The organism is Pseudodesulfovibrio alkaliphilus, assembly GCF_009729555.1.
Classification (GTDB): Bacteria; Desulfobacterota; Desulfovibrionia; order Desulfovibrionales; family Desulfovibrionaceae; genus Pseudodesulfovibrio; species Pseudodesulfovibrio alkaliphilus.
In genome coordinates, this window is record NZ_WODC01000008.1 from 1 (window position 1) to 56,256 (window position 56,256).

Sequence of the window (56,256 nt, forward strand, 5' to 3'; positions counted from 1 at the left end):
TACATCCGCAAACAAGAGCAGGAAGACAAGCGAATCGAACAATTGAAATTCCGCCTTTAGGCGGTTCTTAAAGCCGCTTTGAGCGGCTCACAAACTCAAGCCCCCGGCTTTGCCGGGGGTCATGACTGGGTCAGTTTTTCAAGCGATATGTGCGGGCCATTTTGCGTCGGCCACATACCCTGGAGATATTGGCCTGGGAGGGCGTTGAACGCAATGAGCTGACCAGGCCATTGGAGGATGTGCGGGCCAGGAGTGCACTTGAATTCTTTGAGTGGATGGGGGCGGATCCGCCTGAAGATGTGGATCTCGTGGCTCTGGTCATTGTCATGGCCGGAGCTATGAACTTTCTTGCTGTAAGGTCCAGGTTTTACAGTACCCTTGGCGGTGTTGATTTGCATTCTGATCAAGGGTGGGAACGTATTGACCGGGTAGTGGACCAGATTATGGAAGGTGTGCTCATGCGGTGAAAAAGGAGAAGCCCGGCTTGGGCCGGGCTTCAGCGGATGCGGCGGTGGTTACTTGCCCCGTTTGGTCCAGAGCTTCATTTCTTTCATCTTTTTGCGTCGTTCCCGTTGCAGGGATTTGCAAACCAAAGGGAGCTTTTTCTTGTAGCCGAACTTTTCTCGATACTCCTCGGGAGTGAGGTCGTGGCTTGCGAGATGCTTTTTTGTGAGAATTTTGAATGGCTTTCCGCAAACACAACAGAGGATCGTTTTTTCGCGGATTGCCTTCTTGGGGTCCAGGGATGCATCCTGTTCGATCTCGATGCTCCCGTCCTCGGCAATGGCCTTGATGCCTGCCGCAAGCTTTTGAACCATGGACGTGATCTCTTCCTCGGTCATGGTCCTGACGCTTGCCTGTGCCTTGACGATCTCCAGTGCTTCTTTCAAATGGTCGTCCATCGTTTCGACTCCTTTACTGTGGTTCATTTGCGAGTGCCGGCATACCATTTTAGTCGCTTCAATGGCAGCGAAGGCAACAACATGTGCCGTGCATGCTTTACTTAAAGATGACCAACTCCGAGCGCTGGATCATCAACCGCCTTTTAACCTATAGCACGATTCGCATTGTGTTTGTCAACATTGATTTCAAAAAGGAATGGTGTAATCCTGTTCGTCACTGCATTCCATATGGCCAGTGGCGTTTCCTGTTTCGTCTTATAACCGCATCGCTTGCCATGGTGGCGCACCTGACGTATGTAGCCGTGAGCGAGGAACCTCCTTTCCGACGCGCCCGGACCGTTGCGAAGCGACGCCTGTCGTGGGCTTCAGTTGCTTTGGTTTGGGGCTTTCAAACTGCTGCGTAGGCTTGAGCAGCTTGACATCATATTCCAATGGAGAAGCTCATGGGACTAGAGAACGGCAAGGTACACAAGTTGGAAAGAGTGAATGCAGATGAGACGCCCGTCGTTGACGAGGAGGTCTGCGCCGGTTCGGTTGAGGCGCATAATGACATGAGCAAGGTGGCGATGATAGTGTCGCTTTTGGCCGTATTGTTGCTTGTGATCTTTTTTTTCGGCATGAACCGGAACATTGCCGGACTCTCTGATGAGGTGAAAAATCTTGGCTCGCTTCGCGATGAGGTTTCCAGCCTTGATCAGCGCATGATCCAGATGCAGGCGGATGTCCCCGTGCACATCAAGCGCATGATAGCTCACGATATGGTCAACGAGATGGCTATGAAAGCCGCCTATCTGGGGGAGACCCTTGATTCCGAATCCCAGCGTGCGGCCATGCAGTTGATTCTCAAGGAACTGCAGGGCGTCAGGGCCGGGCTGGAAAAATAGCACTGATCAGCTATCGTTTTGGGCGCACCGACCAGGTCGGTGCGCTTTTTTTTGTTGTTTATTGGTCAGTGTTGATCAAAATGGCATTGACAGGCGGGAGTTTCTTGTTTATTGATCAGTTGACTATCAGTAAACAGCAGTGTGTGTCAAAAATGAGTAAGCCGTATGTCAGTCTGCGCGAAGTGGGGCGCTTGCTGGATGTTCCTCCATCCACTATTGTTTATTATAAGGATAAGTTTCAACGCTTTATTCCGTCTGTGGGAGGCGAGGGGCGGCGTCGTCGGTATCCGGCGGCTGTTGTGGAAGTATTCAGGAGGATACGTGAAATGTTTGCGGACAATTGTTCAGTTGATCAAATTGAGCGGGAGTTGGTTTTAAGGTTTGGTGATTTGCTTGGAGATTCTTGTTTTGATCAATGTTCTGATCAGTATGTTGATCAGCGCGTTGGCCGTTCTGCCGTCTCGGGATGTGGTGTTCATGGTTCCTGTCGCCCGGAGGCAGGAGGCGTTCTTGACAAGATCGCTGATGCGCTGGAGAACCAGTCTCTGTTTCGTAGCGAGATTCGCTCTTTGCGGGACGAGGTGGATACTTTGCGCAGGGAGCGTCGCGAGGTGGAGCGGGAGTATTCCACCAAGGTGTCGGCTCTCGAGAAGGAGATCGCCGAGCTGCGCCGTCGCATGGCGTCCCGTGCCTCCGGTGGTGGGATTGATTTCCCCCCGGCGGAATTTTTGTCCGGTCCGTTGGTCATATGCTCCGAAGGCGAATATCTGGGGGTTCAGGGGAAGGGTGGAAGGCCTTTTTCTCTTCAGGATTTTGTTCGGCTCATTGAGCGGAAGATGTCCGAATCCATGGATGTCGAGATTTCCTGGCGTCGTCAGGACGGTCATTGGGTTCTGGTTGTTCGTACCGAGGACAGGCCCCGTAGGCGAGAGCAGAACATCGTGTTGGTCTCTCGCAGGACCGTGACCCCCAGTGGCAACATTGTCACTGAGGTCACGCGGTTGAATATCGACGGCAATGACGCTCCCGATGCGCTCCTGTTGACGCTTTTTCGCCAGCTCAGGGCAGTGTTCAACGGCTGATTTTTTTCCCTCGTGACAACTCTAGAAAAAATCTTGATTCCTTTGCTTGTTTCGCATATATAGCAACTGCTAAAGGTGCCACAGGTGGAAGGTTCGCCGGATCGATGGAGGAGAGGTATGCCCCAGGTCGCTGCTAGAATTACTCATGATCAGGAAAAATGGCTCAAGGATTATTTCAAGACCAAGAGCGCCGGGGCCGAGTTCATCCTGCCGTGGGCGGTGGATGTGTTCTTCAAGTCCATCAGGAATGTTTCAAGCGATTTTTCCGTCGCAGAGCTCAAGACCATACTCGAATCCCACCGCGAGGTGAAGCTTTTACCTAACCAGTCCAAGCAGGCTTATCTGCTCCTGCGGGTGGAGGAAGCGTGCGAGGAGCACAAGGTCCACATTCAGCATGGTTCGAGCAAGAGCAACCTTGAGGTCAAGTTGAGGCGTCTTACGGATCTCCAGGCCACGGCGCTCATGATCTGGGCCACCGCCTTCTGGGTCAGCAAAGCCTGGAACGGTGTCTCTCTTGAGGATTACGTCAAGCTTTCCTGTGGGTAAACCCCGCCGCTCTCCGGGAGCGCTCCCGCGTCGATACCCCTTTTCGCATCGTTTCGGCATTTTATTCGGGGCGCTATGTCCTTGTGGATGGGCACGATGACCAGACCTCCTTCCATCCTGACCATAGCCGGGTCCGATTCCGGAGGTGGGGCCGGAATCCAGGCCGACCTCAAGACCATCGCCATGCTCGGCGGATACGGTGCCAGCGTTATCACTGCGCTAACGGCCCAGAACACTCGGGCCGTGACAGGAATCCAGGCTCCATCGGCCAAGTTTGTGGCCCTACAGCTGACGACGGTGCTTGACGATATCCGTATTGACGCGGCCAAGACCGGCATGCTTTTTTCCGGCCCCATCATCAAGGCCATCGCGCCCATTCTGGCTGAGCGGAGGTTCCCGCTGGTGGTTGACCCTGTCTGCGTCTCCACCTCCGGGGCCAAGCTGCTCAAGGACGAGGGCGTGGAGGCGTTGATGGATCTGATCTTTCCCCTGGCCGATCTGGTCACGCCCAACAGGCCCGAAGCCGAGTTGTTAACCGGAATGACCATTCGCAGCCGCGACGACGTGTTCCGGGCGGCGCGACTCCTGCTGGGGATGGGGCCGAAGGCAGTGCTGATCAAGGGAGGGCATGCCGACTCCCTGGCCGTGACAGACTGGTATGTGGCCGCCGGGGCCGAGCCAATGCCCTTCATGCAGCAGCGTGTGGACACTGGCTGCACTCACGGCACCGGCTGCACCCTGTCTGCCGCCATCGCCACCGGGGTGGGGCAGGGCCTAGCCATGGATACGGCCATTTTGCGGGCGCAGAAGTATCTCAATCTGGCTCTGCGCTCTGGATACCCTCTTGGCCAGGGTGGGGGGCCCCCCAACCATCTGGCTCCCTGGCTCAAGGAGTGCGCCCGGGCTGAGATACTGGGCGGGCTCGAAAGGTTGGGGCGTCGGCTTGTGCTCATGCCGGGCCTTGCGCCCCTGGTGCCCCGGACTGGAGCCAATGTGGCCGTGGCGCTGCCTCATGCCGACGACGATTCCGAAGTGGCCGCTTTTTCCTGCGGCATTGTCCGCTCGCGGCGGGGCGATCTGGTGGTGGCGGGTTGCCCCGCCTTCGGCGCTTCGGCGCGAACCGCAGCCACGTTGCTCGCCTGTAGCCGACTGCGACCCGAAACGGGTTGCGTCATGACTCTGGCCTTGCCTCCCCGGCTCCGGGCGACGCTGGAGCGTTTTGACGTTCCGGTGGCATGGATGAACAGGGAGCACAAACCCGGGTATGTGGGCGAGGATGACGGCCGCTTCGAGAGCTGGGCGGCTTTTGAAGCGATGCGTGCCCACGCTGACCCGGCTTCGGTGCAGGCGGTGGCCGACCCGGGGGGCTTTGCCGGTGAGCCGGTTGTCCGGCTGCTGGCCAAGGACATTCCTTCCCTTGAGGCCGCGTTGTGCAGGATTATCGAGCGTATGGGGACGGATGAGGACGATTGAACCGCCTTTCGCTCCGCCGCGCAAGGTGACGATGGTTGACATATTCCGCAATGCTTGCTTAATAAGCACGTTCTTTTCGCGGGCGTGGCGGAACTGGTAAACGCGCCAGATTTAGGATCTGGTACCTTACGGTTTGGGGGTTCGAGTCCCTCCGCCCGCACCACGTCATGCAATACAATGCGCCCGTCGGGCGCTCCAGGAGGATACGTCGCGATGGAATACAAGGTGGAAGAAATCTCCCCGGTCAAACGGAAGATCATGGTCGAAGTGCCCGTCGAAGAGGTCAACGCCGCCCTGACGGCCACGATCGCCATGTACCGCATGCAGGCGGATGTCAAGGGCTTCCGCAAGGGAAAGGTGCCGTCCTCGGTGGTGGAGGCCAAATACCGCAAGCAAGTGTACGGCGAGGCCACCACCGACCTGATCAACTATCAGATCAATGAAATCCTGAGCGGTTTGTCCATGCAGCCCATGTCGCGTATCGATGTGGATGCAAAGGAATTGGTCCGCGACGAGGCTTTTAGCTATACCATTGCCTTTGAGGTCGCGCCCAAGCTTGATCTGCCCGAGTACAAGGGCCTCAAGGTCGACGAGGTCAGGGCCACGGTGGACGATGCCGAGATTCTTGAGGTGGAGAAGCGCATCCTGGAGAACAACGCCGAGGTCAAGGTTATTGAGGATGTGCGTCCGCCCAAGGATGGCGAAGTCGTCTCCGTAAGCTTCGGCGCCTATCGCGACGGCGAAATCGTCGAGGGCATCAAGGCCGAGAATTTCGACATGGTCCTGGGACAGAAGCAGGCGCTGCCAGAGTTCGAGGACCTTCTCAAGACGTTGACCTCCGGCGAATCCGGCGAGACGGACATCACCTTTCCCGAGGATTTCATCAACGCGAATCTGGCCGGGCAGAGCGTGACCATGAAGGCCAGGCTGCATGCAGTCAAGGAGCGCATCACCCCGGAGATGAGCGACGACGTGGCCAGAAAGGCCGGGTTCAAGGATGTCGAGACCATGCGTAGCGGTATCCGTGAATCCTATCTCTCCCAGCGCAAGCAGATGCACAAGTCCGCTGCCCAGAGCCAGTTGTTGGCCACCATTATTGAGGGAATCAGCGACTTTCCGCTGCCGCCGTCCATGGTCGAGGATCGCATCGATAGGCTGGTGCAGGATCTGGAATACCGGCTCGACCGTCAGGGCAAGGGCCTGCAGTCCCTTGGCAAGACCCCGCAGCAGATCCGTGACGAGTTTAAGGACGAGGCCGAGCGGACCGTCAAGACCGAGATATTCCTGCTGGCCGTGGCCGCTGAGGAGGGCCTTGACATTTCCTCCGAGGAGATCGAGTCCACCCTGACCCAGTTGGCCATGCAGACCCGTCAACCTCTGCATGAGTTGAAGAAATATTACGAGGACAACAATCTCATCGTCCCTCTCAAGGACCGCCTGCTGTGCGACAAGGCTTCCGAATTGATCTACGACGCGGCCGAAGTCACGGAGATCGATCCGCCTGCAGCTTCTCAGGCCGAAGAAAAGCCTGCCAAAAAAGCCCCGGCCAAGAAGGCCGCAGCCAAGAAGGACGCGGACGCCGACGAAGCCTCGGTAAAGAAGGCTCCGGCCAAAAAGGCCCCGGCCAAGAAGGCCCCGGCCAAGAAAGAAGAGAACTAGCCTTCAGGACTGCCGATACCTGCGGCGGCCCGGTCATCCGGGTCGCCGCTTTCGTGTCGGACGCCCCTTGACCCGGGCCGGTTCATGCCTATCTCCCTTAAGAGCTGAGATAGGCCTGGCGGGAACTTTCCCCTTGTCGTTCAAGGCGATTTGCCGCATACTAAACGAACCGGAAAAGAGTCGGAGCCCGCTTTGCCCATGCTTTCCGTGCTGGCACGTAAGGTTCCTGGCTCCGACGGCCGATAAACTACAAAATGCTCCCAAGGAGACGGATATGGTCGCCATTCCGATGGTCATTGAAACGACCGGACGCACCGAGCGCGCTTACGACATTTATTCCCGGCTGCTCAAGGACCGCATAATCCTGCTTGGCAGCGCCATCGACGATCATGTGGCCAGTCTGATCTGCGCCCAGTTGCTCTTTCTCGAGTCCGAGGACCCGGAGAAAGAGATATACATGTATATCAACTCACCGGGAGGTGTGGTGTCCGCAGGCATGGCCATTTATGACACCATGCAGTATATTTCGGCTCCGGTGGCCACCCTGTGCCTGGGGCAGGCCGCAAGCATGGGGGCCCTGCTCCTGTGCGCGGGCGAGCCGGGAATGCGCTATGCGCTGCCTCACAGCCGCATCATGATCCATCAGCCCATGGGCGGCGCCCAGGGGCAGGCCTCGGACATCCACATCCACGCCAAGGAGATCCTGCGGCTGCGTGATGAACTCAACGAAATCCTGACCCAGCATACCGGGCAAAAACTTGAAAAGATTCGCGAAGACACGGAGCGAGACTACTTCATGTCGTCTGAGGATGCCGTGACGTACGGCCTCATCGACAAGGTCATGCGCTCCCGTGCGGATGCGGAAGAAAAACGCAAGGGGTAGGTTCCCATGGCCGATATCAAGAAATCATCCGATCTGAGCTGTTCGTTCTGCGGCAAGACCCAGGTTGACGTGCAGCGGCTCATAGCCGGGCCGGACGTGTACATATGCGACGAGTGCGTCAGCCTGTGCAACGACATCATGGCTCAGGAGACCATCAGCGAGGAGTTCGAGGACGGCCGTTTGCTGCCGCCTCAGGAAATCAAGGCGCTGCTCGACGAATATGTCATCGGCCAGGAGCAGGCCAAGAAGATCCTGTCCGTGGCCGTGCACAATCACTACAAACGCGTCTTCTACGCTGCCGCCAGCGCGGGGCCGGACGAGGTGGAGATCGACAAGAGCAACATCCTGCTCATCGGCCCCACCGGCTCGGGCAAGACGCTCCTGGCCCAGACCCTGGCCCGGGTGCTCAAGGTGCCTTTTGCCATCGCCGACGCCACCACCCTGACCGAAGCGGGCTATGTGGGCGAGGACGTGGAGAACATCCTTGTCCAGCTCCTGCAAAACGCTGACTACGACATTGATGCCGCCAGCCGGGGTATTATCTACATCGACGAGATCGACAAGGTGGCCCGTAAGGGAGACAGCCCGTCCATCACTCGCGATGTGTCGGGCGAGGGTGTGCAGCAGGCTTTGCTCAAGATCATTGAGGGTACAGAGGCCAACATTCCGCCCAAGGGCGGCCGCAAGCATCCGCAGCAGGAATTCATCCGCATGGACACCTCGAACATCCTGTTCATCCTCGGGGGCGCGTTCATCGGCCTGGACAAGATAGTCCAGCAGCGCAAGCAGGGTTCGGGCATGGGCTTCGGGGCCAAGGTGGAGGCCAAGAAGGAAATGGATCTTGGCGAGCTTATGGGGCTGGCCGAGCCCATGGATCTGATCAAGTTTGGCCTTATCCCCGAGTTCGTGGGGCGCATTCCCATTCAGACCGCTCTGCAGGATCTGACCGAGGAAGATCTCGTGCGCATCCTCAAGGAACCTAAGAATGCTTTGATCAAGCAGTACAGCAAGCTTTTCGAGCTGGACAAGGTGGAGTTGCGCTTCACTGAAAATGCCTTGATCGCCATCGCCCGACAGGCCATCCAGCGTAAGACTGGCGCTCGCGGCCTGCGCAACGTGCTTGAGAGGACCATGCTCGACATCATGTACAAGCTGCCCTCCCTTTCGGGGGTGCGCGAGTGCGTGATCAACCAGGCCGTGATCGATAACGGCATGGAGCCGCTGCTGCTTTATCATCAGGAAGTGAAGTCCGCATGATAGCGGAGCGGGGTTGGTTGACAACCCCGCTCCGGGCCTTATTTCCCTTTCGTCACATGCCGCTTTCCGCCATCCCGGCGGCGTCGGCTTCGATCGCAACTCTCGGAGGAATCCATGCCGACTTTCGGATTCGACGGCAAGAAGTCCCCTGAATCCATGACCCTTCCCATGATGTCCCTGCGGGAGGTGGTCATGTTTCCACGGTCCATTGTGCCATTGTTCGTGGGCCGCGAGGCCTCCATCAAGGCGATAGAGACCGCGGTGTCCGACTTTGGCAAGCAGATATTCCTTGTCACGCAGAAATCGCCGGAAAAGGAACACCCCGAGCCGGACGACCTTTACGCCATCGGCACAGTCAGCAAGATATTGCAGATGCTGCGTCTGCCCGATGGCACCATCAAGGTGCTTTTCGAGGGCGTGTCGCGTGCCACCTGGGAGCCCGCGGTCAAGGCTCAGGCAGCGGAGCAGGAGGGTGAATTCCCCAGCGCACAGGTGCGCCTGCTGGCGGAGCCGGATGCCGCAAACGCCGAGGCCAGCGCCCTGGTGCGGGCCGTTCACGAATCCTTGGACGAGTTTGGCAAGGTCAACAAGAAGGTGGCGCCTGAGGCCATTCTGGCCATGTCCACCGTCAAGGAGCCGGGACCCCTCGCCGATCAGGTGATGCCCCACCTCAAAATCGACTTTGGGCGCAAGCAGGAAGTGCTTGAGGAACTCGACCCGACCCGTCGGCTCGAGCGCGTCTACGAGATGCTGCTTGGGGAAATCGAGATCGTCTCCATCGAGAAGCGCGTCAAGGGGCGCGTCAAGGAGCAGATGGAGAAGAACCAGCGCGAATACTACCTCAACGAGCAGGTCAAGGCCATCAACAAGGAGATGGGGCGTGAAGACGACCCCCAGGCCGAGGCGCAGGAGCTTGAAAGCCAACTCGAGGCCAAGCCCATGTCCGAAGAGAACCGCGAGCGGGTGCGCAAGGAGATCAAGAAGCTGCGCACCATGCAGCCGAGCAGCGCGGAATACACCGTGGTCCGTAATTATGTGGACTGGGTTCTCGACCTGCCCTGGGACAATATCAAGGACGACAAGGGCGTAGACATCAAACAGGCCCGTAAAATCCTCGACGAGGACCATTTCGGCCTCGAAAAGCCCAAGGAGCGCATCCTCGAATACCTGGCAGTCCAGTCCCTGGTGGAATCCATGAAGGGTCCGATTCTCTGTTTTGTCGGCCCTCCAGGCGTGGGCAAGACCTCCATTGCCAAATCCATCGCCCGATCCATGGACCGCGAGTTCCTGCGGCTTTCCCTGGGCGGCGTTCGCGACGAGGCCGAGATTCGCGGCCATCGGCGTACCTATGTGGGTGCCATGCCGGGCAAGATCATCCAGTCCCTCAAGCGGGTCAAACACAATAATCCGGTCATCTGCCTGGACGAAGTGGACAAGATGAGCGCCGACTTCCGGGGCGATCCCTCGGCGGCCTTGCTTGAAGTGCTCGACCCGGAGCAGAACTACGCCTTCAACGACCACTATCTGGACCTGGACTATGATCTGTCCAAGGTGTTCTTCATCACCACTGCCAACAACCTCGACGGCATTCCGCTGCCGCTGCGCGACCGCATGGAGATTATCCGGCTGCCCGGCTACCTGGAGAACGAGAAGGTGGAGATCGCCAAGGGATTCCTGGTGCCGAAGCAGCTCAAGCAGCATGGCCTGAAGGAAGCGAACATCAAGTTCTCCGACAACGCCATCCTGGATGTGGTGCGCTACTATACCCGCGAGGCGGGCGTACGCAACCTGGAGCGCGAGATCGCGGCCATCTGCCGCAAGTCCGCCATGAAGGTTGTGGAGGAGGGAGACCGCGACAAGGCCATCCACGTTACCAAGCAGGGATTGGAAAAGTTTCTTGGCGTGACCAAGTTCACTTACGGCGAGCGCGAAAGCGAGGCCCAGGTGGGCGTGTGCAACGGTCTGGCCTGGACCCAGCTGGGCGGCGAGATGCTGCTGGTGGAGGTGGCGCTCATGCCCGGCAAGGGCAAGGTGGAGATCACCGGCAAGCTCGGGGATGTCATGCAGGAGTCTGCCAGGGCGGCGCTCTCCTACATTCGGGCGCGCTCCGACCTGCTCGGCCTCAAGGCGGATTTCTACAAGCGGGTGGACATCCATATCCATGTGCCAGACGGAGCCACGCCCAAGGACGGCCCCAGTGCGGGCATCACCTTGACAACGGCCCTGATCTCCGCGCTGCTGAACATTCCGGTGCGTCACGACTTGGCCATGACCGGCGAGATCACCCTGCGCGGACGAGTGCTGCCCATCGGCGGGCTGCGCGAGAAGCTGCTGGCCGCCCATCGCGGGCTGATCCAGACCGTGCTTATCCCGTCCGAAAACGAGAAGAACCTCAAGGACGTTCCCAAGGATATCCTCAAGGATCTCGAAGTGATTCCGGTCAAGACCATGGACGAGGTTATCGACCACGCCCTGGAGTGCGGGGGAGAGACCATCCTCTGTCCACACCACGGCGAACCGCCTGTGGCCAATGAGCTGCTCAAGGAAGACCAGCGCAAACCCGCTCATCAATAGCGCATTCGGCCTTCCAGGCTGAACACTGCCTCACCAATCCGGGCCGGACGGTATTGCCGTCCGGCCCTTTTCTGTGGCAGGAGAAGGGGCATGATAGCCATCGCCAGAGACACGCTGAGAATACTTGAGGACGCGGCGCGGACTGCTTCGCGCAACGCCTATGCTCCTTACAGCAATTTTCCCGTGGGAGCTGCGCTGCTGGCCGAGGACGGCGAGGTTTATGTGGGCTGCAACGTGGAGAACGCGTCTTTCGGGCTGACGGCCTGCGCCGAGCGATGTGCGGTGTATGCGGCCGTGTCCGAAGGGCGCGGCCGGGGGGATTTCGCGGCGTTGTTGATCTTTGTACCGGGAGATGTCTGCCATGCCCCCTGCGGGGCCTGCCGTCAGGTGCTCAGCGAATTCCTGCTGCCCCATACTCCGGTGTACTCGGCCTGCGGCACGGGCGAGATAGTGGCCTGGACAATGGACGAACTGTTGCCGGACTCCTTTGAACTGCCGGTGTCCGGCGCGGAGTGACCGTGCTGCCCCAGGAGATGATCCGGGCCAAGCGTGACGGCATGGCGCTTCGCGAGGAAGACCTGCGTGGCTTTGTGGCGGGCATGGTGGACGGTTCCATTGGCGAGGCTCAGGTTGCCGCCTTGGGCATGGCCATCTATTTTCAGGGCATGGGCAGCAAGGAATGCGCGGCCCTGACTAGCGCCATGGCCCACTCCGGGGCGGTGTTGGAATGGGATTTGGACGGCCCGGTGCTGGACAAGCATTCCAGTGGTGGAGTGGGCGATCTGGTCAGCCTGGCCCTTGGTCCCATGGTTGCGGCCTGCGGGGCTTATGTGCCCATGATCTCCGGGCGCGGCCTGGGGCATACCGGCGGCACCCTGGACAAGCTCGAGTCGATCCCCGGCTACCGGACCATGCCCGGGCGCGATGAATTCCGGCGGGCCGTGCGCCGGGCCGGGGTGGCCATCATTGGACAAACCGACGACCTGGCTCCGGCAGACAGGATGTTCTACGCGGTCCGCGATGTCACGGCCACCGTGGAATCCATTCCCCTCATCACCGCATCCATTCTCTCCAAAAAGCTGGCCGCCGGGCTCGACGGGCTGGTCATGGACATCAAGACCGGCAGCGGGGCGTTCATGGTCACCAGTGATCAGGCCCGCCAGTTGGCCGAGAGCATCGTCAGCGTGGCTGCTGGGGCCGGACTGCCCACGGCAGCTCTGATAACTTGCATGGATGAGCCGCTGGCCCCGTGCGCGGGCAATGCGTTGGAGGTGCGTGAGGCCGTGCGCTACCTGACCGGCACCAAGCGGGACCCGAGACTGCATCAGGTCGTCCTGGCCCTTGGCATGCGTCTGCTCATTTTGGGTGGTTTGGCTGCCGACGAGGACGGGGCGCGGGCCATGCTCGAGCAGACGCTTGATAGCGGGGCGGCCGCGGAACGGTTCTTGCGCATGGTGACGGAGCTGGGAGGTCCGCCTGATTTTGTGGAGCATTTTGATGCCTATCTGCCTGCGGCGCGGTCCACATGGCCTGTGCGGGCACAGACAGAGGGATTTCTCGCTGCATGGGATACCCGAGCCCTGGGCATGGCGGTGGTGGCTCTGGGCGGCGGGCGGACCAGGGTGGGGCAGGGGGTGGACCATACGGTGGGCCTGACTTCCATCGCCCGTGTCGGTACCGAGGTCCGGGTCGGAGACGTACTGGCCGTTCTCCATTGCGCTTCCGACGAGGAGGGCGGCGGCGCTTCGGGCCGGGCTGCTCGGGCCGCAGTGCTTGATGCCGTGCGCCTTGGGCTCGAGCCTTCTGCGCCGGGTCCGCTCATTCGCGAATTGATAACACCCGTGTGAGCAGAGGGGCTTGCCCTGATCCGCCGCGTTCGAAAGGACGAGAGTTTCCGGTCACGCCTTGAGCGACAATCCTGTCCGCAGTTCATCGCCGGGCGACAGTCCGATGGCCGCGACGGCCTGGTAGGTCGCAGACCCGGCGCTTTGCATCATCTTGAGCCCCTGGGTCGACTGGTTTGCCGCCGAGGTCAATCCGGCCAGATTCTGGGCCGCTGTGTGCTCCAGTTCCTTGGGGTCAATGCCTCTGGCCTGTCGCTCGCGCTTGCGCCGCTCCTCTTCCTCTTCGTCTCTTCTTCGTGCCCCGGCGGTCTTGTTCGGCAGCTTCTCAGTCGCGTTGGACAGACTCGACTGCATCTTCACACCCGTGATTTTTTCCAGCTCTTTTTCGATTTCACGGATACGGGTCTTCTGTTCGTCAGAGGGCTGTCCTTCGCTCATGGTCAGAATCTGAGCCAGGAGATTCTTGAGGTAGAGAACGCGTTGTTCCTCTTCTTCCGAGAGCTGTTTCCGGGGCGCAATGTTGGATGATCCGAGCTGGAGTTCTTCCTCGGTCTTTTCCGATTCCAGGGTCATGGCTTCGTCGGTCACGGTGCGGACGAGTCCGCGGGCCGGACGCGTCGATGTCCCCCAGGTTTGGGATGCCAAGGTGTCGGTGGATATGTGCATTTTTGCTCCTTGGGGAAGGGATTGCCTAGGAGCATGACAAGCAAGAATTGTTCCCGAGCATCTTTTGCCGGGGTGCGGACAAGGGCATAAAAAAAGCCCCTCGTGGCGAGGGGCTTTTCCGGTTATTCCAGCTTTGAGGTGATGTTGTTGCGTATCCAGTTATCATCCCACCATTCGATGGGCTGGACCGGGACGCCCGAGATGTTGATCTCGTAATGCAGGTGGTCGCCCCCGGCCAGTCCGGTGATGCCGGTGTGGCCCACGATGTCGTCCTTGGACACGGTCTGACCGACCTCCACTTCCATTGAATTGAGGTGGGCGTATATCGATTGCAGCCCAAGGCCGTGGTCGATGACCACCACATTGCCGTAGATGCCCAGGAAGTCGGCAAAGACGATGGTTCCGTGGTTGCCGGCAGGCACGGCCGCGTTCTTGAGGCTGGCAAGGTCAAGGCCCATGTGGGTCTGATGGTCCACGATCTTTCCCTGATAGTAGTAGTCGCGGGCGTCGGCGAAGCGTGCCCTGTTGGCCGCATTTGGCAGCCGGGCGAATGGGCCGCTCCAGAGCATGGTCGGTGAGGTCTGGCGCCCCAGTTCTACCAGCGTGTCGCGGTTTTGCTTGCGTAACTCCCTGTTAATGAAGAGGTACTGGTCAAGCAGGGTGCCGGAGTTGGGCACCAGCCCCTGGAACTCGGGGATGGTGGTCTCGAAGAAGGAGTCCGACAAATTGATGCGGTCCTTGCGGAATTGACGCGGGTTGGCGTGATGGCTGAAGGTGCGCGAGGCGGTGTTTCCCGCTTTGTCCGTGGCCTCGATCATGGGTTTGAATGCCGACGGAGGGGTGTCCCAGGGCATGGTGAACATGCAGTGGTAGAGGTTGTCGCCTTCGGGCTGCTGATAGGCCGGGAAGAACCGTTCGCCCACTCGGATGCCTGCACTGACTGCAGGCTCGGACAGGGTGAAGACCATCAGGCCGCTCCCGCCCTGGTTGAGGTTGTTGGTGTGGGATTGCACAAAGATTCGCGGCGGGGTGGCATCAAAGACATAGTCCTTGTGGGCAACGGCCACTCCGGCCGCGCCAAAGGGGTAGATGGAGGCGTCTCTCGCTGTGATTTCGATGGAGAATTCTCCTTCGGCAATCTCTCCGCGGGCCAGGTCGATGGTCTCTTCGGTCTGCATGGAGCCGCCCGGGAAGGTCCGGTCCGCAAGCACGGTGCGTTTGCCTTTCTGGACCACGGCCACCACAATGGATTTCAGGCCGCTGCCCGGATCCTCGACCGCGATGGTGATCTTTGCCTCGCGCCCCAGATAGGGGCCGTCCGGGGCGACGGAGATCGTCGGCGGAGTCGTGTCCTTGAAGAGCATGAATCCGCCCGCCGCAAGGGCGAGGACAACTATGATCGCCGTGAGGGCGACGGAAAACCCTTTGCTGCCTTCTTTTTTCATCTGACTGCCACTCTCTTTGCTTCTGGTGTGCGTTTGAAATATTCTAGACTAATTCTATACAAGTCGAGAACGGGAGACAAGAAGAATGGGGAAGAAATCCGTGAACAGACGCAGACAGGGCGGCGCAGCCCGGCGGGCGGCATCGCTCCTGCGGGGGGCAGTCGCCCCGGACAAAGGCGGAGGGGGGCTAGTCCTTGTCCAGTGCGTCCATGAGATTGATGGTCAGGCGCAGGAAGTCCGCTTCGGTGAGAATCCCTCGGAGTTGGCCGTCGTGCACTACGGGCAGACAGCCGTACTTGTGATTGAGCAGGGTTTGGGCTGCCACCTTGAGCGAGGAGTTCTCGTCAACGGTCTTGATGTCGGTACGCATGATTTCCCGGATGGGGATGCCCGCGTCGATTTCACGCTGGGTCTCCGGGTCCATCTCGGCCAGACCGGAAACCGTGGCTGCCAAGACATCCCTGTTCGTCACCAGTCCGGTGAAGATGTTGTCCACGGTCACGATGGGGATATGGCGGATTCGTTGGAGATCCATCAGTGCGCGGGCGCTTTGCAGGGAGTCTGTTTCGCGTAGGGAGAAGACTGGCGCGGTCATGAGATCCTTGACTCTGAGCATGAAGATCCTCCATTTCGTGAATGTTTTCAGTCAACATTAAAGACGGTGCCGTGTCAAGGAGCAGACGAGGATTGATCAATCGGTCAATGCCCTCGGTTGACTTTGGCTGCGGAATCTGTTCAGCATCCCGCAGACATTTTGCAAGTGTCCGGGTGGGCCTTCCGCCGGGGGAGTAATATTTTTTTCGGGAGACGGCATGGTTGATCCGGTGAGGTCCAGAGAGCGCATGGTGCGCGAGCAGATCGAGGCACGCGGCGTGGCCGACCCGGCTGTGCTCGACGCGTTGCGGTCCCTCCCCAGACATCTCTTCGTGGAAGAGGCGTTCGCCTGCAAGGCATACTCGGACGGCCCTCTGCCCATCGGCGAAGGGCAGACCATTTCTCAGCCCTATATCGTGGCTCGCATGTCCGAACTGCTTGAGGTCAAGCCGGGCATGACCGTGCTGGAAATCGGCACCGGCTCGGGCTATCAGGCCGCCGTGTTGGCCCATATGGGAGCCGATGTCTACACCGTGGAGCGTATCCGCAAGCTTTTCTTCACCGCACGCAAGCGTTTCACGGACATGCGTCTTTTTTCCATCAAGCTCAAACTCGACGATGGGACCATGGGCTGGCCCGAACATGCGCCGTATGACCGCATCATCGTCACCGCCGGAGGTCCCGAGGTGCCAGAGCCGCTGATCGGGCAATTGGCCGATCCCGGCCGCATGGTTATTCCGGTGGGCGAGTCGCGTCGCTTGCAGCGGCTGGTCCTCGTGGAGAAGATTGATGGGCATATCACTCATTCCGATCACGGCGGCGTGGCCTTTGTGGACCTTGTCGGCCAGTACGGGTGGTAGGTTTCATGTCTGGCGACAAGGCAACTTTGGCCCAGGCCTTCATGGCCAGCCCTGGCCCGCGCAACAAGCGCGAGGCCGCGCTGCTCTGGGCCAAGGGCGTGTGCATGGGTACAGCCGACATTATTCCCGGCGTCTCCGGCGGTACAATTGCTTTCATCACCGGCATCTACGGTCAGCTGGTGGACGCCATCCGTTCCTTTGACGCCGTTTTCGTCCGTCGTCTATTCGATTTGGACATTGCCGGGGCGCTTGCCTCGGTCCACTTGCGTTTTCTGGCGTGTCTGCTCCTTGGCGTTCTCACTGCCGTGGTCGGCATGGCCCAGGTGGTGAATTGGCTGCTGCACAGTCATCCCATAGAGATTTGGGCACTCTTCTTTGGCCTGATCGCGGCCTCGGTGTATGTGGTCGGCCGGGAGATACGGCCCCTGAATGCGGTCAATCTGGCCCTGACGGCGTTGGGGGCGGCGGTCAGCTATGCTCTGGTAGGCATGATTCCCGTGACCACCCCCGAAACCTTGCCCTTTATATTCCTGTGTGGGGCCATCGCCATCTGCGCCATGATCCTCCCCGGCATCAGCGGTGCCTTTTTGCTCCTGATGCTGGGCAAGTATGAGTATATAACCGGAACCCTGAGGAACCCCCTGGCGGCGGACAACCTGTTGGTCATTGCGGTCTTCGCCTGCGGGGCCGGAGTCGGCATAATTGTCTTTTCGCGTATCCTGCACTATCTTCTTCATAGATGGCATGTGGCCGCAGTGAGTGTGCTCACCGGCTTCATGCTCGGCGCCCTCAGAAAGGTCTGGCCGTGGAAGGAAGTGCTTGAGAGTGTAGTCATCGGTGGCAGGGAGCGTGTTCTGCGCGAACACAATGTGCTGCCCGATGTGGATGGCGGCTTGTTCGTTGCCGTCGGTCTGGTTTTGGCCGGAGTGGTTGTCGTTCTGCTGCTGGACAAAGTGTCGCGCAGCGGAAATAAAGCGTGAGCCCGCCTTGCATGGCGGCGGAAAACATAAAGCGAGTAAAGCGATGAGTGGTTGCAGTTCAGGTTCTTGCAGCAGCAGTGGCGAGAAGAGCGCGGCAAGCGCCAAGATGCAGATTCAGGACGAGATGATCCGGTCCACATTGCAAAAGATCAAATACAAGCTCTTCATCATGAGCGGCAAGGGCGGGGTGGGCAAAAGCTCAGTCTCGGTCAACGTGGCCGCGGCCCTGGCCGCCAGGGGCTACAAGGTGGGCCTGCTTGATGTCGACATCCACGGCCCCAGTGTGCCGACACTGCTCGGCCTCTCTGGCGCCCTCGACATCAATCGGGGATCGTTGATCCTTCCCAAGGAATACAACGAGAACCTGCATGTGGTTTCCATGGAATCCCTGCTCAAGGACCCGGATCAGGCTGTGCTCTGGCGAGGTCCCATGAAGACTTCGGCCATCCGGCAGTTCGTATCCGATGTGCAGTGGGGCGAGCTGGATTTTCTGGTGGTCGATTCGCCTCCCGGCACTGGCGACGAGCCCATGACTGTTCTCAAGACCGTGCCCGAGGCCCTGTGCGTGGTTGTCACCACGCCCCAGGAGGTGTCTCTGTCCGATGTGCGCAAGTCCATAAATTTCCTGCAATATGCCCGCGCCAACGTCCTTGGCGTGGTGGAGAACATGAGCGGGTTGGTCTGCCCGCATTGCCACGAGTCCATCGATCTGTTCAAAAAAGGGGGAGGCAGGGATCTGGCTGAGCGATACGGCCTGGAATTTCTGGGAGCCATTCCCCTGGACCCGGCCACGGTTGTGGCTGGCGATATGGGCAGACCTGTGGTATTGCTTGAAGAAGAATCTTTCGCCAAACGTGCCTTCATCCAACTGGCCGACACCATCGCCGAAGCGGCCCAGAAGAGTCTCGAAGCCGCCTCGACCAACACCTAGGTGGTGCGATGAGAAAGGATATTTTCAACCTGCCCAACTGCCTGACCATGGCCAGGATTCTTGCCGCTCCGGTGGTGGTTCTGCTGCTGTATTTCGAGATGTGGTTCGGGTTTAGGCTCGGGGCTTATGGTGCCTTTGCGGTGTTTGTCGTTGCCTCGGTCACCGACTATTTTGACGGCAAGATCGCCCGGGAGCAGAATATCATCACCAACCTGGGCAAATTTCTCGACCCTTTGGCCGACAAGCTGCTTATCTGCTCGGTGTTGATCATGCTGGTTCGTCTTGGCCCGGAGTGGCGCGTTCCCGCATGGATGGTGATCATTATCATTGGTCGCGAGCTGGCTGTGACCGGCATGCGTGCCGTGGCTGCAGAAATGGGCGAGGTGGTCGCGGCAGACACGCTTGGCAAGGCCAAGACCCTGCTCCAGACCCTGGCCACGGGCTTTTTGATATTTCATTACCCCCTGCTTGGTTTTGATCCCCGCCCCGTGGGCCATGCGCTGCTCTGGGCGGCCCTGGCGCTCACGGTTTTTTCCGGCGGGAATTATCTGTACAATTTCTATAAAAAGTGGTTAAAAACTGCAGAGAATTGAACAGCGAGACGATGGCCGCAATGACCGACCGCAATTCCGTGAATCATCTTGTTCGGATCACGAACTGCCTCCAGACCATTCTGGACCTGGAGCCCCAGCTTGAAAAGCTGGAGCACGGAAACTCCCTGCTCGACGAATTCACCGTGCTCAAGGCCTTTCTCGAAAAAATCGACAAGGTGGACTTGAGCGAGGAGGATGTGGTGCGTATCGAGAGCGCGACGGCCAACTTTCTTAGGGAGTTGCAGGGGCCGCTGACCCGGATGGGCGCGATGTCCAAGCAGGGGCGCAGGCTTCAGTAGGGCTATGCACGGGCGTATTATTATTGTCGCACTGCTGCTCTTCATCAATCTGTTTCTGCTGTTCAGGCTGATCTGGAGCGATCAGGGCGTTTTCGCCTACCTGGAACTGAAGGGTCGATACGAGTTGCTCCAGGGGCGCATTGAGGCGGTGGACAGGCGGAGTCTGAACTTGAGCCAGGAGATCCGTCGGTTGAAGTCGGACCCGACATATCAGGAGAAAGTCATCCGCGAGCGTATGAACTTTGTCAAACGCGACGAAATCCTTTACATCTTTCCTGACGAAACCGCCAAACAGCCGGGAGATGCAGCCCATGAACAAGAAAATTGAGTGGTATCAGGAAGTTCTCTCTCTTGAGCCAGGGTCGAGAATCTTTTTCGCCCTGGCCAAGCTGTTTGTGGAAAACGGTAATCCCGAAGATGCCATCATCACCCTCAAGCGCGGCCTGGACAGGCATCCCGACTACCTTGAGGCGCGGATGCTCCTGGTAGAGCTTTTGACCGAACTGGGGCGCGAGGAAGAGGTCCACGATCAACTTGAGCGCGTGACCAGTTCCCTGCGCGACTATCCGGCCTTCTGGCGGGGCTGGGCCAGGAGTCTTCCTCCGGAGCAGCGGGATCTGGCCGTATTTTTGATGCTCGTTTCGTCCAATCTTACCGGGGACACCATCAAGTGGACGGATGTGGTCTTCGAAGGTATCAGCACCCTGGCCGACAGGCTGGTGGGTGCACCGTTGCCCCCTCCCTCCGACTGCCCGCCGCCGTCCTATCTGCCCCGCGCAGCAGCCGAGCCTGGAAGGCGTGATCGAGGCGCATCGGCCCGACCCGGTATGGGCTCGTTCCGTACAAAAACCATGGCCGACCTGCTCGCCTCGCAGGGCGATACGGCTGGTGCCCTTGAAATCTACCGCGAATTGCTGCATTCATCCGTTTCGGACGATCGGCGCAGCGAGCTTGCCGCCCGCATCACCGAATTGGAGGCGCGGCTGGCCGAGGCCCCGGAACCGGGCAGACGCGAGGATGTCTTTGGCGTCCATGCAAAAAACCGTCTCATCAGCACCCTTGAAACCCTGGCTGCGCGTTTCGAGGCCCGGGCTCAGAGCTGATAACCCCTGACCGCGCCATGGGCGTTGCCGTGCGGTAGTGCGTCTCGTCGTGTGGCTCAATCGGTAATAGATGAAGTATACCAGCGTAACAGTGCTTTTGGTTCTGGCTCTCGGCCTGTCCGGTTGTTCCATGTGGAGATCGACGACAAAGTATGTCAAGAAATCCTGGGAGACCACCAAGGACTATATCGACCCGCCGCCGCAGATCGACACAGACAGCTACCAGTTCAGCAATCCCAATCAGGAGAAGCTGGCCCGGCTGTTTACTCCGGTGGACGGTCCACTGACCTCCCTTGGCCGGTTCGTCAACAATACCGACACCATCCCGGACGTGGATTGGATGGACTTGCTGCTGGCCCGGTTCCCATGGGTCCACCGCGTTTTGGTCACCGATGACGAGGGGACCATCATCTTCATGCAGCCCGAGGTGCCGGTGAAGAAGATCGAGAATCCTCTCGTCTTTGAGGCGGTCTGGCGCGACATTACCCTTTTGACCGTTGTGGACTATTCCGATCTGGGACCGGAACTGTATATCGGAAGGCCCTATTTCAAGGATGTTGAGTTCCGTGGACTGGTAGCAGTGGGATTCGACCCCCGGACCTTGCTTGGTCTCAGTCCCTCGCCCGAGGAACTGGTGATCATCCACCCCGGCGGCGGAGTGTGGTCCCGCGGTGCCATTGCGGACGAGGAGGCCCTGCTTGCTCTGCCGTGGGAGGACATCCTCAGGAAGGAGGTGGAAGGGCAGGTGGAGGTTGGTGACAAGAACTACACTTGGCTTGTCCGTTACATCGGCGACAATTGCTACGTCTACGCCACCGAAAGCGTCGATCCCAAGGCTTCGAGAAAATCCTGGTGGTTCTTCTAGCATGAGCGCCTGGGGAAGCGACTACATGAATCCGAGGTCAAAGGAAGTGACGATGCCGCAGCAGGTCACGGTGACGGAGCACATTCTACTGCACCAGAAGTTGATTCCCGGGGCCACGGGGCAGTTTACCCGGCTGTTCAACGAGCTGGTCCTTTCGGCCAAGATCATCACCCGTGCGGTGACCAAGGCCGGGCTGGTGGACATCCTCGGCTTCACGGGCGATGTGAATATCCAGGGTGAGGAGGTCAAGAAGCTTGACGATTATGCCAACCGCATCCTGATCCACCGGCTGGCCCGTTCCGGTGTGCTCTGCGCCATGGCCTCCGAGGAGAACGCGGACATCATTGAGGTACCGGAGTCCCTGCCTCGCGGCGACTATATCATCATTTTCGACCCCCTGGACGGCTCATCCAACATTGATGTCAACGTCAACATCGGCACTATTTTCTCCATCTACAAACGAAAAAGCGACCCGCAGGGGCCGCTTATGTCCAGCGATGTGTTGCAAAAGGGCAATGAGCAGGTGGCGGCGGGGTACATCCTTTACGGTTCGTCCACCATGCTTGTGTTCACCTCGGGCGACGGAGTCCACGGGTTTACCCTGGACCCGAGCGTGGGCGAGTTTTTGCTCTCGCATCCGAATATACGCATTCCTGAGCAGGGCAAGATATATTCTGTCAACGAGGGGTATGAGCGGTACTGGGATCGCGACACGAAGAAGGCTTTAGACTACTTCAAGTCGCCCAAGAATGCCTTGCGCAAGCCATACAGCGGCCGTTATATCGGCTCTCTGGTGGCGGACATCCACCGCAACCTGCTCTATGGCGGTATATTCATGTATCCTGCAGATCTGCGAGATCCCAAGAAGCCCAGCGGCAAACTGCGCCTGACGTGTGAATGCAACCCCATGGCCTTCATTGTTGAGCAGGCGGGCGGGTTGGCCACCAATGGTTCCACCCGTATCCTCGATATCGAACCGGACCATCTGCACCAGCGCATTCCGTTTTTTTGTGGTTCCCTCAACGATGTCAGAGTGGTGCAGGAAATCTTCAACGCCGAGCGCAGAAAGAAAAGCCGCTGATGCGCATTCTCGGAATCGAGACTTCCTGCGACGAGACCGCCGTGGCCCTGGTCGAGGACGGGCGACTGGTCGGGGAACGCCTGGCCACGCAGATTGATGTTCATGCGCTCTTTGGCGGCGTGGTGCCCGAGATCGCCTCGCGGGAGCATTTGCGCGTGTTGCCGCGTTTGTTTGACGAGTTGATGACCGATACGGGGTTGACCCCTGCCGACCTTGACGGCGTGGCCGTTGCCCGTGGACCGGGGCTGCTCGGCAGTCTGCTGGTGGGGTTGAGTTTTTCCAAGGGGCTGTGTCTGGCCACCGGGGCGCCTCTTGTTGGCGTCAATCATCTCATGGCCCACCTGCTGGCTCCGGGGCTCGATGGGGCGTTGCGCTTCCCGGCTCTGGGTCTGCTCGTCTCGGGTGGACATACCCATATTTATCTCCTGCGTTCGGCCACCGACTTCGAGCTGCTGGGGCGCACCCTGGACGACGCTGCCGGGGAAGCCTTCGACAAGGTGGCCAAGCTCCTTAACATTGCCTATCCAGGTGGCCGTTTCATTGATATGCTTGCCAGCGAAGCCGAGCCGGACACCGCGCTTTTTCCGCGGCCCTATGTGGATAACGACAACCTGGATTTCAGCTTCAGCGGCCTGAAGACGGCTGTGGCCAATCATGTGGCTGCTCACCCTGAGGTGGTACTTGACAAAATGGCCGGGGCAGAGGGCCTGGCCGGAATCTCCGGTGTGCGCAGGCAGGAGCTCGCCAGAATTTGCGCCTCCTTCAACTGGAGCGTGGCCCAGACATTGAAGATCAAAGTGGAACGCGCCTTGGAACGGACGCAAGGGGTGTGCAGCCTGATCGTGGCCGGGGGCGTGGCCGCCAACTCGGCGGTGCGTCGGACCATGGCCCAGGTGGCTGATTCGGCCGGGGTGGCACTGACCCTGCCCTCCCTTTCGCTGTGCACAGACAACGCGGCCATGATCGCCTATGCCGGGTGGCTTCTGTTCCGGGCCGGGTATCGTCACGGCCTTGACCTGGAGGCGGTGCCCCGGGGCAGGGCAATCCCCGAGGACTGGTCCGTCTGCGGCGACAAGCGGACCATGGAGTGGAAATAATCTGCTGCGCCTTGACAGCGGGGCATCCGGAAACCTATTTTAGAAAAATACCTTGAACCCGAGCCGTCCCCGGCCAGCATCCCCGGCCTTGAGCCCGTCACCGGGACAATTCCCGGAAATGGATCTCGAATCGTAAACGATGCAGGGGTGGGAGACGGCGCAAAAGGAGAATTCCATGGCCAATCAGATCACCGACGGTAATTTCGAGCAGGAAGTTCTGCAGAGCGATGTCCCTGTCCTCATCGACTTCTGGGCCCCTTGGTGCGGGCCCTGCCGGGCCATGGGCCCTGTCATCGACGAGCTGGCCGAGGAATATGCGGGCCAGGTCAAGATCGCCAAGATGAACGTGGACGAGAATTCTGCCACTCCCGGCAAGTACGGCATCCGGGCCATCCCCACCTTGATCCTTTTCAAGGACGGTGAGGTGGTGGACCAGAGCACCGGAGCGGTTTCCAAGAGCAGCATCAAGGAAATGATTGCGAAGAAGGCGTTATAGCAGATGAAGGTATATGACGCCGTCGTCATAGGGGGCGGCCCGGCAGGGATGACGGCTGCCCTGTACCTCTTGCGCTCGGGCGTGAAGACCGCCATGGTGGAGAAGCTCTCCCCTGGGGGACAGGTACTCATGACCTCGGAGATCGAGAATTATCCAGGTTTTCCCTCGGGACTCCAAGGGTGGGAATTGGCCGACAGGTTTGCCGCCCATCTGGAGAGCTATCCACTTGAGCGGATCAACGACGAGGTCAGGGGCATCGAGTTCGGAACCCCTGTCCATACCATCAAGGTGGGCGATGAGGACATTCAGGCCCGGGCCATCATCCTCGCCACCGGATCTCGCTACCGCAAGCTCGGCGTGCCCGGTGAGGACCGGCTGGTGGGGCGCGGAGTGTCCTATTGCGCCCTGTGCGACGGCAACTTCTTTCGCGAGCGCGATGTGGCCGTCATCGGCGGGGGCAACTCCGCCCTTGAGGAGGCCCTGTATTTGGCCCGTTTGGTGAACAAGATCTACCTCATCCATCGGCGTGAGGATTTTCGGGGTCTGCTCTGTTATCAGGAAAAGTGCTTCAGCCATGAAAAAATCGAGGTGCTGCGCAGCACGGTGGTCGAGGAAATAGTGGGGCACAGTTCCCTTGAATCTCTTGCTCTGCATGACCTGAACACCGGAGAGCGGAAGCAGTTGGTCGTGGACGGCGCCTTCATCTTCGTCGGGTTCGAGCCGATCATGGATTTTGTGCCCGAAACGGTGACCAAAGACCGCAACGGCGTCATTACCGATGTGGAGATGCGCACCAACATTCCCGGAGTCTTCGCGGCGGGCGACATCCGCTCCAAGATGTGCCGTCAGGTGGCCTCGGCCGTGGGCGACGGCGCCACCGCCGCCACCGCCGCCTTCTCCTATCTCGAACAGCTGGGCCAGTAGGAGCCACCATGCGGTCGTCCCGTTTCATTGCGTCCTTTCTTTTTCTTTGGCTGGTGTCAGGATGCGCTCTGATCGACATGTATTTCCTGCCGCCGCCCCAGGATACTGCCCAGGAACTTTACGAGGCGGGCGTGGACGCCATGGCCGCCAAGGAGTATGATAACGCGCAGAAATACTTCTCCCTGCTCAAGGATCGGTTCCCGTTCAGTCCCTATGCCTTGAAAGCGGAGCTTGGCCTTGGCGATGCCTACTATCTTGATGCGGAATACCTGCTTGCCCTGGACGCCTATAAGGAATTTGAGGCCCTGCATCCGAGCCACGAATCCATTCCCTATGTTCTTTTCCAGATAGGCAGTGCCAACTTCAATCTTTTCAGGTCCATTGACACAAGGCAGGACAACATCAAGGAAGGGCTTGAGTACTTTTACCGGCTCCAGGAACGCTACCCGGATTCGGAGTACTCCCAGGTCGCAGCGGACATGATTGTTCGAGGCCGTCGCATCCTGGCGGAACATGAGGTCTATGTGGCCGATTTCTTCTGGCGTACCGGGCAGTACGGCCCGGCCTGGCATCGCTATCAGTATGTGGTTGAGAACTTTCCTGACGTGTCGGACCTGCGAGATTATTCGCGGGGCAGGGCGGAATATTCCTATTTCGAGTATCAGAAGACCCTCTCCGAGGAGGAGCGCCAGCGTGTTCAGGGCAGTTGGCTTCGCTGGCTCAAGAAGTGGTTGTAACAGGTTAATCGCGAGGCCCCAGGCCGCATCCGGCGTATGCGAAATCCATCCTTTTCCTTTCCCGACTGGGTTGGCGACCTTGTCCCGGACGACGAGCTGTTTGCTCGTGCCTATACCGACATTTCCAACCGTAACAGGGCGTGGATGAAGACCGGCATCGCCCGGCTGCACGATTGGTATGGCCCGCGCAAGGCCACGCGCACAACGATGGCCCTGCGCTGGCGTTCTGGATTCGATTCCCGCCAGGTGGCCGAGGCCGTGGATTTTGCCGTGGTGCTCTTTGATGGCAGCCTGTTATCCCCGTCGCGCCTGTTGGCTGCGCTGATTCCTGCCATCGCGGTAGGGGTTGGCAATGTCCTTGCCGTCCGGGTGAGCAGCGGGACCCCGTGGCGCAAGGCTATCCTGACTGGGCTCGAGCTGGCCGGGCAGGAGCTGGTGGTGGACATGTCCGAGCTGCAGGCCAGACGGTTGTTCGGCGAGCTGCGCGAGACCAATCGCTCCGGCGCCGTGGCTGTGCTCGGCCCCCGGGCTGCGGTCATCAAAACCAACGAATTGCAGGCCGCGTCGCGCATTTCGTTTTGGCGGCCGCGTTACACCCGAGCCGCCGCCATCTGGATGGAGGAGGCCGACACCTTTGACCTTGAGGCCCTGGCGTTCATTCATCCAGATATCGTCTTCAGTGTCTTCGGGGTCGAGCCGGAGCTGCCTGCCGAGAATTTTTCCTACGAGGGCGATGGGTTCGACAACTTTTTGGACGCCATCATGGAGGTGGCCTACGTCCCGGCCGACCGCGCTGAACAGACGCTGGGCCGGGCAAGGATCGTCTTTGGGCCGGGGCAGGAGGGGTGCTGGATCTGGCCCGACCTGCACCCGGAACATTTCCAATACCAGTCGGTCGCCTGGACCGCCGGAGAGTAACGTGAGCAAGACCAATGCCCCCTCGGCAAAGATGCTTGCCGCCCTGCGCAATATAGGCATCATCGCCCACATCGACGCGGGGAAAACCACGCTGACAGAGCGTATCTTGTATTATTCAGGCAAGATACACAGGCTTGGCGAAGTCCATGAGGGAACGGCCACCATGGACTACATGCCTGAAGAACAGGAACGCGGCATCACCATCACCTCGGCTGTGACTTCCTGCCAGTGGGGGCCGTGCATGATCAACATCATCGACACCCCGGGCCATGTGGATTTCACCATTGAGGTGGAACGCTCTCTTCGTGTGCTCGACGGCGCGGTGGGGGTGTTCTGCGGGGTCAGCGGGGTCCAGCCCCAGTCCGAGACGGTGTGGCGCCAGAGCGAGTCTTACCATGTGCCCAAGCTCGCCTTTGTCAACAAGATGGACCGGCCCGGGGCCGATTTTGCGGCCGTGGTGGAATCCATTCGGACCAAGTTGCGCACCAATCCTCTGCCCGTGCAATATCCCGACGGCGAGGGTACTGAGTTTGCGGGAGTCTTTGATCTGGTGGGGATGCAAAAGCTGCGCTTTGATCAGGCGTCGAGCGGTCTTGAATTTACATGTACCGACCTCACCGATGCGGAGCGTGACCGCATCGCCCCTTGGCGCGAGAGGGTCATCGAGGCCGCCGCCGAAGAGGACGAGGAAATTCTCGAACTCTATCTTTCGGGGGCGCAGCCGGACCCGGTGCGTATCCGCGCCGCCCTGCGCCGAGCCACTCTGGCTAGGTCCATCGTGCCCGTGCTGGTTGGTTCGGCGCTGCGCAATATCGGCATCCAGCCAGTGATGGACGCCATTTGCGAGTATCTGCCGAGCCCTTTGGACGTGCCTCCGGCCACCGGCGTTGACCCCGAAACCGGCAGCCGGAAATCCTATCCGGTTTCCGCCAGGGAGCCGCTATCGGCCCTGGTCTTCAAGGTGGCCATGGATTCCGGCCGCAAACTGGCCATGATGCGTCTGTATTCCGGCCAGTTGGCTGCGGGCGACACGGTCTGGAACATCACTCAGGGAGAGGATGAGCGGGTGGCGAGACTTTTTCGTCTGCATGCGGGCCGCAGGGAAAAGATCGACACCGCCTTTGCCGGCGACATGGTGGCTGCGGCGGGTATGAAGTTCGCCCGCACAGGCGATACCCTGTGTCTTCGTCAGGCCCCGATCCTCCTTGAGCAGATAGGCAACTACAAGCCGGTCATCTCTTTGGCCATTGAGCCGCGTAATTCCGAAGAGGGCGACAAGCTTGACGAGGTGTTGGAGAAATACCTGCTCGAAGACCCCACCTTGGATCTCAGGCATGACGAGGAAACGGGGCAGATCATTCTTTCGGGCATGGGCGAGCTGCATCTTGAAGTTGTTCTGGAGCGGCTGCGGCGCGAGTATCGGCTCGACCCGCGTGCGGGCAAGCCCCAGGTGGTCTATCAGGAGACCGTGGCGGCCCGGGGGCGGGGCGAAGCTCAATTTCGGCGGGAACTGGCCGAGGAGACGCATTTTGGCGAGGTCTCCCTGGCCGTCGAACCCCTGGACCGAGGGGCGGGGCGAGACATCTCCTTTGAGGTCGATCCCGACCAGTGGCCCGCTCCCTGGCTCGCGGCTGTGGAGGAGGGGGTGGCGGACTGTCTGCAAAGTGGTGTTGTCCGGGGGTACCCGGTCCAGGATGTGCGGGTGCGTGTGCTCGCCCTTGGACGCAAGGATGGCGAGTCCAGTCCCGTTGGCTACCGCATGGCCGCCATGATGGCCCTCAAGGAGGCGCTGGCTGCGGCCGCTCCCAGGTTGCTGGAACCCATCATGTGGATCGAGATATCCGTACCCGAGGAGTTTGTGGGCGACGTGGCCGGTCTGCTCGGCTCCAAGGGGGCCAAGATCGAAAACATGTTCGACAGAACCGGGCAGAAGATTGTCCAGGGCTTGGCTCCGCTGGGTCGGCTTTTCGGTTTTTCCACGGATCTGCGCTCCGCCACGCAGGGCCGGGCTGGATTCGTCATGACCTTCTCACGGTTCGATGTGCTGGAGTAGGTCTTGAACGCACCGCGTCGAGACAGGATACCGCTTCGACAGCGCAAGGCCGACTGGTGGACCGGGGCCAAGCGCTGGAGCCGATTGTGGTACCTGCGCCTGATGCGTCAGAATTCCTCGCCGCGCAATCTTGCGGCGGCTATGGCCCTTGGCATGTTCATCGGGGCCATGCCCATCATGCCCTTTCAATCGGTGGTGGTAGTGGCCCTGGCTTTTGCCTTTCGGGTCAACAAGCTGGCCGCGTGGCTGGCCACCTGTTATTCCAACGCGGCTACCATGGTCCCGTTTTACTATTTTCTTTTCAAGGTGGGCCGGGCTGTCACCGGGGTTGAAGGCGTGACCTTCGACGCTTCCAAGCTGGAGATGGAGCAGCTCATCAGCGCAGGCTGGGACCTGTTTCTGGTCATGTTCGCCGGGGGGCTGGCGGTAGGGATTCCCGCTACTGTGGCCACCTATTTCCTGTCCCTTTTCATCATCAGACGCTATCGCCAGCGTCGGGCCATCCGGCTGCTGCGCAAGAAGACCCTGGGTTGATCCCCTGGTCTTCTTTGCGTCATTTTACCGTTTTCTCATCCATACAATTGCCTTTTCTTTGGATAGAGCGTACTAATTCGCGGTAATCCATGATATTTGTGAACCTGATCCCGCGCTTTGAATGCGCCTGACAAACGGAGTGACGTTCATGTCTATCGGTCCACGCAGCATCATTGTTCTTTTGGGATGTGCGGCCATCGCATGTTTTGCCGGTGCCGCCCTTGTGGGCGGCTGGGCCGCCTTTGGCGGCGCCGCGGCGTTAATCATGCTTCTCTCGGCTGTGGCTGTCTGGCTCGTGGTCAGGGACAATAATCGGCTGCAAGAGGCGGTCGAGTCTCTGACGGTGGGCGACGAGGATGGCGCGGTTCTGCCTGTGCTTGCCGGACTTGGAGAAGCCTTGGGGGCATTGCGTGGCGAGAAGGGGCTGCTTGAGACCGCTCTCAAGGCGCTGGGGAATCCGGCGTTTCTGTGCAATCGCGAGGGGCGAATCCTGCTGGTGAACAAGGCGTTGCTCGACATGCTCGGCAAGCCGTCCGCTCAGGTGGTCGGGTTTCCGGTGGGACAGGCCGTTTACGGCAAGGGCGATTCTCTGACCGAAAAGGCGCTGCGTTCTGCCAAGTCTGTGGCCGAGGATGCCGAGGTCTCTTTGTGGGATGGCCGTCGGGCGATCCTTAAGTGCTTTGTCTCGCCGCTGCACGATGAGGCCGGGAAATTGACGGGTGCGGTGACTTCCTTTGTGGACCTGGCCGAGGTGGTCGAGCAGAGGCGCGAGGTGGAGCGCCAGCGCGAACGCATGGCACAGGCGGGTCAGCAGATCAGTACCCTGGCAGAGCATGTGGCCTCGGCCACGGAACTGCTTTCGGCCGCTGCCGATGAACAGGCCCAGGGTGCGCAAAAGCAGCGCAATCAAACTTCCTCCGTGGCCACGGCCATGGAGGAGATGACGGCAACGGTCATTGAAGTGGCCAGAAACGCCAGCGCTACCAGCGATGCGGCGGGAAAGGCCCAGGAGTCGGCCACCGAAGGGGCGTCCATGGTCTCCAGGGCCGTGGAGGCGATCAATGAAGTGTCCGAGGCCGCCGGCCAGCTCGGTCACGAGATCGGCGAACTCGACGCCCAGGCCGGAGAGATCGGCCGCATCATCAGCGTGATCAACGATATCGCGGATCAGACCAACCTTCTGGCACTCAATGCGGCCATTGAGGCGGCGCGAGCGGGCGAGGCGGGTCGTGGATTCGCCGTGGTGGCCGACGAGGTGCGAAAGCTGGCCGAAAAAACCATGGCAGCCACCAAGGAGGTGGAGGAGGCCATCGGCACTATCCAGTCCCGTTCCCGTCATGCCACCGAGGCCATGCGCCGGACCGAGCAACGGGTGGCCGAGAGTACCAGTCTCTCCAATCAGGCAGGCGAAGCCCTGCAACACATCATGGGAAGCATCGGCGACATGGTCGGCCGCGTGACCCAGATTGCCACGGCCGCAGAGCAGCAGTCATCCGCAGCCGAGGACATCGGCCGCAGCATTGAGGACATTGCCGAGATAGCGGGCGAGGCTGACGAGGCCGCCGGACAGGCCGCGAGCGCCACTCGCGAGCTGGCCGGTCTGGCCCAGGAGCTGCTTGAGGTGTCCAATGAATTTCGCGATGGAGGCGGCGGGTCCCGGTTGCGCGAGTCCCAGGGACGAATGAAAGGGGTGCTGCCCAAGCTCGCCCAGGCTTTTGTCCGCAAGAAATACGGCGACAAGGTTTATGACGCTGTGCAAAAGGAGATGGGCAATCCGGTGTTCCTGCCAACAGAGAGCTACCCCGATCAGGCGTTGCTTCAGATGGCCGAAACCGCCGCCGCCGCAGCAGCCATTACCGTGCGCGATTTCTTCATTGAGTTCGGTAAGTATTCCATCAAGCGGTTTCATGAGATGTACCCGCGCCATTTCAAGAAGGAGTCCCTCAAGGAATTCTATCTGCGCATGAATGACATCCATGCCCAATTGACCAAGGACCAGCCGGGCATCAAGCCTCCCGTGTTCACATATGAAGACAAGGGGGAGGAATTGTTTATGAACTACAAGTCGAGCCGGGGGCTGTTCGACTATTTCGAGGGCATCCTGCTTGGGGCGGCCGAGTTCAAGGGGGAGAAGGTCACAGTCAGGGTCAAACCCTTTGACGAGACTTCGGCCCGGGCCGAAATCGTCTTTCAGAGCAAGGGATAAGACGCCAGAATTTCGTGGCGAACGCATTTTATAATGGGCTTTGGTCAATGCTTCCTGTGATACTGCAAGCAGGGGTGGGCGCATCGGTCCGGCGCTTTTGCCTCGGATGAGTGTACAGCGACGATTCTTGAGGAGCGAGACGTATGTCCGATGATCTCAACAGGCAGATATTCAAGGAAGAGGCCTACGACCTTTTGGGTGAACTGGAGGGAGCGCTGCTCGAACTTGAGGAGTCCCCGGACGATATGGACACGGTCAATCAGATATTCCGTGCCCTGCATACCATCAAGGGATCCGGGTCCATGTTCGGGTTCGAGGAGATCGCAGCTTTCACCCATGAGGTGGAGTCCGCCTTTGACATGGTTCGCAACAATGCCCTTGAGGTGACCCCTGAGCTGTGCGGCTTGGCCTTGCGCTCTCGCGACCACATCAAGCGCATGCTTGGCGCGGCCGAAGGGGAGGAGGTGGACCCCGCAGAGCACCGGGCCATTCTCGATGGCCTCAAGGAACTGGCTTCGGGCGAGCCCGCATCGCCGGAAGTCGGGGAGCAGACGCCTGCGGGGACCGAAGAGGCCGGGGTGACCGCTGCCGAGTCGGTTTCTTCACAGGGTCGCCGCCTGTATCGCATCGGTCTGACGCCCCGCACGGGCGAGGAGCCGGACGAGACCCGATTGGAGTCGCTCTTTCTGGAGCTTGCCGGGGTGGGGGAGTTCCGCATCCTCGGGCGGCCAGTGGAGACCGTGTTTGGCGGATGGGAGCTTGGGTTGACCACAGATATCGACGCCGACAGTGTGCGCGATATATTCTTTTTCGCGGATGCGGACCTTGATGTGGAAATTCTGGACGAGCAGGGTGCCCCTGTGCCGGTTACGGGCGCTCCCGAGGCTCCTTGCGCCGTACTGAAGCCGGTCGACGGCATGGCGGACGACGCCGTGTGCGAGGACGAGGACGCCGGGCCGCCCAGGCTCGGGGAGATTCTTGTCAAGTGCGGCGATGTGACCGAGGCGGACATTCAGGAGGCCCTCAAGAAGCAGAAGCCCCTGGGTCAGATTCTGGCCGAGGAAGGCAAGGTGCCTCCCGAGAAGGTTGAGATGGCCGTGCGGCGGCAGGCTGAGGCCAAGGAGCTTGATGCCAGCCGCAAGCAGCAGGAAGCCCTCTCCAGCATCAGAGTGGCGGCTGACAAGCTGGACTATCTGGTGGACCTTGTGGGCGAGTTGGTTATTGTCCAGGCCCAGATCACCCAGGTGGTCAGTGAACGCAGCGACCCTGTCATGACCGCTCTGGCCGAGGAACTGGAACGTCTAAGCGACGAGTTGCGTGATTCCACCTTGGGCATCCGCATGCTGCCCATCGGCACCTCGTTCAGCAAGTTCCGCCGTCTGGTACGTGACCTCTCGGCCAATCTGGGCAAGGAAATCGTTTTGACCACCGTGGGGGCGGACACCGAACTGGACAAGACCGTCATCGAACGACTGGGCGATCCTTTGGTTCATCTGTTGAGAAACAGCATAGACCACGGCCTGGAGCCACCCGAGGAACGCCGGATGCACGGCAAGCCGCCTCACGGGACCATCCACCTCTCGGCCGAACACTCCGGCGGCGAGGTGCTCATCCGCATCAATGACGACGGCAGGGGCATGGACCCCACGGTTCTCAGGGAAAAGGGCATTGAGCGGGGGCTCATCGCGGCCGATGCCGAACTGTCCAAGAAGGATCTGCTCAAGCTTATCTTCGAGCCCGGGTTCTCGACGGCCAAGGCGATCACCAACGTCTCGGGACGGGGGGTGGGAATGGATGTGGTCAAACGGGCCATTGATTCCCTGCGTGGCGCCATCGACATCGACTCCACCCTGGGCAAGGGGACATCCATTACCATTCGTTTGCCCCTGACCCTGGCCATCATCGACGGACTCCAGGTGCGGGTCAGCGACGAATATTACGTCATTCCGCTTTCCCTGGTGGAGGAGTGCGTGGAGCTGTCCGCCAGCGACATGGATGAAAATTCCAGGCAGCGCATCCTGCACCTGCGCGGTGAAATAGTACCTTATATCCATCTGCGTGAGTGGTTCGCCGTGGACGGAGAGAGCCCGCCCATAGAGCAGATCGTCATCACCGGCGTGGAAGGGAGCCGAGTGGGGATCGTGGTGGACACGGTCATCGGCGAGCATCAGACAGTCATCAAGAGCTTAAGCCGCGTCTATAAGGATGTTGAGGGCATCTCGGGGGCCACCATCAAGGGGGACGGCTCCATTGCGCTCATCCTGGACATTCCGAGTCTGGTCCGGCGGATCATTGCCGAGTCCGACTGAGGGGCGGCAGTCATTCCTGGGGGGTGTGCGCATGGCAAAGAAGATTCGTGTTCTTATCGTTGATGACTCCGCCGTGGTCCGCAAGACCCTGGAGGACATCCTTTCCTCGGATCCGGGGATCGAGGTTATAGGGACGGCCGTTGATCCCTATGTAGCGGCGCAGCGTCTCAAGAACGAGGTGCCCGATGTCATCACTCTGGATATCGAGATGCCGCGCATGGACGGGTTGACTTTCCTGCAAAAGCTCATGAAGCAGCATCCCATTCCGGTGGTCATCTGTTCCTCGGTGGCAGAGCAGGGGACGAGCAATGCGCTCAAGGCCCTGGAATACGGCGCGGTGGAGATTATTACCAAGCCAAGGGTGGGGACCAAGAAGTTCCTTGAAGAATCGAGTATTTTGCTTATCGATAAGGTCAAGGCCGCAGCTATTGCCCGGCCAAGGAAGTTCAAGGCAGAGGCCCATCCCATCAAGATCAGCCCCAAGCTCAATGCCGATGCAGTATTGCCCATGACACGACCGCAAGCCCTGACCACCACCGAAAAAATCTGCCTTGTGGGTGCGTCCACCGGGGGCACCGAGGCGCTTCGCGTCTTTCTTGAGTCCCAGCCTCTGGGGTGTCCGCCCATCGCCATCGTCCAGCACATGCCCGAGCACTTCACTGCCGCCTTTGCCAAGCGGCTGAATGCCATCTGCCCCATCACGGTCAAGGAGGCAGCGGACGGCGATCCCATGCTGCGCGGTCAGGCTCTCATCGCGCCGGGCAACATGCACATGCTGCTCAAGCGCAGCGGGGCCAGATATTATGTGGAGGTGAAATCCGGGCCGCTTGTCTCGCGTCACCGGCCTTCGGTGGACGTGCTGTTTCGATCCGGCGCACAATACGGCGGGGCCAATGTTGTGGCCGCCATCATGACCGGCATGGGCGACGACGGTGCCAAGGGCATGAAGGAGCTTTACGACGCCGGAGCGTTCACCATCGCCCAGAATGAGGCCACCTGCGTGGTGTTCGGTATGCCCCAGGAAGCCATCAAGCTCGGAGGGGTTCACAAGGTGCTGCCCTTGCAGGGCATTGCGGCCGAGATAGTTCGCGTCTGCGGTTAGCCTTGCCGATCCACCTTGGCGCTGTGACGATAGGCCACCACCCGGACGGGTTCAGTGGTGATCATCCCCTCGCTCATTATGGTGTCCAGAGCGTCCATGAGCGGGGCCAGTCGATCCGGGTGATCGACGATCTCCACCACCACGGGCAGGTCCTCGGAAAGACGCAGTATCCTGGCCGTGTGGATGCGGCTGTTGGCCCCAAAACCGCTCAAGCCGCGAAAAACCGTGGCCCCGGCCAGTCCCATGGCCCTTGCGCGTTCCACGATGACCTCGGCCAGCGACCGTCCCTGATGCGTGTCGTCCTCGCCGATGTAGATGCGGATGCGTTCGGCCTGTTCCAGCAGTTGCATGGTGTTCTCCTTTGGCTCTAGAGCAGTCGTCCCAATGCGATGCCTGCAAGCACCAGGGCCAGTCCGGCCACGCTCTGGCCAACCACGTTGAGCAGGGCCATGGCGTACTGGCCGATCTTGACCAGCTCGGCGGTCTCGAACATGTAGGTGGAAAAGGTGGTGAACGCGCCCATGAAGCCCGTCAGGGCGAGAATGCGTACATGGCTTCCGGGCAGCAGGCGGTTTTCAAGATAGCCCCAGACGGCTCCGAAAAACAGGCAGCCGATCATGTTGACTGCGAAGGTGCCAAGAGGAAAGGCTGTGCCTGCCAGCCGCTGGGCGACGCCGGAGAGCCAGTAGCGCGACACGGTCCCGGCCGCGCCGCCAAGGGAGAGATACAGGAGTTTCATCAGCATGGTGTCACCGTGGCGGACCATAACAGGAGGGGAGGGGAAAGCCAATGCCCTTGGAACGGGAACTGAAGTACGCAGACGTTGATCTGGTGGCACTGCGACGGGCTTTGTCCGCTGGCGGGGGTGATTCCGGCGGCGGACGTTACTTCGAGTCCAACCTGGTCTTTGACGGCCCGGGGAGGCCGCTGCGGTCGTCCGGTGTGCTGTTGCGTCTCCGGCTGCGCCAGGGCCAGGCCGTGCTCACGGTCAAGCGTCCGCCAGCCGTGGCAGAGGCTTCGGCGCTCAAGGTGTTCGAGGAGTTGGAGACCACGGTGGGTGATTTTTCGGTTATGCGTCAGGCTCTTGAGGCTGTCGGCTTCGAGGCGGCCTTTGCCTATGAAAAGGTGCGGGAGAAATGGCTCTTTGCGGGCTGTACCGTCTGCCTGGACCACCTTCCCTTTGGCGATTTTGTCGAGATAGAAGGCGATGAAATGTCGGTGCCCCGATGCGCCGAAGCCCTGGGGCTTGATCCGGCAACCGCGACCAGGGCCACCTATCATGCCCTGAACCTGGAGCGCCAGGGGGACGATGGCGGGGAGTCGGACGAGAATTTCGTCTTTTCGTCGGAGGAGAGGGCCAAGTTGCTGGCGGAAATCGACAGAGAATGAGTTTCGTCCCTCGACAGGCGGGGCAAAGGAATTTATATTGGACCTTGAAGAAAACCGAGGAATGGCGGAGAGCGACTCATGAGCGACCCCCTTGCAGGCGACCAGGCCACGCCCGGACTCCGTGACGAGCGTGAAGTCAGGGAGCCGCGGAAGTACAAGGTTCTTTTGCATAACGACGACTACACGACCATGGATTTCGTGGTGGAGGTACTGGTGCGCGTGTTTCACAAGAACGAGGCCCAGGCCACGGCCATCATGCTGGCCGTCCACAATCAGGGCTTCGGCGTTTGTGGCACATATACCGCCGAAGTGGCGGAAACCAAGGTGGACATGGTCCACAGGCTGGCCAGAAGCGCGGGTTTTCCCCTCAAGTGCAGCATGGAAGGTGAATAGCGATGACGATGCTGAGCAAGGAACTCGAAAGCGCATTGACGGCAGCGGTCAACGAGGTCAGGCGGCGCAATCATGAATTCCTGACCCTGGAGCATCTGCTCTTTGCCATCGCCTCCGGCGAGCAGGGAGAGGAGATTCTTGAGGCCTGCGGTGCCGAGATGGACAGACTGCGCGACCAGTTGGGAAGGTTTTTCGCGGAAAACATGGAAGCCCTGCCCGCGAACACCGAGACCGAGGTTATCCAGACCCTGGGCGTCCGCCGTGTTCTTCAACGCGCCGTGTGGCAGAAAAAAGCCTCGGGAAAGAGCGTGGTCGAGGTGGGGGATGTGCTGGCCGCCATGTTCGATGAAGAGGACTCCTACGCGGTCTATTTTCTGCGCACACACGACGTGTCGCGCCTGGACATCCTTGAGTTCATTTCTCACGGTATGTCCACGGGCGAGGAGTGGGGCAACCTTGGAGGCGAGCGGCGCGAAGTCCGCCCCGAGCCCACGGACGGCAAGCGGGGCGACAAGAAGAGCCCCCTTGAGGAATACACGGTCAATCTTACCGAGCGGGCGGCCCAGGGACTCATTGATCCGCTCATCGGCCGGGCAGCCGAGCTTGAGCGTACGGTTCAGGTGCTTTCACGCAGACGCAAGAACAATCCTATCTTCGTGGGCGACCCTGGCGTCGGCAAGACGGCCATGGCCGAGGGGCTGGCTCTGATGATCGTCGAGGGCCAGGTTCCGGGGGATTTCCTTGAGTCCGAGGTCTATGCCCTGGACATGGGCTCGCTCCTGGCGGGAACCAAATATCGCGGCGATTTCGAGGCCCGGCTCAAGAGTGTCCTTGCCCAGCTCAAGGCAACCAGGGGAGCCATTCTTTTCGTGGACGAGATCCACACCATCGTGGGTGCGGGCTCGGTCAGCGGTGGGAGCATGGATGCCTCCAATATTCTCAAGCCCTTGCTCCAGTCGGGCGAGATCCGTTGTATCGGTTCCACCACTTTCGAGGAATACAAGAACCATTTCGAGAAGGACCGCGCCCTGTCGCGCCGGTTCCAGAAGATCGAGATCGCCGAGCCGAGCGTGGACGAGACCATCGCCATCCTCAAGGGGCTCAAGTCCCACTATGAGAAGTTTCACGGTGTCAGCTACACCCACTTCTCTCTCAAGGCCGCGGCCGAATTGTCCGACCGCTACATCACTGACAGGCATCTGCCGGACAAGGCCATTGATGTCATGGACGAGGCGGGTGCCCTCTACAAGCTCTCCGCACGCTCGCGCAAAGGCGACCGTATCAAGGTGGCGGACATCGAAAAGGTCGTGGCCCGCATGGCCAGAATTCCGGCCCGCAGGCTGACCGTGTCCGACCGCTCACGGCTCCAGCACCTTGAGGACGACCTCAAATCCGTGGTCTTCGGTCAGGATGAGGCTGTTCGTGCCCTGGCCAAATCCATCAAGCGTTCCAGGGCGGGTATGCGTCAGATGGGCCGTCCCGTGGGCAGCTTCCTGCTCACCGGCCCCACGGGAGTGGGCAAGACCGAGCTGGCCCGCCAACTGGCCAAGGTGCTCGGCATCGGGTTTCTGCGCTTCGACATGAGTGAATACATGGAAAAACATGCCGTGGCCCGGCTCATCGGTGCGCCTCCCGGCTATGTGGGCTTCGACCAGGGCGGCCTGCTCACCGAGGGTGTGCGCAAGAAGCCCCACTGCGTGGTGCTTTTCGATGAGATCGAGAAGGCGCACCCGGATGTCTTCAACATCCTGCTCCAGGTCATGGACTACGCCACCCTGACCGACAACAACGGGCGCAAGGCCGACTTCCGCCACGTCATCCTGCTGATGACCTCAAACGCGGGCGCACGCGAACTCTCCAAGGGGGCCATCGGCTTCCAGCGCGACAAGGATTCCGACCGCAAGGGCGGGGCCATGAAGGCTCTGGAAAGACTCTTCAGCCCCGAGTTCCGCAATCGGCTCGACTCCATCGTGGCCTTTACGTCACTGGAACAACCGATCATGGAGCAGATCGTGGACAAGTTCCTCAAGGAACTCAACGACCAGTTGCAGGATAGGCGCGTGGTGATCACCCTGACGCCCGAGGCCCGCGCCCGGCTGGCCGAGATGGGACACGACCCGAACATGGGCGCACGGCCCATGGGGCGTGTCATTCAGACAGAAATCAAGGATGTCATCGCCGACGAGCTGCTTTTTGGCGAGTTGTCCAAGGGCGGGGTGGTCACGGTGTCCCTGGCGGGCAAGGCCGTCAAGCCTGCAAAGACCGGCAAGTCCCTCAAGCCCGTGTCCGGATCGGGGCGCGATGGGACTGGTGAATTCGCCTTCGCCTATGAGCCGGTCGGGGGGGCGGCAGTAGCCCGGTGATACGAACGCTCCGCCGAGCGGCGGATGCCGTCTGCGGCGCTTGAGAACCCATGACCATCTACAGGCTCTTCGAGGAACCCATCTTCCCCGACCCGGCGGAAGCCGAGCCGGACGGGCTGCTGGCTGTGGGCGGAGACCTCAGCCCCCAGCGGCTGCTGGCCGCCTATGCCTCCGGCATCTTTCCCTGGTATGGCGAGGATTCGCCCATCCTTTGGTGGTCGACCGATCCCAGGCTCGTGCTGCGGCCGGAGCGTCTGCATCTATCGCGCAGTCTGCGCAGGGTTCTGGATCGCGGCGTCTTCGCCTTCACCATGGACACCGCCTTTGAGGCGGTCATCCGCGCCTGCGGGGCCGTATCCAGGCCCGGTCAGCACGGCACATGGCTTGTGCCCGAGATGGTGGATGCCTATGTGGCGATGCACGATCTTGGTTACGCCCACAGTGTGGAGACCTGGTGTGACGGAAAGTTGGTCGGCGGTCTGTACGGGGTGTCCCTTGGGTCGGCTTTTTTCGGCGAGTCCATGTTTCACGCGGCGCCCGATGCCTCCAAGGCGGCATTTGCCGTGCTTGCGCGTCAGTTGGCCCGGTGGGATTTCACCCTCATCGATTGCCAGCAGACCACGGCCCACATGCTCCGTTTCGGGGCCGAGGAGATGCTGCGCTTTCGATTCCTGGCCCTGCTGCGCGAGGCCATGTCGAACCCTACGCGCCCTGGCCGCTGGGTGCTGGACAAGCTTTGGTGAATCCGTCGGCTTCGTTCTGGCTATTCCTGAACGATGGGCGGGTGTTGGCTCAGGTCGAAGAACCCCCGAAGCGGAATGTCGAGCAGATAGCTCGGAATCTTTTCGAATTCGATGAAGCCCACGCTCTTGCCGGGCTGGGCTTCTGACAGTCCGCACAACCCGGCCGGAACCGGAAAGCTCAGGGGCGCTGAACGGATGGCCGCGAGTCTTGTGGAATACTGCGCCTTCAGATAGTCTACAATGCGGTCGCGCTCGGCGTCGGTGAATGCCTCCATGACCACCCGCCGGGCCGCCTCGCCGGGCCGGGGGACAGTGCCGTCGAGCAGTTCGCTCCAGGGGAGGGCGGCCTCTTCCGTCTCGCTCCAGCGGCCGCGGAAGAGATGCACCGATACGTCCCGGCGGCCTTTGAAGCTCTTGACCACCATGAAAAGGGTATGGGCCTGGGCCACGGGCGGCGGCGACTGCGGGGAAATGATGTCTATATCCATGGAACTGCTCCGGTCAGGTTATTTCGGGGTATGCTCCATCAGTACGTCTTTTGACGGTTTTTCTCAAGCACACGGTGCGGGACGCGGATGCCACCATTCAAGCTTGTCAGCCAATACACTCCCATGGGAGACCAGCCCCGGGCCATAGACCAGCTCGTGACAGGCCTTCGGGACGGGGTGCGCGATCAGGTGCTGCTCGGAGCCACGGGCACGGGCAAGACCTTCACCATGGCCAACGTGGTGGCGACCCTTGACCGGCCCGCCCTGGTGCTGGCGCCCAACAAGACCCTGGCAGCCCAGCTCTACAGCGAGTTCCGGGGATTGTTCCCGGAAAACGCAGTGGAGTATTTCGTCAGCTATTACGATTACTATCAGCCGGAAGCCTACCTTCCTCATTCCGATGTCTTCATTGAGAAAGACTCGTCCATCAACGACGACATCGACAAGCTGCGCCACGCCGCCACCCACGCCCTGTTGACGCGGCGCGACGTGCTCATCGTGGCCTCGGTCTCCTGCATTTACGGTCTGGGTTCGCCCGATTTCTATGCCAAGATGGTCATCCCGGTGGAGGAGGGGCAGGCCATGACCATGGAGTCTCTGCTTTCGCGGCTGGTGGAGATCCACTATGAGCGCAACGACTACGACTTTCATCGCGGTACCTTCCGGGTGCGCGGCGATGTGGTGGAGATCATCCCGGCCTATAGCCGCGAGAAGGCGCTGCGCATCGAGTTCTTCGGTGACGAGATCGACTCTCTTGCCGAGACCGACCCTCTCACTGGCGAAGTTCGCGACCGGCTGCGCAAGACGGTCATCTATCCCGGCAGCCACTTTGTTTCGGACCGAGAGAACCTGGACCGGGCCGTGAACGACATCCGCGACGAATTGCAGCAGCGGCTGGCCGAGTTCAAGGCTGCCAACCGGCTGGTAGAGGCCCAGCGCCTGGAGCAGCGGACGATGTATGATCTTGAAATAATTGAAGAGCTTGGCTTTTGCAGCGGTATAGAGAACTACTCTCGTCACCTGGACGGTCGCAGCAAGGACCAGCCGCCCGCCACATTGCTTGATTATTTCCCCGAGGATTTCATCCTTTTCGTTGACGAGTCGCACATCGCCCTGCCCCAGGTGGGGGGCATGTTCAAGGGCGACCGTTCGCGCAAGACCACCCTGGTGGACTTCGGCTTCCGTCTGCCTTCGGCCCTGGATAACCGGCCGCTTGATTACCAGGAGTTTCAGTCGCGCATTCGTCAGGCGGTTTATGTTTCGGCCACGCCCGGCCATCTGGAGCTGGATCTCGCCCAGGGCGTGGTGGTGGAGCAGATCATCCGGCCCACCGGCCTGCTTGATCCGCTGGTGGAGGTCCGGCCCGTGGCAGGGCAAATCGACGACCTGCTGGGCGAGTGCAAGCAGCGGCAGAGCCGCGACGAGCGCGTGCTTGTCACCACCCTGACCAAGCGCATGGCCGAGGACCTCAACGAATATCTCAATTCCATGGGCGTGCCCTCGCGCTACCTGCATTCGGACATCGACACCCTGGAACGCATGGCCATCATCCAGGCCCTGCGGGCTGGCGAGTTCTTCGTCCTGGTGGGCATCAATCTGTTGCGCGAGGGGCTGGACATCCCCGAGGTGTCGCTGGTGGCCATTCTGGATGCGGACAAGGAAGGTTTTTTGCGTTCGGCGCGTTCGCTTGTCCAGACATTTGGCCGGGCTGCTCGCAATGTGGATGGCCGGGTGGTCATGTATGCCGACGCCGTCACCGGCTCCATGGCCGAGGCCATGGACGAGACCGCCCGGCGGCGCGAGCGGCAGCAGGCCCATAATGAAGCCCACGGCATCACCCCGGTCACCATCCGCAAGAACCTGGGCAACCTCTTTGCCGACGCTGGCGAGGCCAAGGGGCGCGGCAAAAAGCTCCCGGCCATTGAGGACGCCCCGCCCGGAGCCTCGGCCAAAGAGTTGAACACCCTGGTCAGGCAGCTTGAACGGCAGATGCGCGAGGCGGCCAAAGAGCTGGAATTCGAGCGGGCAGCCGATCTGCGCGACCGCGTGGCCCTGATTCGCGAGCGCATCCTCGAACTGGGGTAGGGGTGTTCATCGTGTTTGATTGTTTAATCTTTTAAGGCAAACAGAATTATGGCATCACCCGAAATCCTCCGGCGCACGGCCTGGCTGCGCGAGCGCATCGAGTACCACAACCACCGCTACTATGTCCTTGACGACCCGGAAATCTCCGACGCCGAGTTCGACGCGCTCTTCCGGGAGCTTGAGGGGCTGGAGGCCGCGCATCCCGAACTGGACGACCCCAACTCGCCCACACGGCGTGTGGGCGGTGCGCCTGCGGCCGCCTTTGCCCCTTACGAACACGCCATGCGTATGTACAGCCTGGACAACGCCATGGCGCTGGACGACTGGTTCGCCTTTGTCGGACGGGTGTCCAAGGGGGTGGGGCGATCCGACGTGGCCTACTGGACCGATCCCAAGATGGACGGACTGGCCGTGGAGGTGGTCTACGAAGCCGGGCGTTTCATCCGCGCTGCCACCCGCGGCGACGGGAACATCGGCGAGGATGTGACCCACACCATGCGTACGGTCATGAATCTGCCCCTGACCCTGCGCGGCCCGGATGTGCCGGACCTGCTCGATGTGCGCGGCGAGGTGGTCATGTCCAATGCGGATTTCGCGGCCCTGAACGAGCGTCGTCGCGAGGCCGGGGAGGTTCCCTTTGCCAACCCCAGAAACGGCGCGGCCGGGGCCGTGCGCCAGCTCGATCCCAAGGTGGCTGCCTCGCGTCCGTTGCGTTTCCTGGCTTACGGGGTGGGGCGCGTCCAGTGGGGGTCGCCGCTCTTTGCCTGGACCAGCCAGCATGAGATCATGGCCGGTCTTTCCCGGCTCGGTTTCGGCATCCCGCCCGAGGCCCGGCTGTGCGGCTCGGCCGATGAGGTGGCCGCGTATTTTTCAAGCCTCATGGAGCGGCGGGCGGCCATGCCCTTTGAGATCGACGGGGTGGTTGCCAAGGTGGACAGCCTTGAGCTGCAACGCACCCTGGGCTTCACCTCGCGTGCGCCGCGCTGGGCGCTGGCCCTCAAGTTTCCGGCCCTTCAGGCCAAAACCGTGCTGCGCGACATCCGCATCCAGGTGGGTCGTACCGGCGTGCTCACCCCGGTGGCCGAGCTGGAGCCGGTGCCCCTGGCAGGCGTGGTCGTGTCCAATGCCACCCTGCACAACAAGGGGTACATCGCGGAGCGCGATTTCCGCATCAGCGATACGGTGCTCATTCAGCGGGCCGGCGATGTCATTCCCCAGGTGCTCTCCGTGGACCTTAAGCGGCGGCCCGAGGGGGCCGAGGCATACGTCTTTCCCGGCGAATGTCCTGTCTGCGGCGCCGAGGCCCGCGAGGACGGCGAGGCCGTGCGCTGCACCAACCCCATCTGCCCGGCCAAGACCGTGCAGCGCATCATCCATTTTGTCTCCAAGGCAGGGCTGGACATGGAGGGCGTGGGCCGCACCTGGGTGCGGCGGCTGGCCGAGGACGGTGTACTGCAAAGCCCGGCCGACCTCTTCGCTCTCGATAAGACCGTGCTGCTCCGCTACGAGGGCATGGGCGACCGTTCGGCCGCCAAGTTCATTGAGGCTGTGGAGCGTGCGCGTACTTCGTCTCCGCTGTGGCGGCTCATCGCGGGCCTGGGTATCCGCCATGTGGGCGAGCAGACCGCCCGGACCCTGGCCGCCCATTGCCGCGACCTCGACGCCCTTGCCCAGGCCGATCATGAGGAACTGCTTGCCCTGGACGATGTCGGTCCGGTGGTGGCAGACTCCATCCGTCACTTCTTTCACAGCGCCGAGGCGGCCGACTTGCTGCGCCGTTTCCGCGAGGCGGATTTCTGGCCCGAGGGCGGCCCGGTCCTTCCCGATGCGGGCGATGGGGCGGGCGAGGCTGCGCCGCTGGCGGGCAAGGTGTTCATCTTCACCGGCAGCCTGCCCTCCATGACCCGCGACGAGGCCCGGCGGCTGGTGGAGGAGCGGGGCGGCACGGCTGTCAATACCATCTCCAGGAAGGTGGACTACGTGGTGGCGGGCGACAAGGCGGGCTCCAAGATCGCCAAGGCCGAAAAACTGGGGCTCACGGTCATTGACTTTGCCGGGTTCCTGGCCTTACTCGGGGAACGCGACTGATTTTTCAACACGATGCAAGCAAGGAGAGACGCAATGGCAACCAATGTCGTCATATTGGGCGCAAAGGGCCGCATGGGTGATACCCTGGTCAACATGGCCCTGGCGGATGAGGAACTGAACCTCGTGGGCGCGTGCGAGCGCGAGGGCAATGCGGGGGGCATCGATCATGACGGGTGCATCGTCTCGGATTGCCTGGAGGAGCTGCTGCCCCAGGTGCCGGGCGCGGTGGTCGTGGATTTCACCATGCCGGAAGCGTCCGTGGCCATGGCCGGGATAGCGGCCCGCTTCGGCAACCCGGCGGTTATCGGCACCACCGGCCTGAGCAAGGCCCAGCAGGCCGAGCTGGCGACCATGGCCAGGGACGTGCCGCTCTTCTGGGCGCCCAACATGTCCGTTGGCGTCAATGTCCTGCTCAAGGTGCTGCCCACCCTAGTCCGGCTGCTCGGCCCGGACTACGACATGGAGATGGTGGAGACCCACCACAAGATGAAGAAGGATTCGCCAAGCGGCACGGCCCTCAAGCTGGCCCAGTGCCTGGCCGAGGCCCGCGGCTGGGAATATGACGAGGTCAAGCGCCACTGCCGCGACGGCATCATCGGCGAGCGGCCCCGCAAGGAGATCGGCGTGCAGACCCTGCGCGGCGGCGACGTGTTCGGCGACCACACCATGTATTTCTTCGGCCCGGGCGAGCGCATAGAGATCACCCACCGCGCCCACTCCCGCGAAACCTTTGCCACCGGAGCCCTGCGCGCCGCCAAATGGCTGGCCAACCAGAAACCCGGCAGACTCTACACCATGGCCGATGTTTTGTAGCCTGTCGGGATTTTTGGGAATTGAAAGGGGAGCCTTCGGAAGGGGGCTCCCTTTTTCTATACGGTCTCACGCGAGGGGGTGAAGGGTGGTCGGCGGGCAGGCGGAAGGCGAGGAGGGTATTTGGCCCAAGGGCTTGTGCGGCCGTGGCTGATTCTCTATGCTTCTTTGAAAATCGCATAATCCGGAGAAGCCATGACCTGCTGCAAATGCGAAGAGCTCGGATGGAATGATCCGCAACCTGTTGTCTATACTGACCCGGAGGATGGCAACGAATATTGCCTGTTCCATGCCCCGGCAGAGCACAAGGGCATGTCTGTTGATGTATTCAATGCACAGGTGTCCGAACGAATTCAGGCCGTCATCGATCTAGAAAACGAAAAGGCTTTGTGCGACCTGAGCGGAGCCATTTTCCCTGGAGATATTTGTTTTGAATCAGGTAGTGCATTACCTAATATTTCCTTCGAGAAAGCCCGCTTCGAGGGGCACGCAGTTTTTGACAAAGCCTGTTTCGGGAAGATCGCAATGTTTGTCGAAGCCAGCTTTGGAGGGAGAGCAGCTTTCTACCAAGCCAGCTTTGGGGAGTACGCATTGTTCGACGAAGCTAGCTTCAGGGGGGGAGCGTTTTTCAGCGAAGCCAGTTTCAAGGGGAACGCATATTTCGGCAGAGCCCGCTTTTGTGGGGGAGCATATTTCGACGAAACCCATTTGGTGAGGGTCGTATTTTTCAACGGAGCTAGCTTTGAAGGGAACGCATCTTTCAGTAAAGCCAGCTTCGGGGGGAACACCTCTTTCCACGAAGCTAGCTTCATGGGGAACGCAGATTTTTCATCAGCACAGTTCAATGGCCCCATCCGTTTTCATTCAATCATAACAGATGATTCCATCCTCAGACTCGCCTATTGCACTGTACCCCCTTCAGCCATGACCTTCGAGAATTGCGATCCCACCTGCCTTGATCTTGTTGATCAGCGCGACCTCACGCACATTCATTTCATCAACTCTTCGTGGGAGAAGAACGGGCGCATCAAGGCGTGTACTGAAGATGATCCCGGAAGGCTGCAATCAACCCGCGATTTCTACCAGCGGATGAAGGCCAAGTACAAGGCCGAGAACAACGAGTACGAGGCCTCCAAGTGGCATGTTGCGGAGAAAGAGGCGCAGTTGAAGCTGCTCGGCCAGGCGACAAAGCCAATTCGGCAGGCATTGAAGGAGGTCGGGCAGGGGGCTGCGATAAAAGACGCCTGGAAGGCTTGCCGGTTGGAGCGAAATTGTCTTTCGGTGAAGACGTTCTTTGCGGCGCTTGTTATGTGGTTGTCGCCATTTTTCAACGCTGCTGCCGAGAGGCTGACTTTTCGGGCTCTGTGGCTCTACAAGTATTCCAGTGGATATGGCGAGAAGCCATTTCATGCGCTTTTCTGGCTTGCTGTTCTGGTATTGTTGCCAGCGCTGCCAGTCCTCTTCCCTGGCAGCATGCTGTATTACCTGCCGCTCATGCGGGAGTATCCTGGCAGCGATGTCTGCGTGGTCACCCGCTTCCTGATAGTCATTTGGCAGCTCCTCATCACCGCCCAGGCCGCTCTTTTTGCCTTTGCGCTGCGGAATCGCTTCAGACGGTAATTCTGATCAAGCCGTCAGTCTGGCGAGACCAGGAGCCAGCCGCCCGCCTCACAATATCGGCGACAGCAGCCGGGCGAACTTGACGGCGGTCTGGTAGGTCACGCTCTTGCGGGCGTATTCGTCGGTGTCTGTTTCCACGCAGCGTTTGAAGTCGGCGAGGAACATCTGCTCCACCTGGGCGCAGAAGGCGCGGTCCTCCACCAGCATGGTCATCTCGAAATTGAGGCGGAACGAGCGGTTGTCGAGGTTGGCCGTGCCCACCCCGGCCAGTTCGTCGTCGGCCAGAAAGACCTTCTCGTGCAGAAAGCCGTCCATGTAGCGGTAGACGCGGATGCCGGGCACGCTGCTCAAGTCGTGCAGGCTGGAGTATCCGGCCAAGTAGACCAGCAGGTGGTCCGCCTTTCTGGGAAGCATGATACGCACGTCCACCCCGCGCATGGAGGCCAGTTGCAGGGCCTTGGTCACCGCGCTGTCCGGCACGTAGTAGGGGCTGGCGATCCAGAAGCGCTTTTTGGAGGCGTTGATGGCCCGGATGAACATCAGGGAGCATGCTTCCAGGTTGTCGGTGGGGCCGGTGGCCAGGGTCAGCACGTCGGCCTTGCCCACTGTCTTCGGCATGGAGAGATCCTGGACGTAGAGCTCGCGGGTGGCCCAATACCAGTCCTTGGTGAAGCTTAAGCGCACGCCGAGCACGGCCGGGCCGCTGATGCGCAGATGGGTGTCTCGCCAATGGCCGAGCTTCTTGGAGAGGCCGAGGTATTCGTCGCCCACGTTGTGGCCGCCCACAAAGGCGGTGTGGCCGTCCACGATGACAATCTTGCGGTGGTTGCGGAAATTGAGCTGGAAGCGGTTGCCGCGTCCACGCCTGGTATGGAAGGGCCGAACCTCGATGCCCGCCGCGCTCATGGAGCGCCAGAAGTCGGCCGGGGTGTCGTGGCAGCCGATTTCGTCGTAGAGGAATTTGATTTGTACACCCTGGGCCGCCTTGCCAAGCAGCAGGTCGCGCAGGCGGGTTCCCAGGCCTTCGGCCCGGACGATGAAGAACTGGAGCAGCACATAGGACCGGGCCGATTCGATGCTTTTGAAGACGGCCTCAAAGGTGGCCTCGCCGTCCACCAGCAATTCCAGCTCGTTGCCGCCGACAAAAGGGATGCCCGCCAGATGCTCGAAGGAGCAGCGCGGCGCATCCGGCCTGTGCCGGGCCGAGAGCGCCCGGACCCGAGGCAGGTCGTGGCGGTTTCTGACCATTTCCCGAAACCGTTTTTCGCCCACGCGCATGGCCTCCACATAGCCGTGGAACTTCCTGCGGCCGAATATCCAGTACAGCGGCAAGGTGATGAACGGAAAGGTGACCAGGGAGATGGCCCAGGCAATGGAACCCTGAGGGGTGCGGGTGTCGCGCACGGCCCGGACCGCCGTGGCGATGGCCACCAGCTCGATGCAGGTGTAGGTGATGCTGAACAGGGTAAGCAGGAATTGAACGTCAGTGGATTCCATGACTTCGGGGTAGCAGGTTTTTTCGGGAAGTGGAACAGCCATGCTTGCCTCGGGCCGGGTTTTGTGGTCAGCGTTTGCCTTGGGAGGAAAACAGGCCATGCAGTCCGCTCGCAGTGCGCATCCCTTTGTTGCGGCCCCGGACAGGACGCTCCTGCGCCTGGCGGTGCCCGTGCTTTTTTCCCTGGTGGCCGAGCCGCTGACAGGGCTTGCCGACACCGCCTTTGTGGCCCGGCTGCCCGGCTCAGAGCCGGTGGCCGCTCTGGGTATCGGCACCGTGGCTTTCTCTTCCATCTTCTGGGCCTTCGCCTTTCTCGGCATCGGTGCCCAGACCGAAGTGGCCCAGGCCCTTGGGCGCGGCGATCGAGGCCATGCGTCCAAGGTGGCCTCACTGGCCGCCTTCATCGCTGCATGTATCGGCTTGTTTCTGGCGCTTGTTTCCATGCCCTTCCTCGACGACTTCGCTATTCTGCTCGGGGCAACGGGCGAAGTGGCGGGGCATTCCCGCGAGTACATGTTTTACCGACTGCTGGGTGCGCCCGCCGTGCTGGTGTGTCTGACATGCTTCGGCGCATTGCGCGGGGTGCAGGACATGCGTACGCCGCTGCTTGTGGCTGTGGGAATCAACGCGCTTAACGTGCTGCTCGACTGGCTGCTGGTCTTTGGCGTCGGGCCGGTGCCGTCCCTGGGCGTGGCCGGGGCGGCCATCGCCAGCACCATCAGTCAGTATGTCGGAGCCATCTGGGTTCTGGCCGCCGTTTCGACCCGGCTGGGGCTGACGCGCCGGGTGCGGGGCGCTGGCGCGGCCAAGCTGGTGCGCATAGGCGGCGACCTCTTTGTGCGTACCGGCGTGTTGCTGGTCTTTCTGGCCCTGTGCACCCGGGTGGCCAACAAGGCCGGGGCCGACGAGGGGGCGGCCTATCAGGCCATCCGCCAGACCTTCATCTTCACGGCCATGTTTCTCGACGCCTTTGCCATCACCGGCCAAACCCTGGTCGGATATTTCCTCGGTGCGGGCAAGCTGAGTCAGGCCCGCCGTGTGGCCGGGCGGGTCTGCCTGTGGAGTCTTTGTACTGGCGTGGTCCTTGGTTGCGCCATGCTCGCTGCCACGTCGGGAGTGGCCTGGCTGCTGGTCCCGCCCTCTGCCATGGCCGTGTTCGGTCCGGCCTGGGTCGTGGTCGCCCTGATGCAGCCCGTGGGCGCTCTCTCCTTTGCCACAGACGGCATCCACTGGGGAGCAGGGGATTTTCGCTACCTCAGGAACGCTATGGTGGCGTCCTCGGTTCTTTGCGGGGCGTTGATCTGGGCGCTGGAGCTGGTGCAGCCCGCCCAGGTGCTGGTGGTCATCTGGTGGATTACGATGCTGTGGGCCGCTTTGCGGGCAGGGTTCGGTCTGGTGCGGATCTGGCCCGGTGCCGGGCGGGCTCCGCTGCGGCGCGGTGCGGGATATTGACCCTTGCGGCTGCGGGAGGGATGTGTGTCAGCGTTCGGCCAAAAAATTGAACATGAAGGCGTAGGCGTTGCGCATTTCCTTTTCAAGTTCGTCCAGGTGCGCCTTGGCGCTTATCATGTCTTCGGCCTTTGAGGCCTTTTCCAGCATCAAACAACAGTCGCGGACGCGCTCCACGCCCATGGTGGCCGCGCCGCCCTTGAGGGCGTGGGCCAGATGGCGCAGCCGTTCCACATCGCTCGATTCCAGGGCGTTTCTGATCTCGGCCACCCGTTTGGGTTCCTGGGCGATGAATACCGTGAACATGCGCTTGAGAAAGGCGGTTTTGCCGGACATGGATTTGAGGAAGCCGGGGCTGATGATTTGCTCCGTCATCGTGACAGAGGCAAAGGCGGAAGGCGACGGGGCGGCTGGGACGTTGCCCGCCCCGGCTTGACCGCCGTGTCCGTTATCCCGGCTTGCGCTTTTTGCCACGTTTACCCCTTCACGCACACCAGAGGGAGTGTCCTGGCCACGGGTGCGGCCAGTCCCGCTCCGGCGGCACTGGATGTGACTTCATCTATATCCTTGTACGCTCCCGGCGCCTCTTCGGCAATACCCCGGCTCGACATTGTGCGGACAAACACACCCTGATGGCGCAGACTTTCCATCAGATCGCGGCCGACAAAGCGCCGTCGGGCCTCGGTGCGGCTCAAGACCCGGCCTGCGCCGTGGCAGGCCGAGGAAAAGCTCCTGGCCTCGCCTTCAGTCGTTCCGGCAAGGATATAGGAGGCAGTGCCCATGGACCCGCCGACCAGCACCGGCTGACCTGCACCGCGCAGGGCGGCGGGAAGGTCGGGGTGGCCCGGGCCGAGAGCCCGGGTGGCCCCTTTGCGATGCACGAACAGGGTTTTCTCCTTGCCGTCCACCCTGTGGCTCTCGGCCCTGCAGGTGTTGTGGGACACGTCATAGAGCAGATCAAGCCGGGCGGTTGGAAAGATGTCGGCAAAGACCTCGCGCACGAGGTGGGTGATGACCTGCCGGTTGGCCAGGGCGCAGTTGATGCCAGAGCGCATGGCGCCGAGATAGCGGCGGCCCGGCTCCGAGTCTATGGGCGCACAGACCATCTCGCGGTCGGGCACCGGAAGATACGGGTTGGGAGCAGCGTTCTTGCCCTTGCGCCGGGCCTTGCCGCCTGGGGCCAGCTCGTCGATGAAGTCCTGGCCGATCTGATGCCCCAGCCCTCGGGAGCCGCAGTGGATGGAGACCACGACATCTCCCTCCTTCAGGGCAAAGGCAGCGCTCCGGGCCGGGTCGAGGATCTTTTCAACCCATTGCACCTCTAGATAATGGTTGCCGGAGCCCAGTGAGCCGAGTTGATCGCGTATGCGTTTCCCGGCGTGGGGCGAAACGTGACCGGGCACGGCTCCCGGCATGCGGCCGCCGTCCTCGATGCGGCCAAGGTCCGCGGGCTGGCCGTAGCCCCGGCCTACGGCCCACACCGCGCCGCCTTCAAGCATGGCCGCGAGGTCTTCGCCTTCAAGGATGATGGTTCCGCCCCGGCCCACCCCGGAGGGTACGGCACGGAAAAGGGCGTCGGCCAGTTCCTCGCGCCGGGCCAGGATGTGGTCGCGGGTCAGGCCGGTGAGCAGGGTGCGTACCCCGCAGGAGATATCGAACCCGACGCCGCCCATGGAGACCACGCCGCCGTGCGCCGGATCAAAGGCGGCCACCCCGCCGATGGGGAAACCGTAGCCGGAGTGGGCGTCGGGCATGGCCATGGCCGCCCGCACGATGCCCGGCAGACAGGCCACGTTACGCAGTTGGGTCAGGGTCTTGTCGTCCATGGCCCGCACCAGCTCAAGGCTGCCGAAGACAATGGCCGGGACGCGCATCCCGCTGGTCATGGGCAGATGCCACTCGAACTCGCCGTGTCGGGCCAGGCCGTGCAATGTCATGTGGATCCCCTGTCTGCGTGGTATGAAGAGGCACCATATCCCGGCGGTCTGGCGGGGTAAAGGGACGGATGAAAAAGATCCATGTCATGGACCGAAGCGATCGTCGGCCCTCTGGCTGTTGAGAAAGGCCCGATTGCTCCGATGTTTCAAAAAAGGCAAACTCTCGCGCATTGTCAATACGCGTCGGTTTTTAAATCGCATCGTTTCACCCGAACCTTTCTCAACGTCTGCCAGAGAGTTACCTGCCGCCGTGCTTTCTTCCTTTTTTGATGGTTTTAACCAGGGTGGCGACTTCCTTCCAGCGCTCCTTTTCGATACGCCCGGAGGTTTTGGTCTGGCGCTGTGCAGCATACTCCAGTTCCTGCCGCATTTTCTTCCAGCTGGCTAACCGCTCAGGATGCAGCTCTCCCCCTTCCACTGCCGATAAGACCCTGCATCCCGGCTCATGGGCGTGGGAACAGTCCGAAAAGCGGCAGTCCCGTGCCAGGCGTTCGATGTCCGGGAAGGCCGCGTCCACGCCTCCCTGATCGTCCCAGAAGGCTATTTCGCGAATGCCGGGATTGTCGATGACCATGCCTCCCTGGGGCATGAAAAACATGTCTCGGGAAGTTGTTGTGTGTCTGCCCTTGCCGTCGCTTTGGCTTACCTCCCCGGCCGATCGTACCGCTTGGCCGGCGAGCCGGTTGACCAAGGTGGATTTGCCCGCCCCGGAAGAGCCAATCAGGGCTATGGTGTTTCCGGGAGCGATGTATGGTTCGAGTTCTACCGGGCCGGAAGGGTCCAGAGCCGAAACCAGATGGATTGGCACGCCTATGGCCACGGTCTCTGCTTCGGCCTTGCAGTCGGCCGGGGAGGGATGGATGTCGGCCTTGGTCAGAACAATGGCTGGTCTGAGTCCGCAATTGTGGACCAGGGTAAGGTAGCGTTCCATGCGCGCCGGGTTGAAGTCCTGGTCCAGGCCGCAGACAATCAGCACCGTGTCCAGGTTGGCGGCCATCACCTGCTCGCGCCTGGCTGCCCCGTTGAGTTTGCCACGAGCCCCGGCCGCCCCCCGTGCAAGGGTGTTCCTGCGCGGGAGCACCGCGCTGAGGACAGAGTTGTTGAGCACAACCCAATCCCCGGCAACGGGATATGGGCCTTGCCGATGGGCCAGAGCGCCCGATGCAGTGACAAGTATCTCCTCCATGCCTTGGCTGACAAGAAAGCACCCTCGCCTGACACTGGTTACACGCGCTATGTCCTTAAGGTCGTAGCCCAATGTTTCAAGCTGGTTATGAAAGAAAGAACTCCAGCCGATTCGGTTCATGAAATGACAATCGTTTTGTTGCGTTGCTTTGTTCATGGCTTACAGCTCGTATCTCGTAAGTGGTATAAGCAAAATGAGGAGTTGTCTCATGCACTGGGAATTGCATGGTGCTCCATGGGCATTCGTGTCGCGAGTGAAGATGTGGCTGCGGACAAAGGGCAAGACAAAAGAGCAGGGCCGAACGCACGGCTCGATAGGCAATGGACCGGCCAAATCGGGTGATCGCGGCCGGGAGGGATGTGATGATGCAGTCGCCTAGCGGTCGGCTTTTTTGTCCGAAGCCGTCGGCGCACTCTCCAACAATGAGCGGGGCAAAAAATCTCCTAAATGAACAAGTTGAACAAGTTCCGTTTCAAGTCGCTACTTCTGCGGCGAAACAATGTCAACTGCCGCATGTCAAGGGCCTCGGGCAGGGGAGCGCATTGATCGATGGGCCGGGCGCCCAAACAAAAAAGAGGAGCCCGAAGGCTCCCCCTGGATGTGGGCGAGGGTGGTCAGAGGTCGTAGAGCTTGTCGCCGCCAATGACGTTGATGCCGTTCTTTTGCAGCAGCTCGATGCCCTGGTCTGTTCGGTCGAAGCGGAAGATAAGTACGGCCCTGTCGCCGTTTTGGGTGACAAAGGCGTACATGTATTCCACGTTGATGCCGTCCTCCTGGAGCATGCTGAGGATTTCGTGCAGTCCGCCCGGTTGGTCGACGACCTCCACCGCCACCACTGAGGTGCGGCCCACGGTGAAGCCGTTTTCCTTGAGCGTGGCCTTGGCTGTCTCGAAGTCCGAGACGATGAGGCGCAGGATGCCGAAATCCGAGGTGTCGGCCAGTGACAGGGCGCGAATGTTGACGCCCGCCTCACTCAGAAGGCGGGTGACCTCGGCCAGACGGCCGGCGCGGTTTTCAAGAAATATGGAAAGTTGATCTACTTTCATGGTGGTATCCTCGCTTGTGCAGACGGGTTAGGCTTCGTTCCTCTTGTCGATGATGCGCTTGGCCTTGCCCTCGGAGCGGGCGATGGTCTTGGGTTCGACCAGCTTGACTCTGGCAGTGACGCCGAGGAATTCCTTGATGTTCTTGGTTACCTTTGATTCCACGCGTTGTAAATTCTTAATCTCATCCGAGAACATGGATTCGTTGACCTCCACCTGAACCTCCAGGGTGTCCATGTTGCCCTGGCGTTCGATGATGAGCTGGTAGTGGGGTGTCAGCCCTTCTGTTTCGATGAGGATGGATTCGATCTGGGACGGGAACACATTGACGCCCCGGATGATGAGCATGTCGTCGCTGCGGCCGGTGACTCGGCGCATGCGGGCCGTGGTCCGGCCACACCGGCAGGGGGTGGTGTTGAGTCGCGTCAGGTCGCGGGTGCGGTAGCGGATGAGAGGGATGCCTTCCTTGGTCAGCGTAGTGAAGACCAGCTCGCCCTCCTGGCCCGCGGGAAGCACCTCGCCCGAGTCAGGGTCGATGGTCTCGGCCAGGAAATGGTCCTCCTGGATGTGCAGCCCGTCCTGGGCGTCCTCGCATTCGATGGCCACGCCGGGCCCCATGATCTCGGACAGGCCGTAAATATCTATGGCCTTGATGCCGAGCTTGGCCTCGATGTCTCGCCGCATCTCCTCGGTCCAGGGCTCGGCTCCGAAAATGCCGATACGCAGGGGCAGTCTGCGGATGTCGATGCCCATTTCTGAAGCGCTTTCGGCCAGGAACAGGGCATAGGAGGGAGTACAGCAGATCACGTCGGACTCGAAATCCTTGAGCAGCATGACCTGTCTGCGGGTGGCCCCGCCGGAGACGGGCACCACAGCCGCGCCCAGGGCCTCGCCGCCGAAGTGGGCGCCCAGACCGCCGGTAAAGAGGCCGTAGCCGTAAGCGTTGTGGATCATGTCCTTGGGCGTGGCTCCCGCGGCCACGAAAGAGCGAGCCATAAGCTGGCCCCAAGTCTTGAGATCGCGCTTGGTGTAGCCTACCACCGTGGCCTTGCCCGTGGTGCCGGAGGAGGAGTGGATACGCACGATCTGGTCGCGGTTGACCGCGAACATGCCGAAGGGATAGTGGTTGCGCAGATCCTGCTTTTCCGTGAAAGGCAGCAGCCGGACATCCGCCAGGGTGCGGATGTCAGAAGGCTTGAGTCCTCTTTCGTCGAATTTTTTCTTGTAGAAAGGGACGTTGGCATAGACGCGCTCGCACAATGCCTGAAGCCGTTTGAGCTGAAGCCGCTCCATATCCTCGCGGGGAAGGGTTTCATATTTTACGTCGAAAATCATGCTGGTCCTCCTTGGCCTCGGATCGGCCGCAATGATCGAAATGGAAAAACCACGGCCCCTCAAGCCCGTGGTCGCTATCGTCGTGGTGCGCCGCCCGCATCCAGGGGCCTGCGGTGGGAAAACGCAAGCCGGAAATGGCGCGGCCGCTGGGAATATTTCATAGCCGGAACTTTGCCTCATGTGCCCCGTCGAGTCAAGCGGTTATGGGGTTTGCGGCGGTTGCTCCGGCTGGCGGGGCTTGCATTCGGGACGCTTGCGGGGTGGACTCGCGGTGCGGCTTGGGGCAAGGTTGTGTGCAGGGATGGCGCAACGCCCTCGCGTCAGGAGGCGGAAGGAGGAAAAACATGGATTTCAAGGAACTGGTGGCCGCAAGCCGTACCCGGCGCATTTTTGACGAGTCAAGGCCTGTGGGGTGCCGTGCCCTGGAAGGGCTGGTGGATTTGGCCCGCCTGACACCTTCGGGAAGAAACCTGCAGCCGCTGAAATATGTGGTGGTGGCGGACGGGGGGCTGTGCGACGCGATGTTTCCGCTGCTTGGTTGGGCCGGATATTTCAAGGACTGGCCCGGGCCGGGGCCGGGCGAGCGTCCCACTGGCTATATCGTCATCCTGCTTGACAGGACAATCGCCGATTCGCCCGGATGCGATCACGGCATCGCGGCTCAGACCATCATGCTCGGTGCCGCGGACATGGCTCTTGGCGGCTGCATCATCGGCACCGTCAATCGCAGCAAGCTGATGAAGCTCCTCGGTCTGGCCGAGACATTCGAGATACTTCTGGTGCTGGCCTTGGGCGTCCCTGCCGAGGAGGTGGCGGTGGAGCCCCTTCCCCCGGACGGAAAAATCGAGTATTGGCGCGGCACAGACGGCAGGCATCATGTGCCAAAACGCAGCCTCGACGAGTTGATCGTCGGCCGTCATTTCGGCGACGCCTCG

At 60.7% G+C, this 56,256-nt stretch carries 53 protein-coding genes and 1 tRNA gene (1 of these 54 only partly in view); 41 read left to right on the forward strand and 13 right to left on the reverse strand.

Annotation, left to right across the window (positions count from 1 at the left end):
- Positions 1 to 515: 515 nt before the first annotated feature.
- A complete protein-coding gene (locus GKC30_RS11695; protein WP_155934921.1) occupies positions 516 to 902 on the reverse strand; it encodes a Ros/MucR family transcriptional regulator in 387 nt (128 codons plus the stop codon).
- Positions 903 to 994: 92 nt separating this feature from the next.
- Between GKC30_RS11695 and GKC30_RS11700 the strand changes: the two genes are divergently transcribed.
- From GKC30_RS11700 to deoA, 12 genes are all read left to right on the forward strand, one after another.
- Entirely contained in the window at positions 995 to 1,306 is a 312-nt protein-coding gene (locus GKC30_RS11700; protein WP_196772867.1) for a hypothetical protein, read from the forward strand.
- A gap of 39 nt (positions 1,307 to 1,345) precedes the next feature.
- Positions 1,346 to 1,786 (forward strand): hypothetical protein, encoded by a 441-nt coding sequence (locus tag GKC30_RS11705; RefSeq protein ID WP_155935221.1) that lies wholly within the window; start codon positions 1,346 to 1,348, stop codon positions 1,784 to 1,786.
- 104 nt (positions 1,787 to 1,890) lie between these two features.
- A complete protein-coding gene (locus tag GKC30_RS11710) occupies positions 1,891 to 2,868 on the forward strand; it encodes a MerR family transcriptional regulator (RefSeq protein WP_231117148.1) in 978 nt (325 codons plus the stop codon).
- Positions 2,869 to 2,985: 117 nt separating this feature from the next.
- The gene (locus tag GKC30_RS11715; RefSeq protein WP_155934923.1) at positions 2,986 to 3,414 is read left to right on the forward strand and encodes a hypothetical protein; all 429 of its coding nucleotides are present in this window, start codon (positions 2,986 to 2,988) and stop codon (positions 3,412 to 3,414) included.
- 96 nt (positions 3,415 to 3,510) lie between these two features.
- Positions 3,511 to 4,887 (forward strand): bifunctional hydroxymethylpyrimidine kinase/phosphomethylpyrimidine kinase, encoded by a 1,377-nt coding sequence (thiD, locus tag GKC30_RS11720; protein ID WP_155934924.1) that lies wholly within the window; start codon positions 3,511 to 3,513, stop codon positions 4,885 to 4,887.
- 78 nt (positions 4,888 to 4,965) lie between these two features.
- A tRNA-Leu gene (locus GKC30_RS11725) sits at positions 4,966 to 5,050 on the forward strand.
- 50 nt (positions 5,051 to 5,100) lie between these two features.
- Entirely contained in the window at positions 5,101 to 6,546 is a 1,446-nt protein-coding gene (gene tig, locus GKC30_RS11730; RefSeq protein ID WP_155934925.1) for a trigger factor, read from the forward strand.
- A gap of 226 nt (positions 6,547 to 6,772) precedes the next feature.
- Positions 6,773 to 7,429 carry an ATP-dependent Clp endopeptidase proteolytic subunit ClpP gene (gene clpP, locus GKC30_RS11735; protein ID WP_269203846.1) on the forward strand — a complete coding sequence of 219 codons (657 nt, stop codon included), beginning with the start codon at positions 6,773 to 6,775 and terminating at the stop codon, positions 7,427 to 7,429.
- 6 nt (positions 7,430 to 7,435) lie between these two features.
- Entirely contained in the window at positions 7,436 to 8,686 is a 1,251-nt protein-coding gene (gene clpX, locus GKC30_RS11740; RefSeq protein ID WP_155934927.1) for an ATP-dependent Clp protease ATP-binding subunit ClpX, read from the forward strand.
- 114 nt (positions 8,687 to 8,800) lie between these two features.
- Positions 8,801 to 11,260 carry an endopeptidase La gene (lon, locus tag GKC30_RS11745; RefSeq protein WP_155934928.1) on the forward strand — a complete coding sequence of 820 codons (2,460 nt, stop codon included), beginning with the start codon at positions 8,801 to 8,803 and terminating at the stop codon, positions 11,258 to 11,260.
- Positions 11,261 to 11,350: 90 nt separating this feature from the next.
- Positions 11,351 to 11,776, forward strand: coding sequence for a cytidine deaminase (gene cdd / locus GKC30_RS11750; protein ID WP_155934929.1), 426 nt, complete (start codon positions 11,351 to 11,353; stop codon positions 11,774 to 11,776).
- Complete coding sequence (deoA, locus tag GKC30_RS11755; protein WP_367614113.1) at positions 11,773 to 13,107, forward strand: thymidine phosphorylase; 1,335 nt, start codon at positions 11,773 to 11,775, stop codon at positions 13,105 to 13,107. Before cdd ends, deoA begins: the two co-directional genes overlap by 4 nt.
- 51 nt (positions 13,108 to 13,158) lie before the next feature.
- On the opposite strand, the gene GKC30_RS11760 is transcribed toward deoA, so the two are convergent.
- The 3 genes from GKC30_RS11760 to GKC30_RS11770 form a co-directional block, all read right to left on the reverse strand.
- Positions 13,159 to 13,770: a hypothetical protein gene (locus tag GKC30_RS11760; protein ID WP_155934930.1), complete on the reverse strand. Its 612-nt coding sequence runs from the start codon at positions 13,768 to 13,770 to the stop codon at positions 13,159 to 13,161.
- 122 nt (positions 13,771 to 13,892) lie between these two features.
- On the reverse strand, positions 13,893 to 15,215 hold the full coding sequence (locus tag GKC30_RS11765; protein WP_155934931.1) for a M23 family metallopeptidase: 1,323 nt from the start codon (positions 15,213 to 15,215) through the stop codon (positions 13,893 to 13,895).
- 187 nt (positions 15,216 to 15,402) lie between these two features.
- Entirely contained in the window at positions 15,403 to 15,831 is a 429-nt protein-coding gene (locus GKC30_RS11770; RefSeq protein WP_155934932.1) for a CBS domain-containing protein, read from the reverse strand.
- Positions 15,832 to 16,027: 196 nt separating this feature from the next.
- Between GKC30_RS11770 and GKC30_RS11775 the strand changes: the two genes are divergently transcribed.
- The 19 genes from GKC30_RS11775 to GKC30_RS11865 all read left to right on the forward strand — a co-directional run bounded on the left by GKC30_RS11775 (position 16,028) and on the right by GKC30_RS11865 (position 34,897).
- Entirely contained in the window at positions 16,028 to 16,669 is a 642-nt protein-coding gene (locus tag GKC30_RS11775) for a protein-L-isoaspartate(D-aspartate) O-methyltransferase (RefSeq protein WP_155934933.1), read from the forward strand.
- A 5-nt stretch (positions 16,670 to 16,674) separates the two neighbouring features.
- Positions 16,675 to 17,649, forward strand: a complete 975-nt coding sequence (locus GKC30_RS11780; RefSeq protein ID WP_155934934.1) for a DUF368 domain-containing protein — start codon at positions 16,675 to 16,677, stop codon at positions 17,647 to 17,649.
- A gap of 43 nt (positions 17,650 to 17,692) precedes the next feature.
- Positions 17,693 to 18,580 (forward strand): Mrp/NBP35 family ATP-binding protein, encoded by an 888-nt coding sequence (locus GKC30_RS11785; RefSeq protein WP_155934935.1) that lies wholly within the window; start codon positions 17,693 to 17,695, stop codon positions 18,578 to 18,580.
- A gap of 8 nt (positions 18,581 to 18,588) precedes the next feature.
- A complete protein-coding gene (pgsA, locus tag GKC30_RS11790; RefSeq protein ID WP_155934936.1) occupies positions 18,589 to 19,173 on the forward strand; it encodes a CDP-diacylglycerol--glycerol-3-phosphate 3-phosphatidyltransferase in 585 nt (194 codons plus the stop codon).
- 20 nt (positions 19,174 to 19,193) lie between these two features.
- The gene (locus GKC30_RS11795) at positions 19,194 to 19,472 is read left to right on the forward strand and encodes a hypothetical protein (RefSeq protein WP_155934937.1); all 279 of its coding nucleotides are present in this window, start codon (positions 19,194 to 19,196) and stop codon (positions 19,470 to 19,472) included.
- Positions 19,473 to 19,476: 4 nt separating this feature from the next.
- Positions 19,477 to 19,800, forward strand: a complete 324-nt coding sequence (locus GKC30_RS11800) for an FtsB family cell division protein (protein WP_155934938.1) — start codon at positions 19,477 to 19,479, stop codon at positions 19,798 to 19,800.
- Positions 19,784 to 20,575: a tetratricopeptide repeat protein gene (locus tag GKC30_RS11805; protein ID WP_155934939.1), complete on the forward strand. Its 792-nt coding sequence runs from the start codon at positions 19,784 to 19,786 to the stop codon at positions 20,573 to 20,575. Before GKC30_RS11800 ends, GKC30_RS11805 begins: the two co-directional genes overlap by 17 nt.
- 70 nt (positions 20,576 to 20,645) lie before the next feature.
- Positions 20,646 to 21,440 carry a hypothetical protein gene (locus GKC30_RS11810; RefSeq protein ID WP_155934940.1) on the forward strand — a complete coding sequence of 265 codons (795 nt, stop codon included), beginning with the start codon at positions 20,646 to 20,648 and terminating at the stop codon, positions 21,438 to 21,440.
- Positions 21,441 to 21,492: 52 nt separating this feature from the next.
- Positions 21,493 to 22,521: a class 1 fructose-bisphosphatase gene (gene fbp, locus GKC30_RS11815; protein WP_155934941.1), complete on the forward strand. Its 1,029-nt coding sequence runs from the start codon at positions 21,493 to 21,495 to the stop codon at positions 22,519 to 22,521.
- Positions 22,521 to 23,618 carry a tRNA (adenosine(37)-N6)-threonylcarbamoyltransferase complex transferase subunit TsaD gene (gene tsaD / locus GKC30_RS11820; RefSeq protein WP_155934942.1) on the forward strand — a complete coding sequence of 366 codons (1,098 nt, stop codon included), beginning with the start codon at positions 22,521 to 22,523 and terminating at the stop codon, positions 23,616 to 23,618. Before fbp ends, tsaD begins: the two co-directional genes overlap by 1 nt.
- A gap of 175 nt (positions 23,619 to 23,793) precedes the next feature.
- Positions 23,794 to 24,114, forward strand: a complete 321-nt coding sequence (gene trxA, locus GKC30_RS11825) for a thioredoxin (RefSeq protein WP_155934943.1) — start codon at positions 23,794 to 23,796, stop codon at positions 24,112 to 24,114.
- 3 nt (positions 24,115 to 24,117) lie between these two features.
- Complete coding sequence (gene trxB / locus GKC30_RS11830) at positions 24,118 to 25,038, forward strand: thioredoxin-disulfide reductase (RefSeq protein ID WP_155934944.1); 921 nt, start codon at positions 24,118 to 24,120, stop codon at positions 25,036 to 25,038.
- Positions 25,039 to 25,046: 8 nt separating this feature from the next.
- Entirely contained in the window at positions 25,047 to 25,775 is a 729-nt protein-coding gene (locus tag GKC30_RS11835; RefSeq protein ID WP_155934945.1) for an outer membrane protein assembly factor BamD, read from the forward strand.
- A 36-nt stretch (positions 25,776 to 25,811) separates the two neighbouring features.
- Positions 25,812 to 26,693, forward strand: coding sequence for a hypothetical protein (locus GKC30_RS11840; protein ID WP_155934946.1), 882 nt, complete (start codon positions 25,812 to 25,814; stop codon positions 26,691 to 26,693).
- Position 26,694: 1 nt separating this feature from the next.
- Complete coding sequence (fusA, locus tag GKC30_RS11845) at positions 26,695 to 28,746, forward strand: elongation factor G (RefSeq protein WP_437179109.1); 2,052 nt, start codon at positions 26,695 to 26,697, stop codon at positions 28,744 to 28,746.
- Between the two features lie 3 nt (positions 28,747 to 28,749).
- Positions 28,750 to 29,280 carry a DUF2062 domain-containing protein gene (locus tag GKC30_RS11850; RefSeq protein ID WP_155934947.1) on the forward strand — a complete coding sequence of 177 codons (531 nt, stop codon included), beginning with the start codon at positions 28,750 to 28,752 and terminating at the stop codon, positions 29,278 to 29,280.
- A 148-nt stretch (positions 29,281 to 29,428) separates the two neighbouring features.
- A complete protein-coding gene (locus GKC30_RS11855; protein WP_155934948.1) occupies positions 29,429 to 31,486 on the forward strand; it encodes a methyl-accepting chemotaxis protein in 2,058 nt (685 codons plus the stop codon).
- Positions 31,487 to 31,629: 143 nt separating this feature from the next.
- The gene (locus GKC30_RS11860; RefSeq protein ID WP_155934949.1) at positions 31,630 to 33,795 is read left to right on the forward strand and encodes a chemotaxis protein CheA; all 2,166 of its coding nucleotides are present in this window, start codon (positions 31,630 to 31,632) and stop codon (positions 33,793 to 33,795) included.
- Positions 33,796 to 33,826: 31 nt separating this feature from the next.
- Positions 33,827 to 34,897, forward strand: a complete 1,071-nt coding sequence (locus GKC30_RS11865) for a protein-glutamate methylesterase/protein-glutamine glutaminase (RefSeq protein WP_155934950.1) — start codon at positions 33,827 to 33,829, stop codon at positions 34,895 to 34,897.
- Here GKC30_RS11865 and GKC30_RS11870 read toward each other — a convergent pair.
- Together GKC30_RS11870 and crcB are read right to left on the reverse strand one after the other, a co-directional pair.
- On the reverse strand, positions 34,894 to 35,247 hold the full coding sequence (locus tag GKC30_RS11870; protein ID WP_155934951.1) for a DUF190 domain-containing protein: 354 nt from the start codon (positions 35,245 to 35,247) through the stop codon (positions 34,894 to 34,896). The genes GKC30_RS11865 and GKC30_RS11870 overlap by 4 nt on opposite strands.
- A gap of 17 nt (positions 35,248 to 35,264) precedes the next feature.
- A complete protein-coding gene (gene crcB / locus GKC30_RS11875) occupies positions 35,265 to 35,642 on the reverse strand; it encodes a fluoride efflux transporter CrcB (RefSeq protein ID WP_155934952.1) in 378 nt (125 codons plus the stop codon).
- A gap of 44 nt (positions 35,643 to 35,686) precedes the next feature.
- Here crcB and GKC30_RS11880 point away from each other — a divergent pair, with 44 nt between their 5' ends.
- From GKC30_RS11880 to aat, 4 genes are all read left to right on the forward strand, one after another.
- Positions 35,687 to 36,286 (forward strand): class IV adenylate cyclase, encoded by a 600-nt coding sequence (locus GKC30_RS11880; RefSeq protein ID WP_155934953.1) that lies wholly within the window; start codon positions 35,687 to 35,689, stop codon positions 36,284 to 36,286.
- Positions 36,287 to 36,364: 78 nt separating this feature from the next.
- Positions 36,365 to 36,679, forward strand: coding sequence for an ATP-dependent Clp protease adapter ClpS (clpS, locus tag GKC30_RS11885; RefSeq protein WP_155934954.1), 315 nt, complete (start codon positions 36,365 to 36,367; stop codon positions 36,677 to 36,679).
- An 8-nt stretch (positions 36,680 to 36,687) separates the two neighbouring features.
- Positions 36,688 to 39,042 carry an ATP-dependent Clp protease ATP-binding subunit ClpA gene (clpA, locus tag GKC30_RS11890; RefSeq protein WP_231117159.1) on the forward strand — a complete coding sequence of 785 codons (2,355 nt, stop codon included), beginning with the start codon at positions 36,688 to 36,690 and terminating at the stop codon, positions 39,040 to 39,042.
- Between the two features lie 50 nt (positions 39,043 to 39,092).
- Positions 39,093 to 39,785: a leucyl/phenylalanyl-tRNA--protein transferase gene (gene aat / locus GKC30_RS11895; RefSeq protein ID WP_155934956.1), complete on the forward strand. Its 693-nt coding sequence runs from the start codon at positions 39,093 to 39,095 to the stop codon at positions 39,783 to 39,785.
- A 20-nt stretch (positions 39,786 to 39,805) separates the two neighbouring features.
- Here aat and GKC30_RS11900 read toward each other — a convergent pair whose 3' ends face one another.
- Positions 39,806 to 40,273 carry a hypothetical protein gene (locus tag GKC30_RS11900; protein ID WP_155934957.1) on the reverse strand — a complete coding sequence of 156 codons (468 nt, stop codon included), beginning with the start codon at positions 40,271 to 40,273 and terminating at the stop codon, positions 39,806 to 39,808.
- 87 nt (positions 40,274 to 40,360) lie between these two features.
- Here GKC30_RS11900 and uvrB point away from each other — a divergent pair, with 87 nt between their 5' ends.
- From uvrB to GKC30_RS11920, 4 genes are all read left to right on the forward strand, one after another.
- On the forward strand, positions 40,361 to 42,358 hold the full coding sequence (gene uvrB / locus GKC30_RS11905; protein ID WP_155934959.1) for an excinuclease ABC subunit UvrB: 1,998 nt from the start codon (positions 40,361 to 40,363) through the stop codon (positions 42,356 to 42,358).
- A 48-nt stretch (positions 42,359 to 42,406) separates the two neighbouring features.
- On the forward strand, positions 42,407 to 44,446 hold the full coding sequence (ligA, locus tag GKC30_RS11910) for an NAD-dependent DNA ligase LigA (RefSeq protein ID WP_155934961.1): 2,040 nt from the start codon (positions 42,407 to 42,409) through the stop codon (positions 44,444 to 44,446).
- Between the two features lie 33 nt (positions 44,447 to 44,479).
- A complete protein-coding gene (dapB, locus tag GKC30_RS11915) occupies positions 44,480 to 45,259 on the forward strand; it encodes a 4-hydroxy-tetrahydrodipicolinate reductase (RefSeq protein WP_155934963.1) in 780 nt (259 codons plus the stop codon).
- 192 nt (positions 45,260 to 45,451) lie between these two features.
- Positions 45,452 to 46,876 (forward strand): pentapeptide repeat-containing protein, encoded by a 1,425-nt coding sequence (locus GKC30_RS11920; protein ID WP_155934965.1) that lies wholly within the window; start codon positions 45,452 to 45,454, stop codon positions 46,874 to 46,876.
- A 48-nt stretch (positions 46,877 to 46,924) separates the two neighbouring features.
- Here GKC30_RS11920 and cls read toward each other — a convergent pair whose 3' ends face one another.
- The gene (gene cls, locus GKC30_RS11925; protein ID WP_231117149.1) at positions 46,925 to 48,415 is read right to left on the reverse strand and encodes a cardiolipin synthase; all 1,491 of its coding nucleotides are present in this window, start codon (positions 48,413 to 48,415) and stop codon (positions 46,925 to 46,927) included.
- 55 nt (positions 48,416 to 48,470) lie between these two features.
- On the opposite strand from cls, the gene GKC30_RS11930 reads away from it, so the two are divergent.
- Positions 48,471 to 49,823, forward strand: a complete 1,353-nt coding sequence (locus tag GKC30_RS11930; protein WP_155934967.1) for an MATE family efflux transporter — start codon at positions 48,471 to 48,473, stop codon at positions 49,821 to 49,823.
- A gap of 27 nt (positions 49,824 to 49,850) precedes the next feature.
- Here GKC30_RS11930 and GKC30_RS11935 read toward each other — a convergent pair whose 3' ends face one another.
- The 5 genes from GKC30_RS11935 to GKC30_RS11955 all read right to left on the reverse strand — a co-directional run bounded on the left by GKC30_RS11935 (position 49,851) and on the right by GKC30_RS11955 (position 55,321).
- Positions 49,851 to 50,195: an Hpt domain-containing protein gene (locus tag GKC30_RS11935; RefSeq protein ID WP_155934969.1), complete on the reverse strand. Its 345-nt coding sequence runs from the start codon at positions 50,193 to 50,195 to the stop codon at positions 49,851 to 49,853.
- A gap of 101 nt (positions 50,196 to 50,296) precedes the next feature.
- Entirely contained in the window at positions 50,297 to 51,757 is a 1,461-nt protein-coding gene (locus tag GKC30_RS11940) for an RtcB family protein (RefSeq protein ID WP_155934971.1), read from the reverse strand.
- Between the two features lie 238 nt (positions 51,758 to 51,995).
- Complete coding sequence (gene rsgA / locus GKC30_RS11945; RefSeq protein WP_231117150.1) at positions 51,996 to 53,063, reverse strand: ribosome small subunit-dependent GTPase A; 1,068 nt, start codon at positions 53,061 to 53,063, stop codon at positions 51,996 to 51,998.
- Positions 53,064 to 53,557: 494 nt separating this feature from the next.
- Positions 53,558 to 53,989, reverse strand: a complete 432-nt coding sequence (locus tag GKC30_RS11950; protein WP_155934975.1) for an ACT domain-containing protein — start codon at positions 53,987 to 53,989, stop codon at positions 53,558 to 53,560.
- A gap of 27 nt (positions 53,990 to 54,016) precedes the next feature.
- Positions 54,017 to 55,321, reverse strand: a complete 1,305-nt coding sequence (locus GKC30_RS11955) for a phenylacetate--CoA ligase family protein (protein WP_155934977.1) — start codon at positions 55,319 to 55,321, stop codon at positions 54,017 to 54,019.
- Between the two features lie 344 nt (positions 55,322 to 55,665).
- Between GKC30_RS11955 and GKC30_RS11960 the strand changes: the two genes are divergently transcribed.
- Positions 55,666 to 56,256: the 5' portion of a nitroreductase family protein gene (locus GKC30_RS11960; protein WP_155934979.1), read on the forward strand. 9 nt of this gene lie beyond the right edge of the window; only the first 591 of its 600 coding nucleotides appear in the window; it begins with the start codon at positions 55,666 to 55,668; its stop codon lies beyond the right edge, outside the window.

Excerpts from the sequence above, each read along its gene's own strand:
- GKC30_RS11705 (WP_155935221.1), top strand. The coding sequence starts at position 1,346 with ATGGGACTAGAGAACGGCAAGGTACACAAGTTGGAAAGAGTGAATGCA.
- ligA (WP_155934961.1), top strand. The coding sequence starts at position 42,407 with ATGGCATCACCCGAAATCCTCCGGCGCACGGCCTGGCTGCGCGAGCGC.
- crcB (WP_155934952.1), bottom strand. The coding sequence starts at position 35,642 with ATGCTGATGAAACTCCTGTATCTCTCCCTTGGCGGCGCGGCCGGGACC.
- GKC30_RS11810 (WP_155934940.1), top strand. The coding sequence starts at position 20,646 with ATGAAGTATACCAGCGTAACAGTGCTTTTGGTTCTGGCTCTCGGCCTG.
- clpS (WP_155934954.1), top strand. The coding sequence starts at position 36,365 with ATGAGCGACCCCCTTGCAGGCGACCAGGCCACGCCCGGACTCCGTGAC.
- GKC30_RS11695 (WP_155934921.1), bottom strand. The coding sequence starts at position 902 with ATGGACGACCATTTGAAAGAAGCACTGGAGATCGTCAAGGCACAGGCA.
- tig (WP_155934925.1), top strand. The coding sequence starts at position 5,101 with ATGGAATACAAGGTGGAAGAAATCTCCCCGGTCAAACGGAAGATCATG.
- GKC30_RS11855 (WP_155934948.1), top strand. The coding sequence starts at position 29,429 with ATGTCTATCGGTCCACGCAGCATCATTGTTCTTTTGGGATGTGCGGCC.
- GKC30_RS11775 (WP_155934933.1), top strand. The coding sequence starts at position 16,028 with ATGGTTGATCCGGTGAGGTCCAGAGAGCGCATGGTGCGCGAGCAGATC.
- GKC30_RS11835 (WP_155934945.1), top strand. The coding sequence starts at position 25,047 with ATGCGGTCGTCCCGTTTCATTGCGTCCTTTCTTTTTCTTTGGCTGGTG.
- trxB (WP_155934944.1), top strand. The coding sequence starts at position 24,118 with ATGAAGGTATATGACGCCGTCGTCATAGGGGGCGGCCCGGCAGGGATG.
- GKC30_RS11860 (WP_155934949.1), top strand. The coding sequence starts at position 31,630 with ATGTCCGATGATCTCAACAGGCAGATATTCAAGGAAGAGGCCTACGAC.
- GKC30_RS11780 (WP_155934934.1), top strand. The coding sequence starts at position 16,675 with ATGTCTGGCGACAAGGCAACTTTGGCCCAGGCCTTCATGGCCAGCCCT.
- GKC30_RS11880 (WP_155934953.1), top strand. The coding sequence starts at position 35,687 with ATGCCCTTGGAACGGGAACTGAAGTACGCAGACGTTGATCTGGTGGCA.
- rsgA (WP_231117150.1), bottom strand. The coding sequence starts at position 53,063 with ATGAACCGAATCGGCTGGAGTTCTTTCTTTCATAACCAGCTTGAAACA.
- GKC30_RS11950 (WP_155934975.1), bottom strand. The coding sequence starts at position 53,989 with ATGAAAGTAGATCAACTTTCCATATTTCTTGAAAACCGCGCCGGCCGT.
- GKC30_RS11935 (WP_155934969.1), bottom strand. The coding sequence starts at position 50,195 with ATGACGGAGCAAATCATCAGCCCCGGCTTCCTCAAATCCATGTCCGGC.
- GKC30_RS11805 (WP_155934939.1), top strand. The coding sequence starts at position 19,784 with ATGAACAAGAAAATTGAGTGGTATCAGGAAGTTCTCTCTCTTGAGCCA.
- pgsA (WP_155934936.1), top strand. The coding sequence starts at position 18,589 with ATGAGAAAGGATATTTTCAACCTGCCCAACTGCCTGACCATGGCCAGG.
- uvrB (WP_155934959.1), top strand. The coding sequence starts at position 40,361 with ATGCCACCATTCAAGCTTGTCAGCCAATACACTCCCATGGGAGACCAG.
- GKC30_RS11715 (WP_155934923.1), top strand. The coding sequence starts at position 2,986 with ATGCCCCAGGTCGCTGCTAGAATTACTCATGATCAGGAAAAATGGCTC.
- GKC30_RS11955 (WP_155934977.1), bottom strand. The coding sequence starts at position 55,321 with ATGATTTTCGACGTAAAATATGAAACCCTTCCCCGCGAGGATATGGAG.
- lon (WP_155934928.1), top strand. The coding sequence starts at position 8,801 with ATGCCGACTTTCGGATTCGACGGCAAGAAGTCCCCTGAATCCATGACC.
- trxA (WP_155934943.1), top strand. The coding sequence starts at position 23,794 with ATGGCCAATCAGATCACCGACGGTAATTTCGAGCAGGAAGTTCTGCAG.
- GKC30_RS11785 (WP_155934935.1), top strand. The coding sequence starts at position 17,693 with ATGAGTGGTTGCAGTTCAGGTTCTTGCAGCAGCAGTGGCGAGAAGAGC.
- GKC30_RS11800 (WP_155934938.1), top strand. The coding sequence starts at position 19,477 with ATGCACGGGCGTATTATTATTGTCGCACTGCTGCTCTTCATCAATCTG.
- GKC30_RS11760 (WP_155934930.1), bottom strand. The coding sequence starts at position 13,770 with ATGCACATATCCACCGACACCTTGGCATCCCAAACCTGGGGGACATCG.
- GKC30_RS11870 (WP_155934951.1), bottom strand. The coding sequence starts at position 35,247 with ATGCAACTGCTGGAACAGGCCGAACGCATCCGCATCTACATCGGCGAG.
- clpA (WP_231117159.1), top strand. The coding sequence starts at position 36,688 with ATGCTGAGCAAGGAACTCGAAAGCGCATTGACGGCAGCGGTCAACGAG.
- cdd (WP_155934929.1), top strand. The coding sequence starts at position 11,351 with ATGATAGCCATCGCCAGAGACACGCTGAGAATACTTGAGGACGCGGCG.
- GKC30_RS11920 (WP_155934965.1), top strand. The coding sequence starts at position 45,452 with ATGACCTGCTGCAAATGCGAAGAGCTCGGATGGAATGATCCGCAACCT.
- GKC30_RS11930 (WP_155934967.1), top strand. The coding sequence starts at position 48,471 with ATGCAGTCCGCTCGCAGTGCGCATCCCTTTGTTGCGGCCCCGGACAGG.
- GKC30_RS11900 (WP_155934957.1), bottom strand. The coding sequence starts at position 40,273 with ATGGATATAGACATCATTTCCCCGCAGTCGCCGCCGCCCGTGGCCCAG.
- GKC30_RS11795 (WP_155934937.1), top strand. The coding sequence starts at position 19,194 with ATGACCGACCGCAATTCCGTGAATCATCTTGTTCGGATCACGAACTGC.
- GKC30_RS11940 (WP_155934971.1), bottom strand. The coding sequence starts at position 51,757 with ATGACATTGCACGGCCTGGCCCGACACGGCGAGTTCGAGTGGCATCTG.
- fbp (WP_155934941.1), top strand. The coding sequence starts at position 21,493 with ATGCCGCAGCAGGTCACGGTGACGGAGCACATTCTACTGCACCAGAAG.
- GKC30_RS11865 (WP_155934950.1), top strand. The coding sequence starts at position 33,827 with ATGGCAAAGAAGATTCGTGTTCTTATCGTTGATGACTCCGCCGTGGTC.
- aat (WP_155934956.1), top strand. The coding sequence starts at position 39,093 with ATGACCATCTACAGGCTCTTCGAGGAACCCATCTTCCCCGACCCGGCG.
- GKC30_RS11700 (WP_196772867.1), top strand. The coding sequence starts at position 995 with ATGCTTTACTTAAAGATGACCAACTCCGAGCGCTGGATCATCAACCGC.
- dapB (WP_155934963.1), top strand. The coding sequence starts at position 44,480 with ATGGCAACCAATGTCGTCATATTGGGCGCAAAGGGCCGCATGGGTGAT.
- cls (WP_231117149.1), bottom strand. The coding sequence starts at position 48,415 with ATGGCTGTTCCACTTCCCGAAAAAACCTGCTACCCCGAAGTCATGGAA.
- GKC30_RS11765 (WP_155934931.1), bottom strand. The coding sequence starts at position 15,215 with ATGAAAAAAGAAGGCAGCAAAGGGTTTTCCGTCGCCCTCACGGCGATC.
- tsaD (WP_155934942.1), top strand. The coding sequence starts at position 22,521 with ATGCGCATTCTCGGAATCGAGACTTCCTGCGACGAGACCGCCGTGGCC.
- GKC30_RS11770 (WP_155934932.1), bottom strand. The coding sequence starts at position 15,831 with ATGCTCAGAGTCAAGGATCTCATGACCGCGCCAGTCTTCTCCCTACGC.
- clpX (WP_155934927.1), top strand. The coding sequence starts at position 7,436 with ATGGCCGATATCAAGAAATCATCCGATCTGAGCTGTTCGTTCTGCGGC.
- thiD (WP_155934924.1), top strand. The coding sequence starts at position 3,511 with ATGACCAGACCTCCTTCCATCCTGACCATAGCCGGGTCCGATTCCGGA.
- GKC30_RS11840 (WP_155934946.1), top strand. The coding sequence starts at position 25,812 with ATGCGAAATCCATCCTTTTCCTTTCCCGACTGGGTTGGCGACCTTGTC.